The following is a 55,344-nucleotide window of genomic DNA, read 5'->3' as shown; positions in this document are numbered from 1 at the left end:
TTCGGCCAGCTCGACGCCGCCCTGTCCCCCGCGGCCAGGAAGCAGCTTGCGGCGGAGGTCATCTTCCTGACCCACAACCAGCAGCTGCACGAGGTCAACCTCGGGTGGCATCCGCAGGCCGAGGAGATCCTCTGGCGGCCCGACCTCCAGGAGACCAAGCAGTCGCAGAACGGGTTCACGAACGTGCGCTACGTCGCCTACGACAAGCGGGGCTATCTCGACGAGTTCCTCCGTCTCGCCGGGGAGCAGCTGCCCTACTGCCGCATCCGCTATGCCTTCTAGGACCCGCCGCCGCGCGGGAACCGCTCATCACCCGGCACGCGGGTCCGCCGACGGTAGATTGTCACCGTGGTCTCACACCTTGCGCGCCTCGTCACGGCGCTGCTGCTCCTGTCCCTGTGCGCGTGCAACATCAATCCCGCGGCCGCTGTCTGCGACCCCATCGACGGCCGGAGCCTGGCGCCGGCCGACGGCACGCTCATGGGCGTCAACCTGGAGTGGGGGAGGGAGACCCTCGCCGAGTACTCGGACAAGCTCGGCGAGCGCCCCGCCGTCGCCGTGACCTTCGCCGACTTCCCCTTCGCTCCGGAGGACCCGGAGCTCATCGCCGCGGCCGCCGAGCAGGTGCGGCAGACGGGAGCCACGCTCCTGCTGACGCTGGAGCCCGTGCACGGGCTGGCCGCGGTCACCGACGCGCGCGCCGGGGAACTCGCGGCCCTGCTCGACGGCTTCAATGCCGGCGGCGTGCCGGTCATCGTGAGATTCGCCCACGAGATGAACGGCTCCTGGTACCCCTGGGGGCAGCAGCCCGGCGAGTACATCGCGGCCTTCCGCCGCGTGGCCGACGCCGTCCACCGGGACGCGCCGGGGTCGGCGATGATGTGGGCGCCGAACTACGGCGGCGGGTACCCCTTCGCCGGCGGCGCCCGGGAATCACTGCCCGGCAGTGCCGGCTTCCCGGCGCTCGACACCACCGGGGACGGCGTGCTGACCGTCTCCGACGACCCGTACGCGCCCTACTACCCCGGCGACGACGCCGTCGACTGGGTGGGCATGTCCCTCTACCACTGGGGGAGCACCTACCCCTGGGGCGAGAGCGAGATGCCGGAGGACGGCAAGTTCGCGGCCCAGCTCACGGGCACCTACGACGGCGCCAACGGCGACGAGTCGATGCTCCCGGACTTCTATGCGGACTACGGCGTCGGCCACGGCAAGCCCGTCGCCATCCCGGAGACCGCAGCGCTCGTCGGTGACGGCATCGGCGATCTGCGGACCCTGAACATCAAGCGTGCCTGGTGGCAGCAGGTCTTCGACCCGACCGTCCGGGAGCGCTTCCCGCAGCTGGCGATGGTCAACTGGTTCGAGTGGACGAAAGTGGAACCCGAGGTGGGATCGGTCGTGGACTGGACCGTCGTCGAGGATCCGGCCGTCCGGGCCGAATTCACGGCCGCGCTGCCCGACTGGTACCGCTTCGCCGACGAACCCGAGGACTGCGGGGAGCCGCTGTCATGACCACCGACCATCATCAGGAGCCGGACCGGCATCTCGCCCCGGAGCTGCCCCGTCCCGTGATCATGGACCAGTACTGGGCGGACGCCGTCTTCCTGCACTGGCGGATCGACGCCGCGGCCGTCGCCGGGTTCATGCCGCCTGGCGTCGTGCCGGACGAGGTGGACGGCTCGTCCTGGGTGGGACTGATCGGCTTCCGGATGGTCGGTGCCGGGCTGGGCCGGGGCCGGCCCGTGCCGTACTTCGGGTCCTTCACCGAGATCAACGTCCGGCTCTACTCACGTGGCCCCGACGGCACCCGCGGCGTGGTGTTCGTGACGCTGGACGCCTCCCGCCTCGCCGTCGTCCTCGCCGCCCGCGCCGGCGGTATCCCGTACGTGTGGTCGAAGTGCGCACCGCTCGTACGCGGGGACGATGCGCGCCGGGAGTACGGGTACGACGTCGTCCGGTACCGGCGGCAGGCCTCCTCCCGCTTCGCCGTGCGACCGGACCGCGGCACGACGGCGAAGGACACGCTCTCGCTGGAGCTCACCGCGCGCTTCGGGCTGCACAGCGTCCTCGCCGGACGGACCCTCTACATCCCGAACACGCACACGCCGTGGCCGCTCCACCCCGCCACCGTCACGGAGCTCGACGACGGGCTGCTCGCCGCGGCGGGGCTGTTCGTGGAGGGGCCCCCGGAGTCCGTCCTGTTCTCGCCGGGCGTGCAGACACAGTTCGGGAAGCCCCGCGTGGTCCGCCCCGGGTGACCGCCGCGCGCAGCCGGGCCAGGCGCGGCCGGCCGGCGCCTCGACGCGGGGCAGCCGACGGCCGGCCGGAGCCGGTTACGCGAGTGCGATGCCCGAGGGCCGGATGCTCAGGGTCTCGATCGTCGACTCGCGGGTCGCGTCCACGGCGAGGCGCACGGCCCGGGCCACCTGGTCCGGCTGGATCCACGCCTCGGGCCGGTAGTCCCTGCCCTCCCAGGCATGCAGTTCCTCCTGCATGTCGGTGGCCACCCTGCCGGGGTGGATGGAGCTGACCCGCACGCCGTGCCCGCGTTCCTCCTCGCGCAGGGCGTCCGTGAGGGCGCGGAGCGCGAACTTGGTGCCGCTGTAGGCGGCGGAGCCGGCCCCGGAACTGTAGCCGGAGCCGCTGTTGATGGTGACCACCTGACCGCCGGCGGCGCGCAGGGCCGGCAGCAGCACCCGCGTCAGGGAGGCGACGGCGAACACGTTCACCTCGAAGCTCTCCCGCCAGGCGTCGTCGGACAGTTCCGCCACCGAGCCCATCCGGAGGACGCCCGCCGAGTGGACGAGGACATCGAGGCGGGGGATGCCGGCGACCGCCGCGGCCACCTGGCCGGAATCGCGCAGTTCGGCTGCGAACGGCTCGGCCGAGGGGAACGACGACGACAGCTCCGCGAGGGCGGTCAGGTCGCGTCCGCCGAGCAGCAGGTGGTGCGTGGTGCCGAGCTCGTCGGCGATGGCACGGCCGATGCCGCGGGAGGCGCCCGTGATGAGGGCGACGGGAGAGGAGGACATGCCCTCACCCTAGCAATGCGCCTCGTCCCTCCGGGGCTCGGCTCGGATGGTCCTGCGTTGACAATGAAGTCCACGTCACACACACTCGCTTGACAACAAAAGTTCACTGGGGGACAACTTCGAGAGATGAGAGGGCACATGCCTGACCTGAATCCACCCCAAGAGGTCCTCACGGACGGCGAGGTCCTCGCGGACGGCGAGGTCCTCGCGGCGGCTGACGCGCTCGTCGCCGCGTTCCGCGCGACGGACACCGAGGCCTACTTCCGGTGCTTCGCCCCGGATGCCACCTTCGTCTTCCACCCCGAGCCCCGCCGGCTCGAGGACAGGGCGGCCTACGAGGAGCTGTGGGCCGGATGGATCGCCGACGGCTGGCGGGTGACGGAGTGCATCAGCAGTGACCCGCGCGTCCAGGTGTTCGGGACCACGGCCGTGTTCAGCCATCACGTCCGGACGACGACGTCGGTCGGCGGCGCGGGCGAGACGACCAGCGAGCGCGAGACGATCGTGTTCCGCCGCACGGGGTCCTCGATCGAGGCCGTCCACGAACACCTGAGTCCCGCCCCCGAGGGCCCCATGGAAGAGAGCGCGGCATGACCCAGGACACCCGGACCTCGGCGTACCGCCGCCTGTCCGACCACCTCGACAAGAACTCCGACGGCTACGGCCCGCTGCGCGGCACGCTCGGGACCGCCCGGATGGGCATGATCTGGCTCGCCGCCAACCTGGTCGTGACCACCCTGCTCACCGGGACCCTCTTCGTCCCGGGCATCAGCTGGGGCCTCGCGGTCGGCATGATCGTCCTCGGCACCCTGATCGGCGGCTCGGTGCTGGTGCTGGTCGGGAACATGGGCACCCGGACCGGCCTGGCCACCATGTCGCTCACGAAGGGCTCCTTCGGGCTCCGCGGATCCTTCCTCCCGGTCGCCGCGAACGTGATCATCCTGATGGGCTGGAGCTGGGTCCAGGCGATGCTCGCCGGGGTCACGGTCAACTTCCTCGTCGAGCAGGCCACCGGATTCTCCAGCCCCGTCCTGTTCTCCGTCCTCTGCCAGCTGCTCGTGGTCTGCCTCGCGATCTTCGGCCACACGGGCATCGCCCGCGTGGAGCCGTGGCTCGCCCTCGTGATCCTCGCCTTCATGGCCTACATCTTCACCACGGCGTTCCTCGCGTACAGTCCCTCGGACTTCGCCTCGATCCCGCCGGACGCCGCCGCCGGGTGGACGCCCGTGGCCACGCTCGACGTCGTCATCGCGACCGCCATCTCCTGGACCGTCCTCTCCGCCGAGTTCAACCGTCTCGCCCGCACGCAGTCGGCCGGGATGATCGGGTCCGGTGTGGGCTACGTGCTGTCCACGGTCCTCGCCATGACCCTCGGCGCCACGGCCATCGGCTACGTGGTGCTCGACGGCGGCGAGGCCGTGCCCTTCGACCCCACCGTGATCGTCGCGGCGTTCGGTGCGCCGCTCGCCGTCGTGATCTTCCTGTCCGTCATGGCCACGAACACGATGGTGGTCTACGGGATGGTCGCCTCCGTGGTGAACATGGCGCCGTCGCGTCGCATCACATTCCTGCCGACGGCGATCGTCCTCGGTGCGGTCTCGATCCTCGGCTCCACCTGGCTGGCCCTCCTCGACCGGTTCACCGCCTTCCTGACGGTGATCGGTGCCCTGTTCATCCCGGTCTTCGCCGTCATGCTCGTCGACTACTACCTTGTGAAGTCGCGCCACTACGGACGCGACATCCTGCGCGCCCGCGGCGGGGAGTACTGGTACCGCGGCGGGGTGAACGTCGCCGCCGTGCTGGTGTGGCTGATCGGGGCGGGCACCTCCCTGCTGCTGACCTACCGAGTCCCGAGCCCCATCGGCGCCACGATCCCCACCTTCGTGCTCTCGGCCCTGCTGTACTGGGCCTGGGCTGCGGCCACGAAGCGGATCGACCGCACGCGGCGGCCCCACACCCACCTCCTCGACCTGCCGGACGGGAGCCCCGAGCGTGCGGATCGTTGACCTCTCGCAGCCGATCCACACCGGGATGCAGGTCTATCCCGGGGACCCCGAGGTCACGCTGACCACCGTGGCCACCGTCGTCGAGGACGGCTACCAGGTGGCGTCCCTCCACGCAGGCTCCCATACGGGCACCCACCTCGACGCGCCCCTCCACTCGATCCCCGGCGGCCGGGCCGTGGACGGGATCGACCTCGGCCGGCTCGTCGGGCCCGCGAGGATCGTGCGCTGCACGGGCCTGGCCGCCCGCGCGACGATCGAGTGGTCCTCGGTGGCGGACCAGCTCCAGGACCTCGACGGCATCGCCATGGTGCTGTTCCGTACCGACTGGTCCGAGCACTTCGGTTCGGACCGCTACCTCGAGCACCCGGTCCTCGCGGCCGAGGTGGCCGAGCGGCTGCTCGAGGCCGGAATCACCGTCGTCGGCGTGGACACCCTCAACCCTGACGCCACCCTCGACAACGACGATGAGCTGCCGTTCCACGCCGTCTTCCTCGGGGCGGACGGCGTGATCGTCGAGAACCTCACGAACCTGGCGCAGGTCACCTGGGACCGCCCGCTGGTGTCGGTCCTCCCGCTGGCCCTCGCCGGAACGGACGGCGCGCCGATCCGCGCCGTCGCGATGCAGCCGGGCGGATAGCCCGGACCGGTGCACCCGGCGCGGCGTCGCTCCGGGGTCGGTGCACCCGGCGCGGCGGCGCAGACCCGGTGGGGCGTTCCCCCGGGTCTGTGCAGCCGCCGCGGCGGTCCCGGCCAGGGACCCGATCTTGTGCCGTCAGTCGGTGCTGGAGAGCAGCGCGATCTCGTCGTCGGTCAGTTCGAGCTCCACGGCGCGAGCCGAATCCTGGATGCTCTCGGGTCGGGACGCGCCCGGGATGGGGAGAACCGTCGGCGCCAGGGCGAGCTCCCACGCCAGGCACACCTGCTGGGGACTGACGCCGTGTGCGTCGGCCACCTCCTGGAAGGGCGTGAACTGCTCACCGAGACCGCCGGCCTTCTGGATGCCGCCGAGCGGGCTCCAGGGCAGGAACGCGATGCCGTTCTCCCCGCAGTAGCGGAGCTCGTCCTCGCTCGACCGGAACGCGGGGGAGAACTGGTTCTGCACCGAGGCCAGGGAGCCGCCGAGGATCTCGTTCGCCTTCCGGATCTGGTGCACGGTGGCGTTCGAGATGCCCGCCAGACGGATGACGCCCTCGTCCAGCAGCTCCTTGAGGGCGCCGACCGAGTCCTCGTAGGGGACCTCGGGGTCCGGCCGGTGGAACTGGTAGAGGCCGATCGCGTCCCCACCGAGGCGCTTGAGGGAGGCCTTCGCGGCCTCCTTCAGGTACTCCGGACGGCCGTTCAGGGTCCACGAGCCGTCACCCGGCCGCAGATGCCCGCCCTTGGTGGCCACGAGGACGCCGGAGCTGTCCCCGCCGTAGTGCGCCAGGGCCTTGGCGATCAGCAGTTCGTTGTGGCCGACGTCGTCCGCGTCGCGGTGGTAGGCGTCCGCGGTGTCGATCAGGGTGACGCCGGCGTCGAGCGCCGCGTGGATGGTGCGGAGGGAGCGGTCCTCGTCGGGACGTCCCTCGATGGACATGGGCATGCCGCCCAGGCCGAGGGCGCTGACCGGGGTACCGCCGAGCGAGCGTTGCTGCATTGTCGTTCTCCTTCGGATAGACGTGCCGCCCACATGGTAAGCAGGCTTTACTGTCCGCGGTGAACAATCCTCAGGGCTGGTCGAGCGTGAAGATCCGTCGTACCACCCGTCCCTCGGCGAGCGCGTCGAGGCTCTCGTTGAGGTCCTCGAGCGGCCGGGTGTCCGTGTGGAGGAGCTCGACCGGGAGGCGTCCCTGCCGCCACAGCTCCAGGTAGGAGGGGATGTCCCGCTCCGGGACGGCGTCCCCCATGTAGGAGCCGAGGAGGCGGCGCCCCAGCCCGGCGAACTGCAGGGCCTGGGTGGAGAGCTCCTGGTCGGGGTGCGGCAGGCCCACGGACACGAGGGCGCCGCCCCGGGCGAGCAGCCCGAGGCCAGCCTCCATCACCCGGGCGCTCCCCACCGCCTCGATCACGACGTCGGCCCCGCCGTCCGTGACGCGCTGCACCAGGTCGGCAGCCTCCTCCGGGGGGCCCGCGTGCTGCGCGCCGCAGCGCAGGCCGAGCTCCTGCTTGGCGGCGAGGGGGTCGATCGCGACGACGGTGGTGCCGGGGATCTGGGCCGCGGCCATCACGGCCATGAGGCCCACGGCGCCGAGGCCGAAGACGACGACCGACTGCCCCTCCCGGACGGCGGCCGTGTTCAGGACGGCACCGATCCCGGTGAGGGCCGCGCAGCCGAACATGGCGGCGACGTCGAACGGGACGTCGTCGTCGATCACGACCACCGATTCGCGGGCCACGACGGCGTACTGCGCGAACGCGGAGACGCCGAGGTGGTGGTTGATGCGCCCGCCGTCGGCGTCGCGCAGCAGGGCGGGCCCGTGCAGCAGGTCGCCGCTGCCGTTGGATTCCGCCCCCCGGTAGCAGAGCGCCGGTCGTCCGGCCGAGCAGGCGCGGCACGCTCCGCAGGCGGGCACGAAGACGAGCACCACGTGGTCGCCGACCCGCACGTCGCCGACGCCGTCGCCGACACCCTCGACGACGCCGGTCGCCTCGTGGCCGAGTGCCATCGGCAGGGGGCGGATGCGGGACCCGTTGATGACGGACAGATCCGAGTGGCACAGGCTCGCCCGGGCGATCCGCACGAGCAGTTCCCCCGGACGCGGCTCGGGGACGGGCACCGATTCCAGGGACAGCGGGGTGCTCGCCGCATAGGGAGCGGGCCGGTCGGTGGAGCGAAGCACCGCAGTGCGCATCATCGGGCTCATGGCAATCCTCGTCATCGGAATAGGGACTGCGTCAGTCTAGGGGCGTGCACGTACCGTTAGCAGGACAATCGAAGAGCAGCACCACCAATGGAGGGAGACGCGCAGCATGGAAGTACCGTTCTACGTCTGGGTCGGCACCATCATCGGCATCGTGGGGTTGCTGCTGTTCGACTTCTTCTTCCACGTCCGCAAGGCGCACACCCCCACGCTGCGCGAGTCGGCGATCTGGTCCTCGATCTACGTGGGCCTCGCGCTATTGTTCGGCGTCGGCGTCCTGGTCTTCGGCGGGTCGACCATGGGCACCGAGTACTTCGCCGGGTACGTCACGGAGAAGGCGCTCTCCGTGGACAATCTGTTCGTCTTCCTCATCATCATGTCGAGCTTCAGGGTGCCCCGCGCGGACCAGCAGAAGGTGCTGCTCTTCGGCATCGTCTTCGCGCTGATCGCCCGCACCGGGTTCATCTTCCTCGGGGCGGCGCTGATCAACAGCTTCGCCTGGGTGTTCTACATCTTCGGCCTGATCCTCCTGCTCACCGCCGGGAACCTGCTCAAGCCGGACGGGCACGAAGACGCCGGTGACAGCCTCATCATCCGGCTCGCGAAGCGATTCCTCCCGGCGTCCGAACACTACGACGGCGACAGGCTGACCACGATCGTGGACGGCAAGCGCGTCCTCACCCCGATGCTGCTGGTCATGGTCGCGATCGGCGGCACGGACATCCTCTTCGCCCTCGACTCCATCCCGGCGATCTTCGGGCTGACGCAGAACACGTTCATCGTGTTCACCGCCACGGCCTTCTCGCTCATGGGCCTGCGGCAGCTGTACTTCCTGATCGACGAACTCCTGGACCGCCTGATCTACCTCTCCTACGGCCTCGCCGTGATCCTCGGGTTCATCGGCGTGAAGCTCATCCTCCACGCCCTGCACGAGAACACCCTGCCGTTCATCAACGGCGGCGAGCCCGTCGAGGTGGTCGAGATCAGTACCGGGCTCTCCCTGACCGTCATCCTCGGAGTGCTCATCGTGACCGTCCTGGCCTCCGTGCTGAGCCCCAAGGGGCGGGCGAAGAACGAGATCTCCGGCGCGAAGCGGCACGCCACCGAGTACCTGGACCTCACCTACGAGACGGACATGGACGAGCGCGAGAAGATCTTCGCGCGGCTGTGCGCCGAGGAGAAGGACCTGCGGGCGCTGCCGGAGAAGTACAAGCGCCTCATCCGGAACGAGACCGAGTTCATGGAACTGATCCGCAAAGCCCATGCCGAGCACGACGCCGCGCTCGAACGGGAGCCGCGCGCGTAGGGCCTACGCCCGCCCGCCCGCGGACCGGCCGACCATGCCGCACCCCAGGATCTCGCCGAGCAGGTCCCGCGGGGAACCGGGCGGCAGCGGGACGCCGGGGTACAGGATCAGGTCGTGGGCCGGGACGCCGTCGTCGCCCCGCCCCGCGGCCGCAGGGCCCGGGCATCCGGTCCACGAGTAGGGGGCACGCGTGATGGGGGACTGATCGACGGGGAGGACGTCGTCGATCAGTTCGTTGACGGCCTGCGAGACGACGTCGGCGTCCTCCGCGTCGAGGTCGACGAACCCGTGGAGGTAGGCGTCGAAGTCGAAGTAGCCGGCCGCGCCCCCCATGTTGCAGTAGTGCATCCACGTCTCGTAGGCGGACAGCCCGGCGAACTCCATGGCCATCAGCGTGTCCTCATGCTGCATCCTGCTCATCCCCCTTGTCGGTGCCCCGTCGGGGCTTTCCCCGATCCTGTCGGGCGGAAGTCAACTGAACCGGGCATCCGGACTCTGTTTTGGCGCAAGGGCAGACGCGAGCCTCAAGCGGAACCGGGTATTTCCCCGACGAAAGCGAGGAAATGCCGTCGGATGAGGTCCGTCAGTGCACGAGTTTCAGTCCGACGACGCCGCCGACGATCATCAGCAGGAACACGATCTTCAGAAGCGACGCCGGCTCGGTGCCGGTCGCCATCGCATAGACGACGGTCAGGGACGCGCCGATGCCCACCCAGACCGCATAGGCGGTCCCGACGGGCAGGGTCCGCATCGCGTAGGCGAGGCCGGCCATGCTGGCGGCGATGGCGACGCCGAACACCACGGTCGGTGCGAGTCGGGTGAATCCGTCGGATTTGCCGAGGGCGGTGGCCCAGACGGCTTCGAGGACTCCGGAGATGATGAGGACGAGCCAGGCCATGATTCTCTCTGGGCCGTCTTGTCGCACACCGGGTACGGCACCCCTCGTCCGGGAAGCAGCAGCATGCGCTTCACCGTCCATGCTGTCACGGATGACTGGCCGGGGGAGGGCGGATCCGCTCCGGGCGGGCGCTGCGGCTGCAGGGTACGATGCCGGCGGTCAGCCGACGGTGACCCGTCCGTCCTCCACCTGCCAGCGCTCGTCCAGGCGCACGTTCTCCAGCAGGCGGCGGTCGTGCGTGACCAGCAGGAGCGCGCCCGTGTAGGACTCGAGGGCGTCCTCGAGCTGCTCGATCGCCGGCAGGTCGAGGTGGTTCGTCGGTTCGTCGAGGACCAGGAGGTTCACGCCGCGGGCCTGCAGCAGGGCGAGCCCGGCGCGGGTGCGCTCGCCGGGGGACAGGGAGCCGACGGCAGCACGCACCTGGTCCGCCTTCAGCCCGAACTTCGCGAGCAGCGTCCGCACCTCGCCCTGCGACAGCTCCGGCACGAGGGACTCGAAGGCCGCGCCGAGGGGGAGGGCGTCGTCGAGCTGACCGCGGGCCTGGTCGATCTCGCCGACCGCCACGCTGGAGCCGAGGGCGGCCGCGCCGTCGTCGGGCCGCTGGTGACCGAGCAGGAGGCGCAGGAGCGTGGACTTCCCGGCACCGTTGGGGCCGGTGATCCCGATGCGCTCACCGGCGTTCACCTGGACCGAGACGGGCCCGAGGGTGAACGCGCCCTGCGTGACGGAGGCGCTGTTGAGGGTGGCGACGACGGAACTCGACCGCGGGGCGGCGCCGATGGTGAACTGCAGCTGCCATTCCTTGCGGGGCTCCTCGACCTCGTCCAGCCGGGCGATGCGCGATTCCATCTGGCGGACCTTCTGCGCCTGCTTCTCGGAGGACTCCATGCTGGCCCGCCGGCGGATCTTGTCGTTGTCGGGACTCTTCTTCATGGCGTTGCGGACGCCCTGCGAACTCCACTCCCGCTGCGTCCGGGCCCTCCCCACGAGGTCCTGCTTCTTGTCCGCGAACTCCTCGTAGGCCTCGCGGGCGTGCCGGCGCGCCACGGCGCGCTCCTCCAGGAAGGCGTCGTACCCGCCGTCGTACACGGCCACCCTGTTCTGGGCGAGGTCCAGCTCGACGACGGTGGTCACGCACCGCGCCAGGAACTCGCGGTCGTGCGAGACGAGGACCACGCCGCCGCGCAGGTTCTGGATGAAGGACTCCAGCCGGTCCAGCCCGGCGAGGTCGAGGTCGTTGGTGGGCTCGTCGAGGAGCACGATGTCGAAGCGGCTCAGCAGCAGGGCCGCCAGCGCCACCCGCGCGAGCTGCCCGCCGGACAGGGCGGTGGTGGGGGTGGCCGGGTCGAGGCCCCCGGCGACGTCGGCCAGGACGGCGGGCATGCGGTCCTCGAGGTCCACCGCGCCGGAGGCCATCCAGTGATCCAGCGCGAGGGCGTAGGCGTCGTCGGCGCCCTTCGCCCCGGTGCCGAGCCCCGCGGCGGCGTCCTCCATGGCGAGCGTCGCCGCCGTCGTGCCGGTCCGCCGGCCGAGGTAGGCGGCCACCGTCTCACCCTCGAGGCGCTCGTGTTCCTGGGGCAGCCAGCCCACGAAGGCGTCGGCCGGCGTCGTGCGGACGGTACCGGCGAGCGGTGCGTGCGCTCCGGCGAGCAGGCGCAGGAGCGTGGTCTTGCCGGCACCGTTGGCTCCGACGACGCCGACGACGTCCCCCGGCGAGACGGTGAGATCGAGCTTCGAGAAGAGGGTGCGGTGGGCGTGGCCCCCGGACAGGTCCTTCGCCACGAGGGTTGCAGTCATCCCTCCAGTCTAGGAGTGCCGGGCCTGCCGGGAGTCTAGGAGTGCCGGGCCTGCCGGGAGTCTAGGAGTGCCGGGCCTGCCGGGCCGCGCCCGGGCGGAGGCGGAGACTCGTGCGACGGGGGCCCATCGGACCTCACCGGTCGGTGGGCATGAACGCGTTCTGCCCACCGGGCTGGGTCCGCCGGAGGGCAGAACGCGGCAGGTCAGGGGTCAGGCTGCGACCTGCCAGATGTTGTACTCGTCCAGATGGAGCATGGCGCGGTGCCCGGCGAGGTCATCGCGGATCCAGATGACGCCCAGGCCGGGTGCGGTGTCCTCCACGTACCCGCGGTAGTGCACCTCGTTCCGGCGGCGGGCCTCGACGAGTATGCCGGCGCGTAGGTGTGCGAGGTCGAGGATGCGGGCGGTGGCGGGAGTGGCGAGCGCGGTCATGGGTGCTCCTCGGTGGTCCTGAAGGTGCGGCCCGTCGGGACGGCGGGCTGCCTCCATGATTCGGGAGCGGTATTGCGAATGTGTTTCCGGGACGTGTACTTCTCGACGCCGATGGGCGGGGCGTGTGCCCCATCGGATCTGCCCGGTCGGTGGGCATGAATGCGGATGCCCACCGGGTCGGGTCCGCCGGTGGGCAGGACCCGCAGGTCAGGGCGCCGGCTGCTCCTCGGGCTCGGTGAGGCGGGCCAGGGCCCTGTCGAGGCGGACCCCGGCGTCGTCGGCCACCGCGCTGACCGCCGCGCTCGCGCTGAGCCGGACCATGGTCTGCGGGTCGATGGCCTCGATCGTGGTCTCCCGCTCCTGAGGACCCCGCCGGACGACGACGTTGCAGGGCAGGAGCGCGCCCATGGAGGGCTCCGCCGCGAGGGCACGGCTCGCCAGGGCGGGATTGCAGGCGCCGAGGATGATGTAGTCGCCGACCGCGGCAGCGGCGTCCACGCCGAGTTTGGTCTCGAACGTGGCCCGTACGTCGATCTCGGTGAGGATCCCGAAGCCCTGCTCCTGCAGTGCGTCCCGGGTGCGGTGTACCGCCTCGTCCCAAGGCAGGGGGAGCGCGATGGAATGGGTGTACGTCATGAGGACTCCTTGTCCGGGTCAGGCCAGCGTGAGGAAGAGCTTCTCGAGCTCCTTCTTGTCGAGGCTGGTGTCCTCGCGGACGATGCACTGCTCCAGGCCGCTCGCGATCACCGCGAACCCGGCCCGGTCCAGCGCCTTCGAGACGGCGGCGAGCTGGGTGACGACGTCCTTGCAGTCCTTGCCTTCCTCGAGCATGCGGGTGACAGCGGCGAGCTGCCCCTGGGCGCGCTTGAGGCGGTTGATGACGGGAGTCATTTCGGTGGGGTCGAGTTGCATGGTTGCTCCAAGGGTCGTGAGTACTTCACCAGAGTATACCCCCACGGGTATTTTGACTACCCCGGGGGGTATGCGAAATACTCCCTGGGGTATACCTTTTCGATTCGACCGAGAGGCTCCCATGAGCACCCCCTCCACCGTGAACCCTGCAGCCCCCACCGCGTCGTCCTCGTCGCCTCTGGCGGAACTGTCCCCCGAGACGCTGCGCACCTGGGTGGCCGAGCACGAGGATCTCGTGGTGATCGATGTGCGGTCCGCGGCCGAGTTCGAGTCCCTGCACATCCACGGCTCCTACAACGTGCCGCTGCCGCTCCTGTCGGAGCACACCGACGAACTCGCCGCCCGCCTGGGCAGCCGGGTCGTCCTGGCCTGCCAGTCCGGCGTCCGTGCCGAGCAGGCACGTCAGAAGCTGGCCGCCTCGGGGATCGGTGCGGCCCACGTCCTCACGGGCGGGGTGCCCGGGTACGCGGCTGCCGGCGGCGATGTCGTGCGGGGCAGCGGCCGGTGGGATCTCGAGCGCCAGGTCCGCCTGGCGGCCGGCTCCCTCGTCCTCGTCGGTCTCGCCGGCGGGCGCTTCGTCTCCCCGAAGGTCCGGGCCCTGGCCGGCGTCATCGGCACGGGCCTCACGTTCTCGGCCGCGACGAACACCTGCGCCATGGGTAAGGCCCTGTCGGCGATGCCCTGGAACAGGGCGGCCGAGGAACCCACCCGCGAATCCGCGATCCTGTCCCTGCCGACCGCCTACACCGGCGTCGAGGAAGCCGATGCCGACCGACGGGCCGATGTGGCATGAGTACGGTCCTGATCGTGGTTCTGGCCCTGTCGATCCTCATCGGCCTGTCCCTGGGCGTGCTCGGCGGCGGTGGGTCCATCCTGACCGTCCCGATCCTCGTCTATGTGGCGGGCTTCGAGGCGAAGGAGGCGATCGCCGCGTCCCTCTTCGTCGTCGGCGTCACCTCCGCGGTCAGTGTCATCAGCCACGCCCGGAGCGGACGGGTGATGTGGCGGACAGGGCTGATCTTCGGCGCGGCCGGCATGGTCGGGGCGTTCGCCGGCGGGATCCTCGGCGGGTTCATCCCCGGACAGATCCTGCTCGTCGCCTTCGCCCTGATGATGGTCGCCACCTCGATCGCCATGATCCGAGGCCGCCGAAAGCCCGTCGCGTCAGCTCATGGCACAGCCGTGGATCGCGTCAGGCACGAATTGCCGCTCGGGCGGGTCCTGCTCGACGGCGCGGTCGTCGGTCTGGTCACCGGGCTCGTCGGAGCCGGGGGCGGATTCCTCGTCGTCCCGGCCCTGGCCCTGCTCGGCGGGTTGCCGATGTCCGTCGCCGTCGGCACGTCCCTGGTCGTGATCTCCATGAAGTCCTTCGCGGGCCTCGCCGGGTACCTCACGACGGTGCAGATCGACTGGCCGCTCACCCTCGCGGTGACGGCCGCCGCGATCGTCGGATCCCTGATCGGCGCGCAGCTTGCCGGGCGCATCCCCGAGGCGGCACTCCGCAAGGCCTTCGGTTGGTTCGTGCTGGCCATGGGCGCCTTCGTCCTCCTCCAGCAGATCCCGGGGGACGCGCGTCCCGCCGCCGCCGCGATCATCGCGGGTGTCGCGCTCGCGGCGCTCGCGGCCTGCCGGTTCATCCTCCCGTCCTGTCGCCTCAACGCCCGGCGCCGGGGGCAGGACGGCGATATCGGCGCCTCGGCGGGTCCGCACCAGCCGGACCCGACACCCTCTGATCCCAGGAAGGACTCCACCATGGCCCAGACCACCATCACCGCAACCAATGACCGCAGGCAGCACGAGCAGGTCCTCGACGTCCGCGAGGACTTCGAAGTGGCATCCGGGACGATCCCCGGCGCCCTGCACATCCCCATGGGGCAACTCCAGCGCCGTCTGCCGGAACTCGAGAAGGAGACGCCGGTGATCGTCGTCTGCCGCAGCGGCAACCGCTCCGCGCACGTCGCGGATGCCCTCAACGCCGCCGGCTACAGCGCCGACACGATGACCGGTGGCATGACGGCCTGGGCCGCGGCGGGGCTTCCGATCGAGCAGGTGGGGGACGCCCGGGAGCAGTCGCCCTCCGGGCGCCTCCGCAGGACCCCATAGACCGGGTGCGTGACCGGTCCCGTCCCGTTCCGGGCCCGGTCACGCACCCATGCGGCCCCCGGCACCCGCCTTGCGGGATACCCCCAGGGGTATTACGCTTAGGAAGAGAGCGATACCCCCTGGGGTATCCATCACCGTCCGACCCGAAGGAGCACCAGATGCTGTTCGAACGCATTTACGACGAGGACCTCGCCCAGACCAGCTACCTGATCGGTTGCCAGGCCAACGGCACCGCGGTCGTCGTCGACGGCCGACGCGACATCGCCGTCTACCAGGACCTCGCCGCGAAGAACAACATGAGGATCGTGGCCGTCACCGAGACCCACATCCACGCGGACTACCTCTCGGGGACCCGCGAACTGGCCGCGGCGACGGGAGCTGCGATCTACGTCTCCGGCGAAGGCGGACCGGACTGGCAGTACGCCTTCGACGGCACCCGCCTCGTCGACGGCGACACGATCACCGTCGGCAACATCAGGATCCGGGCCCTCCACACCCCCGGGCACACCCCCGAGCACCTGTCCTTCCTCGTCACCGACGGTGCGTTCAGCGATGCACCCGGCTACCTGCTCTCGGGGGACTTCGTGTTCTCCGGCGACCTCGGCCGCCCGGACCTCCTCGACGAGGCCGCCGGAGGCGTCGACACTCGGTTCGAGGGAGCGAGGCAGCTGTTCCGGAGTCTGCAGGAGAAGTTCCTGACCCTCCCCGACTACGTCCAGGTCCACCCCGCCCACGGTGCCGGCAGCGCCTGCGGCAAGGCCCTGGGCGCCATCCCGTCCTCCACCGTCGGCTACGAGCGGCTCTACTCCTGGTGGGGCCCGTACCTGGCGGCAGACGACGAGCAGGGCTTCATCGACGAACTCCTCGACGGCCAGCCCGACGCCCACACCTACTTCGGCCGGATGAAGCGCGAGAACCGCGACGGCCCCGCCGTTCTGGGCGAACGCGCGCCGCTGGCCGCACTCGACCCGGAGCAGGTCGCCGCCGGCCTCGCCGCGGACACGCTCACCTTCATCGACACCCGCACGGCCGACGAGGTCCACGCCGGAACCGTCGAACGGTCCCTCAACATCCCCGCACGCCCCACGCCGGCCACCCATGGCGCCTGGGTCGTGAACCCCGAGACGGACAAGAACCCGCTGGTCCTGCTCGCCACCGACCAGGACCAGGCCCAGGAGCTGTGGGACCACCTCGTCCGTGTCGGGATCGACGATGTTGCCGGTTACGTCACCGGCCTCGACGGGCTGCCCCTGACCGCGCCGGCCCTCGTCCAGCCCGCTGACCTCGCAGCGGTCGACGCCGCGATGATCCTCGACGTCCGCAACCGCACCGAGCACGCCGCGGGGCACATTCCCGGGGCCCACCAGCTCAACGGGGGCCGCCTCATGTGGCACCTCGACGAACTCCCCGCCGACGGGACCATCGTCAGCTACTGCCAGAGCGGGCTCCGGAACTCCGTCGCTGCCAGCGCTCTGCGTCGCGCCGGGTACGACGTCGTCGAACTCGACGGCAGCTACAGCGCCTGGACCGCCTGGCAGCAGTCCCGGGAGGCGACGCCCGCGCGCTGATCCGATCAGGGCGTGGCGGAATAGGGGCGCGCGGCCGCCGGTTATCCGGGCAGGTCCATCGATTCCTCCAGGAGGCCCCCCACGTGACGACGGTCTACGCCCTGCACGAGAACCCCGAGTGGTTTCCACCCTTCGCCCGCGCCTTCGAGGCCGAGGGCGTCGAGGTGGTGGAGTGGCTGCTCACGGACGGCGTGCTGGACCTCGACGCCGTGCCGCCGGAGGGCGTCTTCTGGTCGCGTATCAGCGCCTCGGCCCATACACGCGACCACGGCCTGTCGAAGGACTACGCGCGATCCGTCCTCGCCTGGCTCGAGGCGCACGGGCGCCGGACCGTGAACGGCCGCCGCGTCCTCGAACTCGAGATGAGCAAGGTGGATCAGCTGACCGCCCTGAAGGCCGCCGGCATCGCCACCCCGCGCACGGTCGCCGCCGTCGGACGGGAACGCATCGTCGAAGCGGCACGCGGCTTCGCGGCGCCGTTCATCGTGAAGCATAACCAGGGCGGCAAGGGCCTCGGGGTGCGGAAGTTCGAGTCCCACGAGGAGCTCGCCGAGTACGTCGGATCGAGCGGGTTCGAGGAACCACAGGACGGCATTACACTCGTCCAGGAGTACATCCAGGCCGCCGAGCCCTTCATCACCCGGGCGGAGATCGTGGGCGGACAGTTCGTCTACGCCATCACGGCGGACACCGCGCGCGGCGGCTTCCAGCTCTGCCCGGCGGATGCCTGCGCGATCGACCCGGTGACCGGCAGGCCCATCATGCCCCCGGGCGCCACGATCGCCCCCGAGCCCGGGCAGCAGCTCTTCAGCCTCCGCGAGGGGTTCGACCACCCCGTCATCGCGCAGTTCGAGGACTTCGCGCGGCGCAACCAGCTGGAGGTCTGCGGCATCGAGTTCATCGAGACCGCGGACGGCCGCGTCCTCACCTACGATGTCAACACCAACACGAACTACAACGCGGCGGTGGAGGCGGTGGCGCCGAAATCCGCGCCGCGCGAGCTGGTCCGGTACCTCGCCACGCTCGGCTGACGCCGTCGTTCCCCGCCGACAAGGCAGGAAAGCCCACCGTCGACGCCGGTTTGTCCCGTACTCTCGGCAGCCCGAACGCACGGAGGGCTGCCCTACCCGGAAGGATGCAGCGATGCCCCGCTTCACGAAGGACGGCAAGGTCAGGTCCGAGACGCTCCCGAGCACGCTCCAGCGCTCCGACGAGAAGGCCCAGGACACGTTCGCCGCAACCCTCGACGCCGCGGAGGAGCAGTACGGAGACGGGGAGCGGGCCCGCCGCACGGCGTTCGCCTCCCTGAAGCACGGCTTCGAGAAGGTGGGCGACCACTGGGAGCCGAAGGACGAGAAGGGGCCCTCCGACGCGCAGGCCGCCGGTCATGGCGCCGAGGGCGGGCGCACGGCCGGCGGCGTGGACGCCAACGCGTCCAGGAAGCATCTCTACGAGCTCGCCCGGAAGCTCGACGTGCCGGGCCGGTCCACCATGTCGAAGGCCGAACTCGTCGACGCGCTCCAGAAGGCGAACGCCCGGGAGACGCGCAAGGCCCGCGAGGGCTGAGGATTACGCAACAAGAACATTTCGTAATTCCAATGAGCTTAGGTTAGCCTTACTTCTACCCCATTCCGGCCCCTCAGGGCCACCGAAGTCAAGGAACCTCATGGCCCCCACTCGCCTGCGCAGACTCGTGGCCGCCGCCGCGATCACCGCTTTGTCCCTGTCCGCCTGCTCCACGGGCCCGGCCGACGGCGGCTCGGATGCAGCCTCCGGCGCCGGTGCGTCGGCCGACGCCGGGGCGTTCCCCGTGACCATCGACCATGCCTTCGGCGAGACCACGCTCACCGAGCAGCCCGAGCGCGTGGCGACGGTCTCCTGGGTGAACGCGGACGTGTCCCTGGCGCTCGGTGTCGTGCCCGTGGGGATGCCCACCGATACGTACGGCGGCAACGAGAACGGATCCACCCCCTGGAAGGACGCCCGGCTCGAGGAACTCGGTGCCGCCATCGGCACCGAGAACGCCCCCGCCCAGTACTCCGAGACCGACGGCATCGCCTTCGACGACATCGCCGCCACGAACCCCGACGTCATCCTCGCCGCGTACTCCGGGCTCTCCCGGGAGGACTACGACACCCTGAGCAAGATCGCCCCGGTCGTCGCCTATCCGGAGGTCGCCTACGGCACGGCCTGGCAGGACTCCACGCGCATGATCGGTGACGCCCTGGGGCTGTCCGACGACGCCGAACAGCTCGTGACCGAGACGGAACAGGCCATCGCGGAGGCCGCCGCCGAGTACCCGCAGCTGGAAGGCACGACGTTCATCTACGGCAACCTCGAGCCGGCCAGCGCCGACGGCGTCAGCATCTACACCGCCAACGACAACCGCCCGCGCTTCCTGAGCGAGCTCGGCATGGTCCAGGCCGACGTCGTCACCGAGAACACCAAGGACTCCACGGAGTTCTTCATCCCGTGGTCGGCCGAGCGCGCCGACGAGCTGGACTCGGACGTCTTCGTCACCTGGGTGCCGGACGGCGCCACCAGGGACGCCATCTCCGTGGATCCGCTGCTGAAGCAGATCCCCGCGGTGGAGAGCGGAGCGCTCGTGGCGGACAGTGACAACACGCTGACGCTGTCCGTCTCCGCCGCCAACCCGCTGAGCCTGCCCTGGGCGCTCGACCGCTTCCTGCCGCTGCTCGGCGAGGCCGCCGACAAGGCCTGAGCAGGACCGCACCCCATGCTCCGATTGCCCCCGACGGGGATCTGGGCTGGAATGGGAAGCGACCCGCATCTCGTCCACTGAAGGGAACCCCCGATGGCTCAGGCCGAAATCCAGAAACTCCAGGCCGCGACGGCCTGGGACAGCAAGGGCAAGAAGCTCGGCGACGTCAACGACGTCCACCTCGAGAAGGAATCGGGCATCCCCGCCTGGGTCACGGTCTCCCTCGGCCTGCTCAACTCGCGCAAGCACTACGTGCCCCTGGCGAACTCCCGCTTCGAGGGCGACGACCTGCACCTCGCGTGGACGAGGAAGGAGATCTCCGACGCGCCGAACGCCAACAGCAGCATCGAGCTCTCCCCGGAGGAGGAGACGGCGCTGATCGACCACTACGGGCTGCGCGACGGCGCCGACGCCTGATCTCAGGCCCTGCACGACGAAGCCCCCGTCCACCGGACGGGGGCTTCGTCGGCTCGGGTCCGATCAGGTCAGGTTGAACAGTCCGACGATGTTCCCGACGATGAACAGCAGGACCAGGAGGACGACGACGGCGAGAACGCCGATCCAGAGGCCGGTGACGGTCTTGGACTGGGTCTTGTTCTCGACGGTCGGCTGCTGCCAGGTGGTGCTGGCCTCGCCGGGGGGCGTCTCGCCCGGGGGGACGCCCCCTCCGGGTTCGAGGCCCGTCAGGTTCATGTTCTCCGGGTCGGGGTTTCCCGCGTTCGACGGGTCGGGATTCTTCCGTTCGCTCATGCTGTCCTCCACGTAGTTGGCCGGGTGCTTGGTCCCCACCCTACGCACAAGATCATCAGTCTGCTTATCGATGCGTCCGGCGGCCCGGACTTGCGCTCATCGACCGTCTCCGTCGGTGCTGTCGCCCGTGCTGTCACGCAGGTCGTCGCCGGTGCTGTCGCCCGTGCTGTCACGCAGGTCGTCGCCCGGGGCGTTGCTGCGCTGGTCGGAGGCACTGTCGTCTCCGAGGGCGTCGTCGTGCTGTTCGGCTGTCCCGGCGGGCGGCGGGCCCTGCTCTCCAGGGGTCCAGGACATGGTGATGTTCACGCCGTCCTCGGTGTCCGCCACGAACAGTTGGAGGTCCTCGCCGATGAGCGCCTCGTCGTGGACCGGGTCCCCGGCCTCCCGCGCCAGGTCGGTCAGGCGGCTGATGGCCACCGCCATGGCGCGCCCCCAGTCGTGCGGATGCTTGCTCGTCGACTCCTCGGTCACGGTGAATTTCTTGTCGATCATCGCCCTCGCCATTCCTGCCGATCCTGCAAGAACCAAGTGCCCTTGCAATGTGGATGGCTGCAAGGGTAGCAGTGCGGCACCGGCCCGTGTCTTTTGGGGGTGGTATCGGTTAGCGTTCCTCCTGCCGCGGTCTAGCAGCAGGCCCCGGTTCCTGACGACCATCGGATCCTCCATGACAGAACCCTCGCCCGGCGCGGCGGTCACCGGCACAGCCGGTGGCGGCGCACTGCACGCCCTGCCCTCCGAGCCGGCCTTCAGTGGCGATCCCGGCGTCGACGCCGTCGTGCCTCCCACCAAGCGGGAGCGCGAGGCGCAGTGGCTGGCGGATGCCGCGGGCTTCGACGTCGGCACCGCGACCCTAGCCGAGCTCCGCGGCCTCGCGGACAGGATGTTCCGCCTGGTCGACGACGCCTTCCCGCCCGACCAGGCCCGGGAGCGGTATGCGGCGGCGGTCGGCGAGATCGAGCGGCGGGCCCGGCGGGACGCCCGCACCGGGACCTCCGCGTCCCGGGAGGTCTTCAAGGACTCGGTCCTCGGCTCGCGGTTCGAACTGTTCGTCGACGGCGGTCTCGCCGCCTACCTCGAATACGCGCTGGCCGGCGGCCGGCTGACGTTGCAGGCCCTGGTCGAGCTGCCGGGGTCCGAGCGCCGCGGCCTCGGCGGGGCGCTGGTGCGCCACGCGGTCCTCAGCGCCCACAAGCGCCGACTGGACCTCGTCGCCGGGTGCTCCGCGGCCCGGCGTTTCCTGCAGGAGAACCCGCAGTACCGGACGCTGGCCCGCACCCCCTGAGGCGGCACGCCCGGCGGCTTCAGCCCCGGGTCGGGTATCGGGTCAGCTGTGGAGGCCGGCCCTGGCCGCCTGTCCGATGATCGCGCCGTACGTGGGGTAGGCGAACTTCACCCGGGCCAGCGTCGCGAGATCAGTACCCGCCGCCATGGCCGCAGCCACCGCGGTGATGAGCTCGACGGCGTTCTCGCCCACCGCATGCGCGCCGAGGATCAGCTCGCGGCGCCGGTCGATCACGAGCTTGAGGAAACCCTGCTCGCGGTCGTCGATGATGGGGCGCTCGGCGGCGGCATACGGCACGGTCACGGCGTGGCACTCGACGTCACGGCCCCTCGCCTGGGCCTCCGTCAGCCCCACCCCGGCGTAGTCCGGGTCGGTGAAGCCGCCCTCGGGCAGGAGGTGGTGCGGCGTGGTGCGCATGGCACCCATCACGGCGTTCTCGGCCGCGGTCTCACCCTCGAACACGGCCGCCTGCACCAGCATGCTGCTGCCGTTCGCATCGCCCGCGACGAAGATGTGGGGCACGTTGGAGCGCAGGTAGTCGTCCACCGGGATGAAGGAGCGGGCGGTCCGGACACCCGCGGCGTCGAGGCCCAGGCCACCGAGATTCGCGGGCCACCCGGTGGCCATGACGACGGCGTCCACGGTGATGGACTCCGGCTCGTCGTCCCGCTGCCAGGTGAGGTTCAGGCCGCCGTCGTCCCGGCGGATGCTGTCGACGCCGCTGATGCCGGCCTCCACCCGGATGCCCCGGCCCCGGAAGCTCGCGGTGACCGCGTCCGCGACGTCCTCGTCCTCCGTCATCAGGATGCGCGGTGCGACGTCGAGGAGGAGGACCTCCGACCCCATGGCATCGAAGATGGTGGTCATCTGGGCCCCGGTGTGTCCGCCACCGATGATGGCGACGGTGGCGGGCAGATCGGGGAGCTCCAGGACCTCGTGCGGCAGGAAGGCGTGCTCGGCGCCCTCGATGGGCAGGCGGCGGCCGCTGCCGCCGATGCACAGGATGATGGCGGCGGCCGTGACCTCCCTCCCGTCCACGACGACGGTGTGCTCGCCCGTGAGTTCGGCGTCGCCCTCGATGAGCTCGATGGCGAGGCGTTCCATCGTGGCACCGTAGCCCTTGGCGTCGAGTACCCGGGCCACCGTGGCGCGGACCCGCTGCACCGTCTTGTCCCAGTCGACGGACGGTTCGGCGACGACGATCCCGTAGTCGTAGGCCGTGCGGACCTCGCGGAACAGCCGCGCGGTCTTGGCGAGCACGCGCGTGGGGACGCATCCCGAGTTCACGCACGTCCCGCCGAGCGCCGACCGTTCGACGACGGCGGTCCGGGCCCCGAGCTCGGCCGCGCGGGTGGCGGCCGCCATGCCGGCGGGCCCACCGCCGATGACGAGGACATCGAAGGTGTAGTCCATGGGGTGCTCCTTGAGGTCGTCCGTCGGGGGTCGTCCCATCCTCCACCGGATGCCGTCCGGGCCACAATGCGTCCTGCACCGGCCCACGCGGGCCGGGGTACTCGGGCGCACAGCATAGGGCACGTCCGGGTCCGCCCGGGCCGAGGCCCCGGTGGTCCCATGCGCCTGCGATCGGACGTACCGTTGGATCGGAGGCAGATCTCCGTACGTGAGGTCCCGCCCGCCGGCTCCCGCATCGCCGGACAGCAGGCAGTGTCCCACCCGCCGCACGGACGGCAGCCCGCAGACTTCCGCCCCGCAACCCTGCGGGGCGAGCCCCCCGATTCCCCAGGAGGAACCCCATGAAGACCGTCAAGGCCTATGCAGCACCGTCCGCCACGGACCCGCTCATCCCCACGACCATCGAGCGCCGCGATGTCGGCGCGAAGGACGTCCTGATCAAGATCGCCTACGCCGGGATCTGCCACTCGGACATCCACACCGTGCGCGGCGAATGGGGGCCCCAGCAGTACCCGCTGACGGTCGGGCACGAGATCGTGGGCGTCGTCGAGGAAGTCGGCAGTGAGGCGACCCGCCACAAGGTCGGCGACCGCGTGGGTGTCGGCTGCATGGTGAACTCCTGCCGCGAGTGCGCCAACTGCCAGCAGGGCGAGGAGCAGTACTGCCTGAACGGCAACGTCGGGACCTACGGGGCCACGGACCGCGACGGCACGATCACGCAGGGCGGCTACTCGACGCACATCGTGGTCGACGAGGACTTCGTCCTCACCGTGCCCGAGAGCATCCCCTACGAGGCCGCAGCGCCCCTGCTGTGCGCCGGCATCACGACCTACTCGCCGCTGTCCCACTGGAACGCGGGCCCGGGCAAGAAGGTCGCGGTCGTCGGCATGGGCGGACTCGGGCACATGGCCGTCAAGATCGCCTCCGCGATGGGCGCCGAGGTCACGGTCCTCTCGCAGAGCCTCAGCAAGCAGGAGGACGGCAAGCGGTTCGGCGCCGAGCACTACTACGCCACGAGCGACCCCGACACCTTCAAGCAGCTCACGAACACCTTCGACCTCATCATCAACACGGTGAGCGCCAAGATCGACCTGGATGCGCACCTCGGCCTGCTCGGCCTGAACGGGACCATGGTCAACGTGGGAGCTCCCGCGGACGCCCTCCCCCTCCACGTGTTCACGCTGTTCAACCAGCGGCGCTCCTTCGCGGGATCGGGGATCGGCGGCATCCGGGAGACGCAGGAGATGCTCGACTTCTGCGCCGAACACGGCATCGCCCCGGAGATCGAACTGATCTCCGCCGACGCCATCAATGAGGCCTACGAGCGCGTCCTCTCCTCGGACGTCCGCTACCGCTTCGTGATCGACACGGCCACCCTGGGCTAGACGGCACGCCGACGGCGGTCGTCCCGGGCAGGGGCCGACCGCCGCGCCCTGGCAGGCGTGGGAGCGGGCAGGATGTCGGGGTAGCAAGTAAACTGTCTGTCGGTGGCATCTTTCCGGCCGCCTCCGCAGGGTCCGGTCTCGACTGCGGGACGCAGGAACCGGCACGAGATGGGATGGTCGAGGGGCGGATGCAGACGGTCGCTGGGGGGCTGACACGGATGCCTCCCGTGGCCGTGCATGCGGTCTTCGCCGCGATCCTCGTGGCGGCAGCCCTCGTCGGACGCTTCACGACCTTCGAATCCTCCAGCTTCGCCCTGGTCTGGCCCGCGGCAGGCATCACCTTCCTCTGGGCGTTGTGGGCCTCACGCACCCGGCGCGTTCTCGCCGTCGCCCTCGCCGCCACCCTGCCGCTCCTGGCCGCGGTGAACCTGGCCACCGGTCTCAATCCTCTGCTGGCCGTCGCGGTCGCGGCCGGCACCATCGTCCAGACCGCGGTCGCCGTCTACTTCTTCCGGCGACTGGTGCCGTCCGCGGCCGTGAGGACCGTCGGGGACTACCTCCGCCTCGGCCTGGTGGCGCTCGGCGCGTGTTCCGTCGGCGCTCTCGTCATCGTCCTCGGCGTCGCGCTCGACGGCGGTCCCGATCCGTTCGCGGCCTTCATCCCATGGCTGGTCCGGCACGCCGTGTCGCTCACCGCGATCGGAGCCCTCGGCATCATCGCGGCAGCGAGCATCGCGGCCCGCGCCCGGGGCGAGCGCCCGCCACCGACCACCAGCGCCAGGCGCGCCGAATACGCCCTCCTCGTTCTCGTGTCCGTGCTGGTCTACGTCGTCACCTTCGGTGCGGGGTCCGCCCTGCCGATCGCGTACACCACCATCCCCGCGCACATGTGGGCCGGGCTCCGGCTGCGCCCGGGGTGGGCCATGCTGCACGCCCTGGTGAGCGGGGCGATCCTCGTCCTCTTCACCCTGGCCGGCCTCGGCCCGTTCCAGGACCTGGCCCCGGGTACCGGCGCCTATGTGGCGCAGTCCTTCATGTTCATCACCTTCTCCCTGTCCGCCGTGCTGGCCCTCAGCATGGACGAGCGGCGCCGCCTGATCGCCAACCTGTACCGGGCCACCGATGAGGCGAAGGCCTCCGCGGAACTGCGTGACCTCGTGATCGGTCGCATGAACGACGGCGTCCTCGTCGCGGGACCGGACCGCCGGCTGATCTTCCAGAACGCCGCCAGCGAGCGGTGGCTCGGGCCGGGGACGGCCCGCCCCGGAGAGGTGTGGCGGCGCGACTACGAGGTCACCCGTCCCGACGGGCAGCGGCTCGAGGAGGCCGGCAACCCGCTGACGCTGGCCCTCCAGGGCGAGGCGACGGAGCGGATGGACCTCGACCTCGCGCACCGCTCCGGCGAGCTGGTGCATCTCTCCGTCGATGCGATGCCGCTGCCCGGCGGCCGCGGGGCGCTCGTGGTGCTGCGGAACGTGACCGACGAGCGGACGCACCAGCGGGACCTCGGCCGCTTCGCGTCCGTCGTCGCCCATGACCTCCTGACGCCCCTGACGGTCTTCGACGGCTGGCTCGAGATGCTCGAGGATCCGGACCTGCCGGCCTCCGAACGCCAGGCGAGCATCGTGCGCCTGCAGCAGGCGAGTCTCCGCATGCGGAACCTCATCCGGAACCTCCTCACCTACAGCCTGGCGAAGGAGGAGCGGCTGACCGCCTCGAGGATCGACGTCGGGCGGGTGGTCGACGGGATCATCGACCTGCGGACCGCGCTGCCCGGCACCCGGCTGCCCGACATGCGCTTCGACGTCCGCGCACCGCATCCGGTGTACGCGGACGAGCGGCTCTTCCTGCAGCTCATGGAGAACCTCGTGGGCAACGCCATGAAGTACGGGCGGACCGACGGTTCGGGGGAGGTCGTGGTCTCCACCTCGATGGATCCCTCGAGCGGCAGGACCGAGGTCCACGTACGTGACAACGGCATCGGCATCCCGGGCACGGACCTCGAGCGCGTGTTCGAGGAGTTCCACCGCTCCGAGAACGGGCTGAAGCAGGCCACGGGGACAGGTCTGGGCCTGGCCATCTGCCGGCGGATCGCCGAGAGCCACGGGGGGTGGATCAGGGTCCGCAACGTCGAGGGAGGCGGCGCCGAGTTCACGGTCAGCCTTCCCGGCGTGCCGGACCAGCTACCCGAGGGCGTCCCGCTGGTCGCGGCCGCCGAGTCTCCCCGCGTCCGGACTCCCTGAGGCTCCCGCTCAGGAATCGGAGCGGGAGTACAGCTTCGGAGAGCCGTCGTGGCCGGCGCCGCGGCGGAGCCCGGCCAGGATTTCGGCCAGGGCGTCCCTCGAGGAGTGGCGCGGCTCCCAGCCGAGCTCGGTGCGCGCCCGCGTGGTGTCCATGACCGGGCATCCAGCGGCCATGTCGATCCAGCCCGGATCCGTCCGCTGGACGCCGAGGGCCCAGCTCGCGCCGACCAGCGCGCGGAGCACGCGGACGGGCAGGCCGACGATGCGCCGCGCGCCCAGCAGGTCGGCGACGCGCTCGGGGGTGATGTCCGGCTCGGCCGCGATGTTGAAGGCGCCGGTGGCACGCCGTGCCACCACGCGCCAGTAGGCGTCGGCGACATCGTCGGCGTGCACGGCCTGGAAGACGAACGAGCCGGGGACGGGCAGCAGCGGGAGCGGCAGGCCGCCGAGCACGATCTTCGGGACGAGCGGGCCCAGGAAGTACCGGCCGATCTCGCTCCCGGCTCGGCTCTGGAAGATCAGCCCGGGCCGGAGGCGCGCCACCGCGATCTCCGGGTGCTCCCGTTCGAAGACGTCCAGCAGCCGCTCCTGCTCGGCCTTGTGCCGGCTGTAGTGGGAGGACTGGATACCGCCGGTCGGCCAGGACTCGTCCCGGCGGGGGGCCTTGTCCGAGGGGGAGTACGCGCCGACGGAGGAGGCACAGACCACCTGGCGTACGCCGGCCGCGGCGGCCGCCGCCAGCACGTTGGCGGTCCCGGTGACATTGGTCCGGTGCATGGCGTCCTCGTCCCGGTTGGGCTGGATGGCCCAGGCGAGGTGCACGACGGCGTCCACGCCGGCGAGCGCCGCCGTCAGGGCGTCCCGTCCCTCGTCGGTCCCGATGTCGAGGGCATGCCAGTCGACGCCCGCGTAGGGTGCGCGGTCCGTGTCCGGGACGGTGCGTGCCACCGCGGTGATCGAGGGGGCGGCCGGATCCTTCGACCCGTCGTCGCCCGTCCGTGGGATGCCCTCGCGCTCCCCGGCCGCGCGGTGGAGCCGGGCGAGGACTGCGGTGCCGACGTTTCCGGTGGCGCCGATGACTGCGATGCGCATAGCTGCTCCTGGGGGTGGTGGTCGCGCGGCACGGGCGGGTGCCGACTCGGACTGGACTACTAAGCAAGCTTATGGTGCAGTTGACGGAGACGCATAGCCGATAGAGCGCCCCGCACCGTCTGCGGGGCCGGACCGGAGGTACCCGTGAGCAGCAACAGCAGGGTGGGGGCAGAGCCCCGAAGCGCAGCGGGGCAGAAGGCCCAGAACGCACCCGACCCGAACGATCCCCGCAAGCCGGACGATCCGAAGGACGTCAAGAAGCCGGCCTGGAAGTACGTCTTCAAGCGCTCCGTCAACGAGTTCGGCAAGGACCAGTGCACCGACCTCGCCGCCGCGCTGACGTACTACGCCGTCCTCGCGATCTTCCCCGGCATCCTCGCCCTGATGTCCCTCCTCGGCCTCTTCGGGCAGGCGCAGGCCACCACCGACCAGGTCATGGGGATCATCGGGCAGTTCGCGCCCAAAGAGGCCGTCGACACCATCAAGCCCACCATCGAGAACCTGGCGTCGAACCAGGCCGCCGGCCTGACGTTCGTCATCGGTCTCCTGGGCGCCATCTGGTCGGCCTCCGGCTACGTGAACGCGTTCTCCCGCGCCATGAACCGTGTCTACGAGGTCGAGGAGGGCCGGGGCTTCATCAAGCTCCGCCCCCAGATGCTCCTTATCACCATCATCGTCCTCCTCCTGATCGTCGCCATGGGCCTGATGCTCGTGCTGTCCGGTCCCGTGGCCGAGGCCGTGGGCAACGCGATCGGCCTCGGGAGCACCGCGGTGCTCGTCTGGAACATCGCCAAGTGGCCCGTCATGGTCCTCTTCGCCGTCCTGATGATCGCCGTGCTGTACTACGGGTCCCCGAACATCAAGCAGCCCAAGTTCCGCTGGATGAGCCTCGGCGGGTTCATCGCCCTGCTCGTCCTGGCGATCACCACGGCCGGGTTCTCCCTCTATGTCTCCAACTTCGGCAACTACAACGCGACCTACGGCGCCATCGCCGGCGTGATCGTGCTCCTGCTGTGGCTCTGGCTGGCGAACATCTCGCTCCTGTTCGGTGTCGAGTTCGACGCCGAGATGGAGCGTGGCCGCCAGCTGCAGGGCGGGATCGAGGCGGAGGAGACCATCCAGCTTCCTCCGCGCGACACCAAGGCTGCCGAGAAGAAGAGCGAGAAGCACCTCAAGCTCGTCAACGAGGGCCGCGAACTCCGCGAGAAGTACGGGCGCGAATCCGCCCAGCGGTAGTCCGCCTGCTGTACCCGCAGAAGGCCTGGTCGTGCCCACGACCGGGCCTTCCGCCTGTTCGCGGTCCTAGACTGGCGGCATGACCGACACCCAGCAGACCGAACCGTCCGAGCACAGCACCAAGGGGGCGTACGTGACCTCCGGCGCCGAATTCACCCGCGACACCCAGTACATCGAGACGCGGATCACGCGCGACGGCGCCGACGGGTTCCCCGTGGAGGCGGGTCGGTACCGCCTCGTCGCAGCACGCGCCTGCCCGTGGGCGAACCGCGCCATCATCGTCCGGAGGCTCCTCGGGCTGGAGGACGCCATCTCGCTGGGCACCCCGGGGCCCACGCACGACAGCAGGTCCTGGACGTTCGACCTGGATCCGGACGGCCGGGACCCGGTGCTCGGCATCGAGCGCCTCCAGGAGGCCTTCTTCAAGAGGGATCCGCACTACTCCCGCGGCATCACCGTGCCGGCCATCGTGGACACCACCACCGGCGCGGTGGTGACGAACAACTTCCCGCAGATCACCCTGGACTTCTCCGGCGAGTGGCAGGAGTTCCACCGCGACGGTGCTCCGGATCTCTACCCGGAGCACCTCCGCGAGGAGATCGACACCGTGAACCGGCGGGTCTTCACGGAGGTCAACAACGGGGTGTACCGCTGCGGGTTCGCGGGATCGCAGGACGCCTACGACGCCGCCTACGACCGCCTCTTCACCGCCCTGGACTGGCTCGAGGAGCGGCTCGCGGGTCAGCGCTTCCTCGTGGGTGACACCATCACCGAGGCGGATGTCCGTCTGTTCACCACGCTGGTCCGCTTCGACCCCGTCTACCACGGCCACTTCAAGTGCAACCGCAACAAGCTGACCGAGATGCCCGCGCTCTGGGCCTATGCACGCGACCTCTTCCAGACACCCGGCTTCGGGGACACCATCGACTTCGAGCAGATCAAACAGCACTACTACATCGTCCACGAGGACATCAACCCCACGGGGATCGTGCCCAAGGGCCCGGATCTCGCCGGCTGGACCACCGCCCACGGCCGAGAGGCCCTCGGCGGGCGGCCCTTCGGCGACGGCACACCGCCGGCCGCCGCCTGACGGGAGTGGCCTGCCGCGGCAGGCCCCTCCCGGGCTATTAGGGAACAAACGCGTTTCCTAATGCCCTGGAGCATAGGTTAGCCTTACTTCAGACCGATCGTCCGGCTGAGGGAGGCACATGGCAGTCCAGGCCTCCCTCCCGCGTCAGGCCCCTGCCGCCTTCCACCGGTCCACCCGTGGACAGACCCTCGGGAAGCTGCTGCTCACGACCCTGATCCTCGGCCTCGCCTGCCTCGCCTCCCTCACCATCGGTGCCCGCCCCGTCAGCATCCCGACCATGCTCGAGGCCGTGACGGCTTTCGACGCGGCGAACGGGGACCACGCCGTCGTCCTCTCCCGCGTCCCCCGCACCGTCGTCGGGCTGCTCGTCGGTGCGGCACTGGCCACCGCGGGCGCCGCGCTGCAGGGGATCGCCCGCAACCCGCTGGCCGATCCCGGCATCCTCGGCATCAACGCCGGCGCATCCCTCGCCGTCGTCGTCGGCATCTACCTGTTCGGACTCAGCAGTGCCTCCAGCTACCTCTGGTTCGCCTTCGCCGGCGCGGGAGCCGCCGCCGTTGCCGTCTACGCCGTGGCGAGCCTCGGGCGGGACGGCGCGACGCCGGTGAAGCTCGCGCTTGCCGGCGCGGCCCTGGCCGCCGGACTCGGGAGCCTCACGAGCGCCGTCCTCGTGTCCAGCCAGGAGACCCTGGACGCCTTCCGGTTCTGGCAGGTCGGCACGCTCGCCGGCCGGGGCTGGGACGTCATCGGTGCTGTGGCCCCGTTCCTCGCTGTCGGGCTCGTGCTGACCCTGGTCACGGGCCGGGTCCTCAACTCCCTGGCGCTGGGCGACGACGTGGCGCGCGGCCTGGGGCAGAACGTCCCCCTCGCGCGCGCCGTCACCGCCGTCGGCGTCGTCCTGCTGTGCGGGTCGGCCGTGGCCGCCGCAGGGCCGATCGCCTTCGTGGGACTCGTCATCCCGCACCTGGTGCGGCTCCTCGTGGGCTCCGACTACCGCTGGATCCTGCCCTTCTCCGCACTGCTGGGGCCCGTCCTGCTCCTCGGGGCGGACATCGTGGGGCGGGTCGTCCTGCCGCCGAGCGAGGTGCAGGTGGGCATCATGACCGCCGTCCTCGGGGCTCCCGTCTTCATCTGGCTCGTCCGCCGGCGCCGGATGGCGGAGCTGTGAGCGTTCCCGTGGACACCGCGCCCGCCCGGAGGCGGCCGGCGGACCGCCCGGCTGCGGGCCTCGCCGCCTCCCGGGCCCGCCGCCGCCGGAGCACGGGCACGCGGCTGGCCGCGGTGGCCGGCGTCGTCGTGGTGCTGTTCGCCGTGAACGTCCTGCTCGGCACCTACACGGTCACCGTCCCGGACTTCTTCCGTATCCTCGCAGGCGCCGACATCCCGGGTGCCGGCTTCATCGTGCTCGAGAACAAGCTGCCCCGCGCGGTGATCGGGCTCCTCATCGGGATCGCCTTCGGGATCGCGGGGGCCGTGTTCCAGACCCTGCTCCAGAACCCGCTCGCCAGCCCCGACATCATCGGCATCAGCTACGGCGCGAGCGCGGCGGCCGTGACCGCGATCGTCCTCTTCGGGGCCGCCGGCGTCGCGGTGTCCTTCTCGGCCCTCGTGGGCGGGATGGTGGTCGCAGCGGCCATCTACCTGATCTCCCGCCGCGGCGGTGTGGCGGGCTACCGGCTGATCCTCGTCGGCATCGGCTTCGCGGCCCTCATGCACGCGTTGGTGAGCTTCCTCATCACCCGCACCGATCTCCGCACGGCGTCGGCCGCGGTGCTCTGGCTCAACGGTTCGCTGAACTCGAGCACCTGGGACCGCGCGACGGTCCTCGCCGCGAGCCTGGCCGTCCTGCTGCCGGCCGCCGCGGTCCTCGCCCGAAGCCTGCAGGGCCTCGCACTGGGCGACGACGCCGCCGCGGGCCTCGGTCTCCGCGTCGAGGCCGCGCGCCTCGGACTCATGATCACCGGGGTGGCCCTCGCCGCCGTCGCGACCGCCGCGGCCGGGCCCGTCGCCGCCGTCGCCTTCCTGTCCGGGCCGATCGCCCGCCGGCTGCTCGGCAACCGGCCGTCGCTGGCCATGGCAGCCCTCGTGGGTGCGGTGATCGTGCTCGGCGCCGACTTCGTGGCGGCCAATCTCGTCCCGGGCACGTCGCTGCCCGTCGGGGTCGTCACCGGTGCGCTCGGCGCGCCGTTCCTGCTGTGGCTGCTCGCCACGGCGAACCGATCAGGCCGGGGAGGCTGACCATGGCAGGATCCGGACGTACGACCGCGGCGGCCACGCTGTCCGCCGAGGACCTCACCCTGGCCTACGACGACCGCACCGTCGTCGACGGCCTCGACGTGGTACTGCCCGCGGGGAAGGTGACGGTGATCGTCGGCGCCAACGCGTGCGGCAAGTCCACGCTGCTGCGGGGGCTGGCGCGCCTCCTCAAGCCGACCGGGGGCACCGTGCTCCTCAACGGCACGGACATCGCCAAGCAGTCCACGAAGGCCGTCGCCCGCGTCCTCGGCCTCCTCCCGCAGACCCCGCTCGCACCCGACGGCATCAGCGTCGCCGACCTCGTGGGACGCGGCAGGTACCCGCACCAGGGCTGGTTCCGCCAGTGGACGCCGGACGACGACGACGCCGTCGCCGGCGCGCTCGAGGCCACCGGCACCCTGGCGCTCGCCGACCGGTCCGTGGACGAGCTCAGCGGCGGGCAGCGCCAGCGCGTCTGGATCGCGATGGCCCTCGCCCAGCAGACCGACATCCTGCTGCTCGACGAACCGACCACGTTCCTCGACGTCACCCACCAGATCGAGGTCCTCGACCTCATCACGGATCTCAACCGGCGCTCCGGGACCACCGTGGTCATGGTGCTGCACGATCTCAATCTCGCTGCCCGCTACGCCGACCACTTGATCGCCATGCGGGACGGCAGGATCGTCGCCGGCGGAGCGCCGTCGGACGTGGTGACCGAGGAGACCGTCGCCGGCGTGTTCGACCTCGAGTGCCGTGTCATCACCGACCCGGTATCGGGGACCCCGATGGTCGTCCCGATCGGACGGCACCACGGCCCGCAGACATCCCTCACCCCCCTGGAGGCAGCATCATGACCGACGTGACCCAGCGCAGTGTGCGGCGCACCGCCGCGGACACCGAGCCGATGGTGCGGGCGTTCGACGTCGTCGTCACGGCCGTGCAGGACCTCACACCCACCTTCCGCCGCATCACCCTCGGCGGGGCGTGCCTGGCGCGGTTCGGCGTGGCGGGTGAGACCCTCGACCTGCGGATCAAGATCGTCATCCCCTCCGCCGGCCGCGAATGCCCGGACATCGCGGCGATGATGAGCAGCGGCGACGCCGCGGGCTGGTACCAGCGGTGGCTCGGCCTGGACGCCGCGGAGCGCGGATCCATGCGCACCTACACCGTGCGGGAGTCGCGCTGCGGCGGCCCCCGCCCCGAGATCGACGTCGACTTCGTGCTGCACCTGGATGCCCAGGGCCGGGGCGGTCCCGCAGCGGAATGGGCTGCGGCGGCGCGGCCCGGCGACAAGGTCTGCATCATCGGGCCCAACGCCGCCGCCGCCCAGTGCCGGACGGCGGGCGCCTACGGCGGGATCGAGTGGAGCCCCGGCCTCGCGCAGCACGTGCTCCTCGCCGGCGACGAGACCGCCGTGCCGGCCATCAGCGCCATCCTCGAGGCACTCCCGGAGGACATCGGCGGCCATGCCTTCCTCGAGGTGCCGGACCAGCAGGACATCCGGCCCCTCCGGACGCGGTCCTCGGTGCAGGTGACGTGGCTGGCCCGCGACGGCCGGCCGCACGGAGAGCAGCTGGAGGGTGCGGTCCGGGATGCGGTACGTGTTCCCGGGTGGGTCTCCCTCTCCGGCCGGGCCGCGGCGAGCGGCGGGAGCGAGCCGGAGGACGTGGACGTCGACAGGACCATCCTCTGGGAGACGCCGCAGCGGCTGGAGCCGGCCGTGGTGCTGTCCTCGGTCAACCCGGATCGGCCATCGGGCACGCAGCCGTTCTACGCCTGGATCGCGGGCGAGGCCGCCGTGGTGCGCAGCCTGCGCCGCTACCTCGTGCGCGACGTCGGCGTCGACCGGAAGCAGGTGGCGTTCATGGGCTACTGGCGCAAGGGGCGCACGGAACTGGGCTGACCTGGGAATCGACACGGCGCCTAACAGCCGACCGGGATATCCACAAGCGAATAACGAACGTGTCACGTCGAGCAGGCTGCCCTACCGTTGATGGGTGAAAGTCGGCGTCACCGGGTGCGGGACCATGCCCGTCGGCGAACCGATTCGCCTGCCTGCGACAGGGTCGACCCCCGTTCGACCCCGACCCTCGATGTCGCGGGCGTCCTGGAAGAGGTAAGCAGTTGACCCAGACGGCGACGTCCTGGCGCCATCGCCACCCGGAGACCCGTTCGCTCCCTCAGCACCCTGCACCGCACGGTTCCGCGCCCCTGCCCAGCCGCCGGAGCATCCGCCGACGGGATGCCGGATCCGGCAGACGGCAGCGCGCCGGACGCCGGACCCCCCTCGGGCGGCTGCGGGACAACGCGGCCCTGCTGGGCGCGGTGCTCGCCTCGGCCGGACTGGTCATGGGGGCCGTCGTACCCTCGACGACGCCGGACACACCGGGCGGCGCCATGGCCGCCGGCATCGCCCCGACACCCACGCCCGAAGCGGCCGTCACGGCGTCCGACCCCGCCGTCACGGCGCCCGCGGAGGCCTCGGTCGGCTTCGACCTCGAAAGCACGGGCCCCGCCGTGGACGGTATCGCGCCGGAGGTCGCGCGCGCCCGGGCGCTCTCCGGGCCGTTACCACCGGCGCTCGCGGAGCGCCGGGCGTTCGGCAGCCCCGTGGAGGATCCGGACGTGTCCTCGCGCTTCGGCTACCGCGTCGATCCGCTCGACGAGTACCGATCCGACCTCCACACGGGCCAGGACTACGCGAGTGCGTGCGGCACCCCCGTCCGGGCGGCCGACGCCGGGACGGTCGTCGACTCCGGCTGGCACGCGTACGGCGGAGGCCTCCGCATCGTGGTGGACCATGGCTCCGGCCTCACGACCACCTACAACCACCTCAGTACCCTCGACGTTCCGGTGGGGACGGCCGTACACCGCGGACAGACCGTCGGCGCCGTCGGCAGCACCGGCGCCTCGACCGGCTGCCACCTGCACTTCGAGGTCCTGATCGACGACGAGAAGGTGGACCCGCAGCCCTGGCTCTAGCGTCGGAGGCCGGCACCCCGGCCCCGGTCCCGTCAGGGCAGGGGCTCGCTCACGACGGCGGGATCCTTGTAGCCCAGCGGCATCCTCAGGCGCAGGGAATCGGGCTTGACCTCGAACGCCATGTGGGTCGCCTTGCCGAGGGGATCGCCGTCGAGCTGCACCTCCAGCGGTTCGCGCAGGGTGATCTCCGCGGTGCGGCACTGGAAGTACTCGAGCGAGGAGTCCTTGCCCTTTCCGCGTGCGAAGAGCTTGCCCACGACGGCGAGCCAGCCGAGCTTCCCCTTCGGGGCGACCGTCATCAGGTCCATCAGGCCGTCGTCGATCTTCGCGCCGGGGAAGATCTCCAGGCCGCCCATGATCTTGCCGCAGTTGCCGCCCATCACGCTGCGCAGGCGACGCTCGAAGGGCTTGCCGCCGTCCACCGAGATGGTGGTCCGGGTCGGCTTGCCGGGGAGGTTCCTGATCCCGGCGTCCACGTAGGCGAGCCAGCCCACCTTGTCCTTCAGGTCGTCGCGGGTGTCGGACATGATGGCGGCGTCGTAGCCGATACCGGCCATGACCAGGAAGACATGGGCGTCCTGCGCCCGGTCCACGGTCACGTGCACGACGTCGATGGTGCGCTCGGTCCCGCGGAACGCGGCCTCGACGGCGGCGTCCGGATCGTCGACGGCGATGTCGAGGTTGCGGGCCAGGAGGTTGCCGGTGCCCAGCGGCACGAGGGCCATCAAGGCGTCGGTGCCGGCGAGTTCCTCGGCGACACACCGCACGGTGCCGTCGCCGCCCGCCGCGATGACCAGGTCCACGCCGGCCTCGAGCGCCTGCCGGGCCTGCCCGTGCCCCGGGTCGTCCGCCGTCGTCTCGATGACCAGCGGGTCGTCCCAGCCGTCCTCGGCCGAGATGCGCTTCACCGCGGCCTCGACGTCCACCGTGGTGATCTTGATGGGGTTGACGATGAGCGCGGCGCGACGACGTCCCGATCCGGTGTCGGCGAGCGGCCCGGGGGCCGCTTCCAGTGTTGCTTCGGTGGGCATGGTGTCCTTCGGGCAGGAGGGAGGGGTGGCTGCGTCGAGTTTATCCCGGGGTGGTGGTTGCCGGGGGTACTGTGTGGGCGTGACCTATACCCAGCGATATGTGGCCCTTGGCGATTCCTTCACCGAAGGGGTGGGCGACTGGGATCCGGCGTCGCCCAACGGCGTCCGGGGGTGGGCGGACCGCGTCGCGGAGCAGTTGGTCCTCGCCGACGGGTCCTGGGGCTACGCGAACCTCGCCATCCGCGGCAAGAAGATGCGGCAGATCCTCGACGAGCAGGTGGACGCCGCCCTGGCCCTCGAACCGACGCTCGTGACCGTGTACGCCGGGGCCAACGACCTCCTGCGGCCGCGCGTCGACATCGATCTCCTCATGTCCGGGTACGACGACGGCGTGGGCCGGCTCCGCGCGGCGGGAGCCGCCGTCGTGCTCTTCACCGGATTCGACGCCTCGGGCTCCGCTGTCTTCGGGAAGACCCGCGGCAGGACCGCCGTCTACAACGAGTGGGTGCGGGAGATCGCCGACCGCCATGAGGCCACGATCGTGGACTACTGGCGCCTGCGCGAGTTCCGGGACTGGGGCTACTGGGACGTCGACCGCATGCACATGTCCGTCGCCGGGCACACGCTCATGGCCGCGCGCGTACTCGAGGCACTGAAGGCGTCCCACCGGATCGACCTCCCCGAACTCGAGACCCGCCCCGCCCTGAACCGGGTCGGCCAGCTGCGGGCGGATGCGCAGTGGGCGCGGGAGTACCTGACGCCATGGGTGGGCAGGCGGCTGCGGGGCGTCTCGTCCGGCGACGACCTCGCGCCGAAGTACCCGGCGCTGGGCCGGCCGCACCGCGCGTCGGTCAGCGCCTGAGGCCCGCGGCGGGCACGGGGCGCGCCGCGCCCGCAACTCCGCCCGGTCCGGGGCGCACGCCACCGGCCGCCGGAGTCCCCGTGCCAGAATGAGGGCATGGCGGCGCACTGGCTCACATCCGACGAGCGGCGGGCCTGGCTGGCCCTCTACGCGCTGACCTCCCTGCTCCCGGCGCACCTCGACGCCCACCTCTTCCGCGAGGCGCGGATCACCCTGTTCGACTACCACGTCCTGGCGATGCTCTCCGAGGCGGACGGCGCGACCCTGCCCATGAGCGAGCTCGCGGGCCGGTCCACGGCGTCCCTCTCCCGGCTCAGCCATGTGGTCAAGAAGCTCGAGGGCCGCGGCTGGGTGGCGCGGCTGCCGTCGTCGTCCGACGGGCGCGTGACCACGGCGTCCCTCACCGCCGCCGGGCTCGAGATGCTCACCGGACTCGCGGTGTCCCACGTGGCGCAGGTGCGCTCCACCGTCTTCGACGCCCTCGACGGGAAGGACGTCGCGGACCTGGAGCGGGTGGGTCGCAAGATCCTCCAGCGGATGGACAGCGCGCACTGGATCCTCGCCGACGGTGACGCCCCGGGGGCGGCAGGGGCGGCCGGGGCGGCGGTGCAGGGACGCGCCCAGCAGGACCTGTAGGACCTGCAGGACACGATGCCGACATACCACTCCACGACACGACAGGACGGCCCATGGACCAGCAGACGACGGCACGACATCAGCCGCGCATCCTCGCCATCGTCCTCGCCGGCGGCGCCGGCGGGCGCCTCGGGGCGCTCACCGACCACCGGGCGAAGCCCGTCATGCCCGTCGGCGGCAGTTTCCGGCTGATCGACATCCCGCTGTCCAACCTGCACCACAGCGGCATCTCCGACGTCTGGGTCATGGAGCAGTACCAGCCGAAGACCATCAACGACCATCTCCGCAACGGCCGGCCCTGGGACCTCGACCGCACCCGCGGCGGGCTGCTGGTGCTGCCCCCGTTCAGCGGTGGAGCGGGGGAGGGGTTCGCCGAAGGCAATGCGGACGGGCTGCTCCGGCAGGCCGACTCCATCCGCGACTTCGCGCCGGACCTCGTCCTCGTCCTCAGTTCGGACCACCTCTACCGCCTCGACTACCGCGACGTCGTCGCCACGCACCTCGACCGTGGGGCGGATCTCACCCTGGTCACCGTGGACTTCGACGGCGACGCCTCCGCCCACGGCGTCGTCGACGTGGACGACGACGGACGGGTGACCGACTTCGCCTACAAGCCGGAGGACCCGCGGACGAGCATCGTCACGACGGAGATCTTCCTGTACACGGCCGAGACCCTCCTGGACGCACTCGAGCAACTGGGGGACACCCGCGACGACCTGGGCGACTACGGACACCACCTCGTGCCGCACCTCGTGGAGCAGGGGTCCGTCGTCGAGCACCGGCTCCACGGCTACTGGCGGGACCTCGGGACGCCCGCCAATTACCTCCGAGCCCACCTGGATCTCGTGGACGGCGAGGGCCTGGACCTCTCGGACCCGACCTGGCCCATCCTCACCGAACCCCCGGAGCTGGTGCCGGCGTTCATCGGCGACGCCGCCGTCGTCACGAGCTCGCTGATCGCCCCCGGTGCACGGGTCCACGGCACCGTTCGCCGGAGCGTCGTCGGCGCCGGGGCGACCGTCGAGCCCGGGGCGGTCGTGGAGGGTTCCGTCCTGCTGAACCGGGTGCGGATCACCTCCGGGGCGGTCGTCCGGAACGCGATCGTGGACTCGGGCGCCGTCGTCGACGGGGAGCGCGTCGGCGACGGCCCGGACGCGCCCGCCATCGTCGGACGGGACGGGTTGATCGACGACTGACCCGTTTTGGCCACGCCCGAACCTGCCGGTAGGATGGTAAGGCGTTTGGCTGTGGCTGATGAGGCCCGTCCACGGACGGGGAAAATTTGCCCAGCAACCCGCGACTACCTAGAATCGAAGGCTGTGCCGGCCGCAAGGCCGTGCTCCGCCCGAACTTCACCGTCTTCCCCGCGGCGAGGCGCTTCGGCAGGTTCTCACCCTGCCAGGTCAACCTCCGGAAAGCTGCAGTAATAGCGGTGTCATTACTGGTGGCGGGACCCCGACAAGTGATTCCGTCACGTTCATCTAATCTGGAGGAGAGTTATGGCAGCCCACTGCCAAGTGACCGGAGCCGAGCCCGGCTTTGGACACAGCATTTCGCACTCGCACCGCCGTAACAAGCGCCGGTTCGACCCCAACATTCAGAAGAAGCGCTACTACGTGCCTTCCCTGCGCCGCAACGTGACGCTGCAGGTCTCGGCCCGCGGCATCAAGACCATCGACGTGCGCGGCATCGACGCGGTCGTCGCGTCCATCCTCGCGAGAGGAGTGAAGCTCTAATGGCGAAGGACAAGGACGTACGTCCGATCATCAAGCTGAAGTCCACCGCAGGGACGGGCTACACCTACGTGACGCGCAAGAACCGTCGTAACGATCCGGACCGCATGGTCCTGATGAAGTACGACCCCAAGATCCGCAAGCACGTCGAATTCCGAGAGGAGCGCTAAACCATGGCCAAGAAGTCAAAGATTGCTCGCAACGAGCAGCGCAAGGTCATTGTCGAGCGCTACGCGGCCAAGCGCCTCGAGCTCAAGAAGACCCTCGTCGACGAGAACGCCACCGACGAGGCTCGCGAAGCCGCACGCCTCGGCCTGCAGAAGCTTCCCCGCAACGCGTCGCCGGTGCGCCTGCGCAACCGCGACCAGATCGACGGCCGCCCCCGCGGCACGCTCCAGAAGTTCGGTATCTCGCGTGTCCGCTTCCGCGACATGGCGCACCGGGGCGAGCTGCCCGGCGTGACCAAGTCGAGCTGGTAACCGACACCCGGGGCGCCACGCCCCGTTGCACCACCCGCCGCCCCGCGCGGTAACCGAAGAAGCCGTCACCCCCGGGTGGCGGCTTCTTCGCGTCGGCCTCCCGATCGGGGGCCGGCGGCCGTGAACAACGCCGAAACGCCCGTGTTTTCCACCGCAAAACCGCGTGAACACGCGGGTCGTGGCCTCCAAGCTGGTAAGTTTTCGCACAGAGGCTTTTCGAATACCGCGAAAAGCTCTTCCAGAAGACTGACGTCCAGGAGGACAAAATTGGCTAAGAACCGTAGTGAACTTGTTGCAGAGGTAGCGGCGAAGGCTGACACCAGCCAGGCCGCAGTCAACAGCGTCCTCGATGCGCTGTTCGACGTCTTCTCCGAGTCCATCGCCAAGGACGAGAAGATCACCATCCCCGGATGGCTCGCCGTCGAGCGCACCAGCCGCGCGGCCCGCACGGGACGCAACCCCCAGACCGGCGAGACCATCCAGATCGCCGCCGGCCACAGCGTCAAGCTGACCGCCGGCTCGAAGCTGAAGGCTTCCGCCAAGTAGTTCCAGCACCGACGCCAGGGGACCGCTGCCGTCGGGCAGCGGTCCCCTGGCGTTATCTGGCCCCTTCCGCGGCGGCACGTGTGTCCGGAGATTGGCCCTATTTCTACTCGGGGTAGAGAATGGTGTACGTGCCCACCACTGTGAAGCAACCCCGGGAGACCACCGCCTCTTCCCCCGAGCGTGCCGTCGGAACCGGCTGGCTCATCCTGGCGGGCGTCGTCGTCCTCGGAGCCCTCGTGGTCGCCCTGTTCTACACGGGGGCAGCCGCCGCACGGCAGCTCGGAGATCCTGGCGCCCTCACCCGATGGGGTCTGCCCGTCGCCAAGGTGCTCAACAACACGGCGGCCGCGGCGACCATCGGGGCCCTCGTCTTCGCCGTCGTCATGCTCCCGCGCCGGGTCGGCCCGCCGGGCCGGAAGCCCGCGGCGACCGCCGCCGAGCACCCCGCCTTCACGCGGGTGATGCTGCTCGCCGCCGTGTCCGCCGTCGCCTGGACGCTCGGCGCGCTCGGCGTCATGATCTTCACCTACTCGGACGCGGCGGGACTGCCGCTCAGCACCGATCCCACCTACACGCAGGGGCTCGCCGCGTTCCTCACCGACTTCTCCACGGGGCGCGCCTGGCTGGTGACGTCCATCGTCGCGGCCGTCCTGGCGACCCTCCTGTTCGGGGTGCGATCGCCGGCCGGCCTCGCGCTGACGCTGGTGCTCGCCCTCCTGAACCTGCTGCCCATGGCCCTGATCGGCCACTCCGCCAGCGGGAACGACCACAACGCCGCGGTCAACTCCATCGCCCTGCACCTGGTCGGCGTCTGCCTGTGGGTCGGCGGCATCATCGCCCTCGCCGTCGTGGGCGGCACGCTCGGCGGGCAGACCCTCCCCGTCCTCAAGCGCTTCTCCGCCCTGGCCGGGTTCGCGTTCATCCTGGTGGTCGCCTCCGGTGTGGTGAATGCCAGCCTCCGGATCTCCGATCTCGGACAGCTCAGCTCCCCGTGGGGGCTCCTCGTCGTGTTCAAGACCATCGCCACCATCCTGCTCGGCGGGATCGGCTGGATGCACCGGCAGTGGATCATCCCGCAGCTCGAGGCCCCGGCCGGAACCACCGCGTCGCGGATGTCCGCTCGTCGCGTCCTGTGGCAGCTCATCGCCGTGGAACTCCTCATCATGAGCGCCGTGCTGGGCGTGGCCGGAGCCCTCGGGCGCACGGCGCCGCCCCGGTCCGAGGAACTGCCGACCGAGGCCGGTCCGGCGCGGATCCTGACGGGGTACGACCTCCCGCCCGAGCCCACCCTGTCCCGCTGGTTCACGGAGTGGCGGTTCGACTGGCTGTGGATCGCGGTGGCGCTGACCTTCGCCGTCGCGTACGTCCTGGGCGTCGTGAAGCTGCACCGGCGCGGTGACTCCTGGTCCCCGCTGAAGCTCGTCAGCTGGCTGGTGGGCCTCGTACTCCTCACCTACTTCACGTCCGGTGCCCCCGCCATCTACGGCATGGTGCTCTTCAGTGCGCACATGGTGGACCACATGGCCCTGACGATGGTGGTCCCGCTGTTCCTCGTCCTCGGCGCGCCCGTCACCCTGGCGCTCAAGGCGCTCAGCGCCCGCCGGGACGGCACCCGCGGCATCCGCGAATGGATCCTCGTGATCGTGCACTCCCTGCCGTCGAGGATCATCACCCACCCGCTCTTCGCCGCCGGCAACTTCGTGGCGTCCATCATCGTCTTCTACTACTCGCCGCTGTTCGGCTTCGCGCTGCGTGAGCACGTGGGCCACGAGCTGATGATCACCCACTTCCTGATCACCGGCTACATCTTCGTCCTGTCCATGATCGGCTCGGACCCCGTCCCGTACCGTGCGCCATACCCCATGCGGCTGCTGCTCCTGTTCGCGACCATGGCGTTCCACGCCTTCTTCGGCGTGAGCCTCATGGGCTCCACGTCGCTGCTCCAGGCGTCCTGGTTCGGCACCATGGGCCGCGAGTGGGGCCCGTCAGCCCTCGCCGACCAGCAGGTTGGCGGCGCCGTGACATGGGGCGTGGGGGAGATCCCCACGCTGCTGCTCGCGATCGGCGTCGCGATCGTGTGGTCGCGCTCTGACGCGCGGGAGACGAAGCGCAAGGACCGTGCGGCGGACCGGAACAACGACGCCGACCTCGCGGCATACAACAGCATGTTCGCGGACTTCGCCGCGCGCGACGCCGGCACCGACCGTCAAGGGCGGCCGACCACGCCGCGCGGGACCACCACCGCGGGGGACGAGGACCCGGTCCAGCGCGGGTAGGCCCTCTCCTGTCCGTCCCGACCGGGACACGCGAGGGGCGACGTCGGCGGCCCAGGCATATTGTGGGGCCCTCCCGTGTTGTCGCCAGTGCTGCCGGTTCCGGGTACCCCTTCGGAACGCGCCGCGCACCCGGTGACGGCGTGCGGCGTCCGGTTGGCATCCACGCACGCCGCTACGGGAGAATTCATCGCATGACTATCGCCTCCACCCGCACCGCCTACCGCGTCCGCGCCTCCGAACTGACGGGGCGCGGTTGGCTGAACACGGGAGGCAAGGACCTGTCCCTGGAGGACTTCCGGGGCAAGATCCTGATCCTCGACTTCTGGACCTTCTGCTGCATCAACTGCCTGCACGTCCTGGACGAGCTCCGCCCGCTCGAGGAGCAGCACTCGGACGTGCTGGTGACGGTCGGCGTGCACTCGCCGAAGTTCGAGCACGAGGCGGACCCCGACGCCCTGGCCGCCGCCGTCGAGCGCTACGACATCCACCACCCCGTCCTCGACGACCCCGAGCTGACCACGTGGCAGGCCTACACGGCCCGCGCGTGGCCGACGCTCGTCGTCATCGACCCTGAGGGCTACATCGTGGCGCACCTCTCCGGCGAGGGCCACGCCGCCGGCCTCACGTCCCTCGTCGACGAGCTCGTCGCCGAGCACGAGGCCAAGGGGACACTGCACCGCGGCGACGGCCCGTACGTCCCCGCGCCGAGCACCGCGGGGGACCTCAAGTTCCCGGGCAAGCTTCTCGCGCTGCCCGCGACGGGCACCTTCCTCGCCGGTGACACCGGCCACCACCGGCTCGTGGAGCTCGAGGCGGACCTCGTCACGGTGCGCCGCACCATCGGCTCCGGCACGAAGGGCTTCCGCGACGGCGGAGCCGATGAGGCCCAGTTCAACGAGCCGCAGGGCCTCGCCCTGCTGCCCGGCGCGCTCGCCGCGGAGGTCGGGTACGACGTCGTCGTCGCCGACTCCGTGAACCACCGCCTGCGCGGCGTGGACCTCGCCACGGGCGCGGTGCGCACGCTCGCCGGTAACGGCACCCAGCGACTGCTCGACGCCGCCAACCACAGCCGGACCGGGCTGCAGGAGGATGCCTTCGACGTGGCGGCGGAGAGCGAGGCGCCGCGCCTCACCGAGACGGAGCTCGGCACCGACGCGCTGAACGTGTCCCTGTCCTCGCCGTGGGACGTGCTCCACTCGACGGTCCTGGACCGCGTGGTCGTCGCCATGGCCGGCACACACCAGATCTTCACCTACGACCCCCGCACCCACGCCGTCGACATCCTCGCCGGCACCGGCCTGGAGGGGCTGCTCGACGGCGACGCGACGGCCGCGTGGTTCGCCCAGTCCTCCGGCCTCGCGGAGGACGCCAACGGCAGCATCTGGATCGCCGACTCGGAGACCTCGTCCGTGCGGATCCTGTCCTTCCTCGAGGTCAACGGTCGCAACCGCGTACAGGTGCAGACCGCCGTCGGGACCGGCCTGTTCGACTTCGGCTTCCGGGACGGCGACGCCGGGCAGGCGCGCCTGCAGCACCCGCTCGGGGTCACCGCGCTGCCGGACGGCTCCATCGCCATCGCCGACACCTACAACGGGGCCGTCCGCCGGTACGACCCCGCGACCCGCCAGGTCTCCACCCTGCTCCGCGGTCTGTCCGAGCCCTCCGACGTCCTCGTGGACCTGACGCCCGTCGCCGACGGCGGGGACCCCCTGCTGATCGTCGTCGAGACCAACCGGCACCAGCTGGTCCGCGTCCCGCTGCCCAAGGAAGCGCTCGCCGTCGACGAGGGTGCCTCGCAGACCCAGCGGCCCACCACGCCCATGGCCGCAGGCCCGGTGGGGCTCACCGTGCGCTTCACCGCGCCGACCGGCCAGAAGCTCGACGACCGCTGGGGTGACCCCACGCAGCTGAAGATCAGCGCGTCGCCGGAATCGCTCCTCGTCTCGGGCGGCGGCACGTCCACGGGCCTGACCCGCGAGCTGGTGCTGTCCCCGGAGGCCGGCGGAGGGGTCCTGCACATCACCGCCCGCGCGGCATCCTGCGACGGCGAGCCGGGCGGCGAGATCCCCGACCACGCCGCGTGCCACCTGTACCAGCAGGACTGGGGGATCCCGGTCACGGTCGCGGACGACGGCGACACGAGTCTCACCCTGGACCTGAGGGGCCTCGACTGACCGTCCGCCGGGGCGTGCCGCCGCGGCGGGCGGCCAGGCCCGCGGCGGCGTTCCCCCGGGGCCGGGCCGATGCCCCGGCTCTACCCCGACGCGGCGTCCCCGTCCCCGATTCCGGCCCACGACGCCGCCCCACTGACTGCACCGGCGCCTGCCGGTTGTCCCCACCCTGAGGAGCACACCATGACGACCGACCACAGCCCGGCAGATATTCATCCACGGACGGCCCTCGTGGTGGGGGCGACCGGCATCGCCGGGTCCGCCCTCGTCGAGAAGCTCACTGCCGAGGGCTGGCCCGTGCTGGCCCTGTCCCGCCGGCCGGGGGTCACGCAGGAGGGCGTGCGCTGGCTCTCCGCGGACCTGACCTCCGCCGAGGCGCTCGCCGCCGTCCTCGCCCCCGAGCACCCGACGCACGTCTTCTTCACCGCCTGGTCGCGCCGGGACACCGAGGAGGAGAACATCGAGGTCAACGCCGCCATGCTGCGCGACCTCCTCGCCGCCCTGCGCGGCAAGCCGGTGGCCCACGTGGCCCTCATGACGGGGCTCAAGCACTACCTCGGCCCGTTCGAGGCCTACGCGGCCGGGGAGATGGCGGACACGCCCTTCCACGAGGAGGAGCCGCGCCTGCCGGTCCGCAACTTCTACTACGCGCAGGAGGACGAGCTGTTCGCCGCCGCGGCGGAGCAGGGCTTCACCTGGTCCGTGCACCGCGCGCACACCGTGATCGGCCACGCCGTCGGCAACGCGATGAACATGGGCCTGACCCTCGCCACGCAGGCGGCACTCTGCCGGGATGCGGGGGAGCCCTTCGTCTTCCCCGGATCGGAGACCCAGTGGAACGGGTTGACCGACATGACGGACGCCGGCCTGCTGGCCGAGCACATGCTCTGGGCGTCGACGACCCCCGGGGCCGCCGACGAGGCGTTCAACATCGTCAACGGTGACGTGTTCCGGTGGCGCTGGATGTGGCCGCAGCTCGCTGCCTGGTTCGGCGTCGACTGGGAAGGCTACGACGGCGCGCCGCGGCCCCTGGAGCAGGCGATGGCCGGGCGGCAGGAGCAGTGGGCGGACCTCGCCGGGCGCCACGGCCTGGCGGAACTCCGTCTGGACCGCATGGCCTCCTGGTGGCACACGGACAGCGACCTCGGACGGGGGATCGAGGTGGTCACGGACATGGGCAAGAGCCGCGTGGCCGGTTTCACCGGGTACCGGCGGACCCTCGACGCGTTCACCACCCTGTTCGAGCGCTACCGGGCGGAGAAGCTCATCCCCTGACGCGCCGCCGTGCGAAGAGCTAGTAGCGGACGACGGGCGTGACGGTGACGTCGTCCTCGGTCACCGTGAGATCGGCCTCGAACTCGAACGGGACGGTCTCGGACACGTCCCGGACCGCCCCGGAGAAGAAGTCGCGCAGCTGGGTGTCGATCCGCGCGGACCCGGACAGCGGCGCCAGGAGCCAGTCGCCGCCGTCCGGGGTGATCGTCACGGCGGGATACTCCTCGATGGACCAGGTGATGTCCCCGGCCAGGCGCTCGTTCGTCACGTAGTTGAAGGGGCAGTTGGTGGGCTGGAAGACGGTCTGCTTCGCGCACCCGTCGAGGAAGGCCCGCAGTTCGTCGTCGATCGCCTGGGTGAGTTCCGGCGTCGCCTCCGTGGCCAGGGTCAGGGGAGGCGGGGGCTCCTGGCCCGTCACCACGGCGTGCTGGACGGGGGCGGCGAAGTACTGCCCGTCGTACTGGGCCGTGATCGACGCCGGGTAGAAGGAGGCCAGGCCGGCCGTGCCGCCGGGAAGCCCGACGTCGGTGCCGTTCACGGCGGCCTCCACGGTGTTCCGGGCCGTCACCTGGACGACGGGCAGCACGGATTCCTCGAAGCGCCAGACGTTAAAGAAGCCCCACTCGGTGTCGATGCGCTCGAGCGGGAAGACCGTGCTCGTCTCCGCGCCGTCGAGCGTGTAAGTCACGGGCACCTCGACGCGGTCGGCGCCCGCGTCCCGGGCCTCGCCGATCGCGACGTCCTCGACAGCCGCACTCGCCGTCCGCAGTGCCTCGCCGTCCAGCAGGACGGGGTTGGACCCCTCCGGGACCGAGGCGTTGAGCAGGCCCAGAGCCTGCCCGCCGTCGCCGTCGCGCAGCGCGTCGAAGTACAGGTCCACCTGGTGTTCGGGGCTGTAGAGCCGACCGTTCATGAAGGAGACGGTGGTGATGAAGGCCGCGCCCACGAGCAGGAGCCCCAGCAGCCACGCTGCGAGGACCTTCATGACCGGGGAGATGTGCACGGTTCCACGTTACCGGGTGGGCCCGCATCAGCCAGGGGCGAAGCCCAGGGCGGTACCGACGACGGCGCACACGAGACCGGCGATCGCGAGGCGGCGCGACCCCCGATGGGGCGCCTCGAGCGACCAGTGGGTGGGGTGCCGGGCCCGGTAGAAGATCGTGACGTCCTCACCCGCGGGCAGCGGGGGAGGGGCGGGCGTCCGGTCGCGCCGCCGTCGTGAGCCACTGGACCACAGGGCTTCGATGATGCGGACCCGGTGGTCGTGCCAGCGCAGGTAGGGGTGACCCTCGTGCTCGAACGTGATGGCCTGCGTCCTGATCCAGGAGCCGTCCACGAGCCGGACGACGAGCGCGGCGGCGAGCAGAACCAGCCCCAGCACCGTGAGGGTGGAACTGGTGATCTCGATCAGCATGACCGGGGTCCGTCGGGACGCATCGTGCAGATGCCGCCGCGAGCGGTACCTGCGTGTTCGACCATGGAGCCAGACTACACAGCAGGACCGGCACCCTCCGGGTGCCGGTCCTGTCCATGGGGTACGTCGAGCGCGGGTGCGGGGGAGTCCTGTCAGCCCGCGGAGTGCTTGCCGCCGGCAGCCGTCGCGCCGCCCGTGCGCCCGGCGTCGACGGTGGCGGAATCCCTCACCGCTCCGTCGCTTCCGTTGGCGCTGCCGGACTCCGAGCGGCCGTCGGCCCGCTGGGCCGTCGCAATCTCCTCGGCACGCTCCTCGGCCGCCTCACGGGTCAGGGCGGCTCCGGCCTCGGCGTCCCGCGTCAGGTTCTCCCCGGACTCGGCATCGAAGAGGTGGAGCTTCCGGGTGTCCACCCAGAGTTCCGATTCGCGGCCGCCCCGGATGCGGCTCGAGGCGTCGAGGGTGACGACGACCTGCGGGCGCAGCTCGTCGGCGTCCATCTCGCGGGCGAGGCTGTTGAGCAGCTCCCGCATCTCGGGCGCCGGATCGAAGGTGATGTACCCGTACTGCTCGTTGCCGAGCCATTCGGTGTGCGTCAGGGTCGCTGCGAAGGTCGAACCGTGGGGCCGCTTGCTGTCCTCCACCAGCTTCGCGTCCTCGAAGAACTCGGGCCGGACGCCCACGAGGACCACCTTCTTGCCGGCCGCCGTCCGCGCCTTCTCCTCGGGGATCTCGAGGTCCCCGATGGCAGTCTTGAGGGTGGTGCCCTCCAGGGTGGCCGGCAGGAAGTTCATCGACGGCGAGCCGATGAAACCGGCCACGAACAGGTTCCTCGGCTGCTCGTACAGCTCGCGCGGCGAGGCGATCTGCTGCAGCTCGCCCTTCTTCAGCACGGCAACGCGGTCGCCGAGGGTCATCGCCTCGGTCTGATCGTGGGTGACGTACACGGAGGTGACGCCGAGGCGCCGCTGCATCTGCGAGATCTCGGACCGCATCTGACCGCGGAGCTTGGCATCGAGGTTGGAGAGCGGCTCGTCGAAGAGGAAGGCGTCCGCCTGCCGGACGATCGCACGGCCCATGGCGACGCGCTGCCGCTGGCCGCCGGAGAGGTTGGCAGGTTTGCGCTGCAGGTGGTCGGTGAGTTCCAGGGTCGCTGCGGCGTCGGTGACGAGCTTGTTGACCTGTTCCTCGGAGTGCTTGCCCTTGGCCAGGCGCAGGGGGAACGCGATGTTCTCGTACACCGTCAGGTGCGGGTACAGCGCGTAGTTCTGGAAGACCATCGCCAGGTTGCGGTCGCGGGGAGCCTTGTCGTTGACGCGCTGCCCGTCGATCAGGAGATCGCCGTCGGTGATGTCCTCGAGGCCCACGATCATGCGCAGCAGCGTGGACTTCCCGCAGCCTGAGGGGCCGACGAGGATGATGAACTCGCCGTCGGCGATGTCGATGCTGATGTCGTTGACGGCGGGGAACCCGTCGCCATATTTCTTGACCAGGTGGTTGAGGGTGATTGAAGCCATGGTGCGAATCCTTTACTTGAACCGGGGGCGTTAGCCCTTGACGGCGCCCGAGGTCAGGCCTGAGACGATCTGGCGTTGGAAGAGCAGGACCAGCAGGACGACCGGGATCGTGACGATGATCGCGGCCGCCGAGATGGCGCCCGTTGGTGACTCGAACTGCGAGGCTCCGGTGAAGAAGGCGAGCGCCGCCGGGACGGGGCGGGCCGCTTCGGTGGAGGTCAGCGAGATGCCGTACACGAAGTCGTTCCAGGCGATGAAGAAGGCGATGATCGCCGTCGTGAAGACCCCCGGTGCGGCCAGGGGGATGATCGCCTTGCGGAAGGCCTGCCAGGTGGTCGCCCCGTCCACCTGGGCCGCCTGCTCCAGCTCCCACGGGATCTGCCGGAAGAACGCGGCGAGCGTCCAGATGGAGATGGGGAGGGTGAGCGAGAGGTACGGGATGATCAGGCCGAGCCAGGTGTCGTAGAGGCCGATGGTGCGCCACAGGTTGAACAGCGGGGTCACGATGGAGATCACGGGGAAGATCGAAACGGCCAGTGCGGTGGTCAGGATCACCTTCTTGCCGGGGAAGTCCAGGCGGGCGATCGCGTAGGCGCAGAGCGTCGCCAGGACGACGGCGACGAACGTCGCGATCAGGGCGATGCCGACGGAGTTGCGCAGCGCCGAGAGGAACAGGCCCTGGGCGTCGCCGACCAGGATCTGCTCGTAGTTGCTCGTCGTCGCCGTGCCCGACGAGGGGAGGAACTTGCCGCTCGTGAGATCACTCGGTGTCTTGAAGGACGTAGCAAGGATCGAGGCGACGGGGAACAGTGCGTAGATCATCACGAGGACCGTGATGATCGCCCACAGGACCTTGTGCCTGGTGGTGTTGTTCGTCATTATTTTCCTCCCGTGGATCCGGCGAGATCGACCTTGAACAGCTTGATCGCCACGAAGCAGATCAACAGGACGCAGAGGAACAGGAGGACGGAGACGGCGGAGCCGAGCCCGATCTCGAGCCTGCTGATCGATTGCCGGTAGGCGAGCAGCGAGAGGACTTCCGTGCCGTAGGCGCCGTTGGTCATGATGAACACGTTGTCGAAGATGCGGAAGGCATCCAGTGCCCGGAAGAGGACCGCGACCATGATCGCGGCCTTCATGTTGGGGATGATGACCTTGCGCATCTGCTCCCACCAGGTGGCGCCGTCGACCTTCGCCGCCTCGGTGAGCTCGTCCGGAACCTGGGCGAGACCGGCGAGGAGCAGCAGCGAGATGAACGGCGTGGTCTTCCAGATCTCTGAGGCCATGATGACGAACAGGGCCGTGCCGCCCTGGGCGAACCAGTTGAGATTCTCGTCGATACCGGGCACCCAGCTGAACCAGTTGTTCACATAGCCGGAGTTGATGTCGAACGCGTAGAACCAGGCGAACGCCGAGACCACGGTGATGATGCCGTACGGCACGAGGATCGCCGTTCGCAGCGGTCCACGAATGGACTTCAGGGCCTTGTGCATGACGAGTGCGAGGGCGAAGCCGAGCACGAGTTCGACGACCACGGTGACCACGGTGATGAACACGGTGGTCCGGAGTGCGATCCACCAGACCGGGTCCGTGAGGATCACGGCGTAGTTCTCGAAGCCGATGAACGCCCGCTCGTCCGGAGCCGTGAGGCGGAACTGGAAGAGGGAGTCGTAGACCGCTTGGAGGATCGGGTACAGCGTGACTGCGAGCATGACGACGAATGCCGGCCCGGCAAGGATCCAGCCGAGCCGCCGTTCCGCGCGGGCCCGGTCGCTGTACTGGATGCGCGGCTTCCTGCCCCGGCCGTTGCCGTTGCCCTTGCCTGCGTCCAGCTTCGGGCCGGGCTCGGTGGGTGACGCCGTCGTTGTCTTCGCTGGGATGGCGGAGGTCACAGGAGTTGCTCCCCTCTGAGGACCGATGTGATGAAGTCGCTCGACGTCTCCGGAGTGGTGTCGGGATCGACGTCTGCGGGGGGCGCCCAGCGCTGCTGGATGCCGGTGGAGACCTCGTTGTAGAACGGGGTCTGCGGGCGGGGTGCTGCCAGCTGGAGCGAGTCCCGGATGGTGTCGGCCATCGGGAAGGACTCCTCGATCCGCGGGTCCTCATAGGCTTCGGTGTTGGCCGGCGGGTTGCCGTTGGTCACGAAGTACTCGGCCTGGTTCTCCACCGACACGATGCACTCGATCGCCTCGTACGCCAGCTCCGGATTGTCGCTCTCGGCGCCGACGCCGAGGTTGATGCCCCCGAGCGGCGGTGCGGACTCCTGGTCCTCCGACATCCTCGGGTAGATCCCCCAGCCGATGTCGTCGAGAACCGCCTGGTCCAGGGTGCCGGCCTCGACGGCACCCGCCGTTGCGGGGAACACGAACGGCCAGTTCACCATGAAGGAGCCCGAGTCGCCCTGGAAGCCGATGAGCGAGGCATTCTCGTCCTGCGTCGGGAGACCGGGGCCGCCCAGGCCGTCCTTGCCGATCGTCGAGATCACGTCGGCCGCAGCGACGCCGGCTTCGGTGTCCAGCCCCAGTTCGACCGTTTGGGCCGTGGCCTCCGGGTCGACGATGATGGATCCGCCCGCGGATTCGATGAGTGCGTTCACCCAGACCGTCATGGATTCGGCCTGCGCGCCCTGCACCCCGAGGGTCTTGTCCTCGGCCCGGGCGGCCTCCATGATCTGCTCCCAGGTGACGGGTCCGCTCATATCGAGGCCCGCGGCCTCGGCCACTGATTTCCGGTACCACAGGATCTGGGTGTTGGCCCAGAAGGGCACCGTGACGAGCTCGTCCTTCCAGGTCGCCCCGGCGATGGCCCCCTCGACGACGTTCTCGGTGGTGGCCTGGGCGACGTCGTCCGGCACCGGCGCGAGGAATCCCGGCTCGGCCAGTTCGGGAACGAACGGTGGATCGAGGCTCATGATGTCCAGCGACGTGTCCCCCGCCGCGAGGCGGCGGGCGAGCTGTTCACGCTGCGACGCGGCATCGTTCGGGAGGAGCGAGGTCTCGATGCGGTAGCGGCCCCCGGACTCGTCGCTGCATTTCTGGGCGATCTCCGCCTGGCCCCCGGCGTCGGGGTTGATGTACCAGGTCAGGCTGTTGTCGGCCTCCGCGGGACCGCACCCGCTCATGGCCATCGTGCCGATCACCAGACCCGCCATGACGGCGGCCTTCGGGCGGCTCTTCACGGCATTGCGCGTTCTTCGACTGATCGGCATTCGTACCGAGCCTCCACATCCTCGTAGACAGCCCGGCTGACGGTTCGAGCGAATCGACAGCCTAAGCAAGCTTGCTTTCCGACCCTATGCCTTGGGAGCGGGATGCGCTAGGCAACCTGTTCGGTGTTACACGACCGGAACCGGAGGCTGCGCGGGCGCGGCCGGACGTGGTAGGACGACTGCCGCGTCCCGGGCCGGGTCAGGCTGGGACGGTGGTGCTGTCCAGGGCGAACGGCGGCCGCTCGAGGCCCTCGGTGACGGCCTCGGCCGGATCGGTGCCCCGCTCGACGATCCGGTTGTCGGCGTCCACGTGGACCACGGTGGGGGTGAACGCGCGGGCTTCCTCGGTGGTCATCTGTGCGTAGGCGATCAGGATGACGAGATCGCCGGGCTGCACGAGGTGCGCCGCGGCGCCGTTGATGCCGATGACCCCGGATCCCCGGACGCCCGCGATGGTGTAGGTCTCGAGCCGGGCGCCGTTCGTGACGTCGACGATCGAGACGAGCTCGCCGGGCAGGATGTCGGCGGCGTCGAGCAGGTCGAGGTCGACGGTAACCGAGCCGACGTAGTGCAGATCGGCGTGGGTGACCGTGGCGCGGTGGATCTTCGAGGCGAACATTGTGCGGATCATCGCCTCAAGGATACTGCCGATCAGGTCCACCGCGGGCAGGCCGCCGGGTGTCCTCGGGCACATTCGGCGGACCATCGAGGCCCGGCCGAGGGGAAAGAGAGCGGGCGACGGGAATCGAACCCGCGTATCGAGCTTGGGAAGCTAGCGCTCTACCATTGAGCTACGCCCGCACTGCAGTTGAACTGCTCCATCACCTTACAACAGTTCCTCCGGCGTGCCGTCCCCGGCCGCGGTGGTGGGGCCGGAACCTTCGCCGGGACCCGGTGCCGGCCGGGCCCGGCCGGCCTCGCGCGCCCGCTCGATCAGTTCCCGCCACGGCTCCCCGAGCCGGCTCTCGGGCACGGAAACCTCGGTGTAGCCGACGGTGATGCGGTAGGTGAAGCGGTCCCGCGCGGGGTCCGGCGGGCCGGCGTCCTGCATTCCCTTCCCGGGGCCCGCTTCGGCCTCCGCGAGCGGAAGCCAGCGCTCCTCGGCCTCCGCCCGGCTGACCTCCAGGCTCCACGTCCGCGTCATCCCGCCGACGCCGCCCGAGCGGGTGATCTCGATCCTCACGGCAGGACGCCCACCGCGGACCAGGCGTCGGCGACCGCGCCCGCCTCGCGGCCGGTGGCCCCGAACCGCGCCCCGGCCGCGGCTGTCGTCGCGGCCGCGAACGTCGGGAAGTCGCAGTCGGTAGGGATGCTGCCGCCGAGGACGGCGTCGTACCAGATCCGCCCGGCGCCCTCCCAGGCCCGGCCACCCAGGGCCGTCGCGGCGAGGTAGAAGGCATGATTGGGGATCCCGGAGTTGATGTGCACCCCGCCGTTGTCCGACGCCGTCTCGACGTAGTCCGCCATGGTCGCGGGCTGGGGGTCCCTGCCGAGCACGTCGTCGTCGTACGCCGTGCCCGGTGCTGCGAGCGAGCGGAGGGCGACGCCCTGCACCGCCGCGGTGAACAGGCCGGCGCCCACGAGCCAGGAGGCCGCGGCGGCGTCCTGGCCGAGGGCGCGCTGTTCCACGAGGACCCCGAAGACGTCCGAGAGCGATTCGTTCAGCGCACCCGACTGGCCCTGGTACTCGAGGTTCGTGGAGTACTGGGTGACCCCGTGCGTGAGTTCGTGGCCGATGACCGTGAGGGACGCCGTGAAGCGGCCGAAGATCTCGCCGTCGCCGTCGCCGAAGACCATCCGCTCGCCGTCCCAGAAGGCGTTGTCGTAGGCGGTCCCGTAATGCACCGTCGCAGCGAGGTCCATGCCGGCGCCGTCGATCGACGAGCGCCCGTACTCCTCGCTGAACAGCCGGTAGGTGGACCCGAGGCCGTCGTAGGCCTCGTCGGCGGACGGGTCGCCCGTCGCTGCACCGCCCTCGCCCCGCACCAGGGCGCCGGGGAGGACCTCCCGGCCGCCGGCATCATGGATGCGCCGCGTCAGCGTCCCGACGACGGCGGACGGGCGCCGCACCGGCGCCCGGAGCGACTCCTCGCGTGCCTGCCGCAGCGGATCCAGTTCCCGCAGGGCGCGTCGTGCGGCGTCGGCCGCGACGGCGAACCGTGCGTCCTGCCGGGCGGCGAGGCGCATCAGCAGGTGCGGCGGGACGATGCTGCAGGGGGTACGCGGCAGGGTGTGCGACATGGGGCCTCCTTCGGCTGGTCCCAAGGTAGACCCGCGAGCCGACATTCCGGCCGCGCCCCGCGGCACGTAGGGTGGGCCGCATGAGCGTGGAGCGGAACACCCGTGGCCTGGAGCAGGGCATCGAGCGGGACTTCTCGGACAGGATGAGCTACGGGTCCTACCTGGAGCTGGACCGGCTGCTCGCCGCGCAGCATCCCGTGAGCTCGCCGGAGCACCACGACGAGATGCTGTTCATCATCCAGCACCAGACCTCCGAGCTGTGGCTGAAGCTCGTGCTCCACGAACTCCGCGCCGTCCGCGTGCACCTTCGGGCCGACGACCTGCGGGCCGCGATGAAGGGTATTGCCCGCATCAAGCACATCCAGCGGTCGCTGACCGAGCAGTGGTCCGTCCTGGCGACCCTCACGCCGTCCGAGTACGCGGAGTTCCGCGGCGACCTGGGGTCCTCGAGCGGCTTCCAGTCGTACCAGTACCGTGCCGTCGAGTTCCTGCTCGGCAACAAGAACGCCGCCATGCTCGAGGTGTTCGACGCCGACCCGGCAGCGCACGCCCTGCTCTCGGAACTGCTGGGGACCAGCAGCGTATATGACGAGTTCATCGGACTCCTCGCCCGGCGGGGTTATGCGATCCC

The 55,344-nt window shown here is 70.5% G+C and carries 58 protein-coding genes, 1 tRNA gene, 1 pseudogene and 1 riboswitch (2 of these 61 running past the window's edge); of the genes and pseudogenes, 36 read left to right on the top strand and 24 right to left on the bottom strand.

The genetic code is table 11. The annotated features are described in order from the left end of the window. The 3 genes from C4K88_RS11355 to C4K88_RS11345 all read left to right on the top strand — a co-directional run. On the top strand, positions 1–282 hold the 3' end of the coding sequence (locus tag C4K88_RS11355) for a spore photoproduct lyase family protein (protein WP_104121708.1). Its footprint begins 786 nt before the window's first position; only the last 282 of its 1,068 coding nucleotides appear in the window; its start codon lies off the left edge, out of view; the stop codon is at positions 280–282. Between the two features lie 66 nt (positions 283–348). Next, complete coding sequence (locus C4K88_RS11350; protein WP_241521846.1) at positions 349–1,512, top strand: glycoside hydrolase family 26 protein; 1,164 nt, start codon at positions 349–351, stop codon at positions 1,510–1,512. Continuing rightward, positions 1,509–2,258: a YqjF family protein gene (locus C4K88_RS11345; RefSeq protein ID WP_241521845.1), complete on the top strand. Its 750-nt coding sequence runs from the start codon at positions 1,509–1,511 to the stop codon at positions 2,256–2,258. The genes C4K88_RS11350 and C4K88_RS11345 overlap by 4 nt, the downstream gene beginning before the upstream one ends. A gap of 75 nt (positions 2,259–2,333) precedes the next feature. Here the strand turns inward: C4K88_RS11345 and C4K88_RS11340 are convergent, their stop codons facing one another. Continuing rightward, the gene (locus C4K88_RS11340) at positions 2,334–3,032 is read right to left on the bottom strand and encodes an SDR family oxidoreductase (RefSeq protein WP_104121707.1); all 699 of its coding nucleotides are present in this window, start codon (positions 3,030–3,032) and stop codon (positions 2,334–2,336) included. 138 nt (positions 3,033–3,170) lie between these two features. Between C4K88_RS11340 and C4K88_RS11335 the strand changes: the two genes are divergently transcribed. Genes C4K88_RS11335 through C4K88_RS11325 form a run of 3 tightly spaced genes read left to right on the top strand, consistent with a single transcriptional unit; the run spans position 3,171 to position 5,675 of the window. Continuing rightward, positions 3,171–3,626, top strand: coding sequence for a YybH family protein (locus tag C4K88_RS11335; protein WP_104121706.1), 456 nt, complete (start codon positions 3,171–3,173; stop codon positions 3,624–3,626). Further along, positions 3,623–5,038: a purine-cytosine permease family protein gene (locus tag C4K88_RS11330; RefSeq protein ID WP_104121705.1), complete on the top strand. Its 1,416-nt coding sequence runs from the start codon at positions 3,623–3,625 to the stop codon at positions 5,036–5,038. The genes C4K88_RS11335 and C4K88_RS11330 overlap by 4 nt, the downstream gene beginning before the upstream one ends. Beyond that, complete coding sequence (locus C4K88_RS11325) at positions 5,025–5,675, top strand: cyclase family protein (RefSeq protein WP_104121704.1); 651 nt, start codon at positions 5,025–5,027, stop codon at positions 5,673–5,675. The genes C4K88_RS11330 and C4K88_RS11325 overlap by 14 nt, the downstream gene beginning before the upstream one ends. Positions 5,676–5,810: 135 nt before the next feature. Here the strand turns inward: C4K88_RS11325 and C4K88_RS11320 are convergent, their stop codons facing one another. Both C4K88_RS11320 and C4K88_RS11315 read right to left on the bottom strand, forming a co-directional pair. Further along, on the bottom strand, positions 5,811–6,674 hold the full coding sequence (locus tag C4K88_RS11320) for an aldo/keto reductase (protein WP_104121703.1): 864 nt from the start codon (positions 6,672–6,674) through the stop codon (positions 5,811–5,813). Between the two features lie 70 nt (positions 6,675–6,744). Continuing rightward, positions 6,745–7,869: an alcohol dehydrogenase catalytic domain-containing protein gene (locus C4K88_RS11315; protein WP_104121772.1), complete on the bottom strand. Its 1,125-nt coding sequence runs from the start codon at positions 7,867–7,869 to the stop codon at positions 6,745–6,747. 118 nt (positions 7,870–7,987) lie between these two features. Between C4K88_RS11315 and C4K88_RS11310 the strand changes: the two genes are divergently transcribed. After that, positions 7,988–9,184, top strand: a complete 1,197-nt coding sequence (locus C4K88_RS11310; RefSeq protein ID WP_104121702.1) for a TerC family protein — start codon at positions 7,988–7,990, stop codon at positions 9,182–9,184. Positions 9,185–9,187: 3 nt separating this feature from the next. On the opposite strand, the gene C4K88_RS11305 is transcribed toward C4K88_RS11310, so the two are convergent. From C4K88_RS11305 to C4K88_RS11280, 6 genes are all read right to left on the bottom strand, one after another. Next, entirely contained in the window at positions 9,188–9,604 is a 417-nt protein-coding gene (locus C4K88_RS11305; RefSeq protein ID WP_104121701.1) for a hypothetical protein, read from the bottom strand. A 163-nt stretch (positions 9,605–9,767) separates the two neighbouring features. After that, positions 9,768–10,082 (bottom strand): DMT family transporter, encoded by a 315-nt coding sequence (locus C4K88_RS11300; RefSeq protein ID WP_104121700.1) that lies wholly within the window; start codon positions 10,080–10,082, stop codon positions 9,768–9,770. Positions 10,083–10,089: 7 nt separating this feature from the next. Next, a riboswitch (guanidine-III (ykkC-III) riboswitch) is annotated at positions 10,090–10,157 on the bottom strand. Positions 10,158–10,241: 84 nt separating this feature from the next. After that, a complete protein-coding gene (locus C4K88_RS11295; RefSeq protein WP_104121699.1) occupies positions 10,242–11,879 on the bottom strand; it encodes an ABC-F family ATP-binding cassette domain-containing protein in 1,638 nt (545 codons plus the stop codon). Positions 11,880–12,089: 210 nt separating this feature from the next. Continuing rightward, complete coding sequence (locus tag C4K88_RS11290; protein WP_104121698.1) at positions 12,090–12,311, bottom strand: hypothetical protein; 222 nt, start codon at positions 12,309–12,311, stop codon at positions 12,090–12,092. Between the two features lie 207 nt (positions 12,312–12,518). Next, on the bottom strand, positions 12,519–12,947 hold the full coding sequence (locus C4K88_RS11285; RefSeq protein WP_104121697.1) for a DUF302 domain-containing protein: 429 nt from the start codon (positions 12,945–12,947) through the stop codon (positions 12,519–12,521). 18 nt (positions 12,948–12,965) lie between these two features. After that, positions 12,966–13,223: a metal-sensitive transcriptional regulator gene (locus C4K88_RS11280; protein ID WP_104121696.1), complete on the bottom strand. Its 258-nt coding sequence runs from the start codon at positions 13,221–13,223 to the stop codon at positions 12,966–12,968. A 121-nt stretch (positions 13,224–13,344) separates the two neighbouring features. Here C4K88_RS11280 and C4K88_RS11275 point away from each other — a divergent pair, with 121 nt between their 5' ends. The 8 genes and pseudogenes from C4K88_RS11275 to C4K88_RS11245 all read left to right on the top strand — a co-directional run bounded on the left by C4K88_RS11275 (position 13,345) and on the right by C4K88_RS11245 (position 20,033). Beyond that, positions 13,345–14,016, top strand: a complete 672-nt coding sequence (locus C4K88_RS11275; RefSeq protein WP_104121695.1) for a rhodanese-like domain-containing protein — start codon at positions 13,345–13,347, stop codon at positions 14,014–14,016. Further along, positions 14,013–14,888 (top strand): annotated as a pseudogene (locus C4K88_RS17625) (sulfite exporter TauE/SafE family protein); the annotation flags it as partial. The gene C4K88_RS11275 and the pseudogene C4K88_RS17625, both read left to right, overlap by 4 nt. An 87-nt stretch (positions 14,889–14,975) precedes the next feature. Then, positions 14,976–15,326, top strand: coding sequence for a rhodanese-like domain-containing protein (locus C4K88_RS17620; protein WP_167399034.1), 351 nt, complete (start codon positions 14,976–14,978; stop codon positions 15,324–15,326). Between the two features lie 158 nt (positions 15,327–15,484). Beyond that, entirely contained in the window at positions 15,485–16,894 is a 1,410-nt protein-coding gene (locus C4K88_RS11265; RefSeq protein ID WP_104121693.1) for an MBL fold metallo-hydrolase, read from the top strand. An 83-nt stretch (positions 16,895–16,977) separates the two neighbouring features. Then, positions 16,978–17,925 (top strand): ATP-grasp domain-containing protein, encoded by a 948-nt coding sequence (locus C4K88_RS11260; RefSeq protein WP_104121692.1) that lies wholly within the window; start codon positions 16,978–16,980, stop codon positions 17,923–17,925. Between the two features lie 112 nt (positions 17,926–18,037). After that, the gene (locus C4K88_RS11255; RefSeq protein ID WP_104121691.1) at positions 18,038–18,460 is read left to right on the top strand and encodes a ChaB family protein; all 423 of its coding nucleotides are present in this window, start codon (positions 18,038–18,040) and stop codon (positions 18,458–18,460) included. A 100-nt stretch (positions 18,461–18,560) separates the two neighbouring features. Then, positions 18,561–19,616, top strand: coding sequence for an ABC transporter substrate-binding protein (locus C4K88_RS11250; protein ID WP_104121690.1), 1,056 nt, complete (start codon positions 18,561–18,563; stop codon positions 19,614–19,616). Positions 19,617–19,709: 93 nt separating this feature from the next. After that, on the top strand, positions 19,710–20,033 hold the full coding sequence (locus tag C4K88_RS11245; RefSeq protein ID WP_104121689.1) for a PRC-barrel domain-containing protein: 324 nt from the start codon (positions 19,710–19,712) through the stop codon (positions 20,031–20,033). A gap of 63 nt (positions 20,034–20,096) precedes the next feature. Here the strand turns inward: C4K88_RS11245 and C4K88_RS11240 are convergent, their stop codons facing one another. After that, positions 20,097–20,366, bottom strand: a complete 270-nt coding sequence (locus C4K88_RS11240) for a DUF6480 family protein (RefSeq protein ID WP_104121771.1) — start codon at positions 20,364–20,366, stop codon at positions 20,097–20,099. A gap of 96 nt (positions 20,367–20,462) precedes the next feature. Continuing rightward, positions 20,463–20,858, bottom strand: a complete 396-nt coding sequence (locus tag C4K88_RS17380) for a hypothetical protein (protein WP_167399027.1) — start codon at positions 20,856–20,858, stop codon at positions 20,463–20,465. 172 nt (positions 20,859–21,030) lie between these two features. Here C4K88_RS17380 and C4K88_RS17375 point away from each other — a divergent pair, with 172 nt between their 5' ends. Beyond that, positions 21,031–21,648 (top strand): GNAT family N-acetyltransferase, encoded by a 618-nt coding sequence (locus tag C4K88_RS17375; RefSeq protein WP_167399026.1) that lies wholly within the window; start codon positions 21,031–21,033, stop codon positions 21,646–21,648. A gap of 42 nt (positions 21,649–21,690) precedes the next feature. Here the strand turns inward: C4K88_RS17375 and C4K88_RS11230 are convergent, their stop codons facing one another. After that, entirely contained in the window at positions 21,691–23,061 is a 1,371-nt protein-coding gene (locus tag C4K88_RS11230) for a dihydrolipoyl dehydrogenase family protein (RefSeq protein WP_104121687.1), read from the bottom strand. A gap of 341 nt (positions 23,062–23,402) precedes the next feature. Here C4K88_RS11230 and C4K88_RS11225 point away from each other — a divergent pair, with 341 nt between their 5' ends. Continuing rightward, positions 23,403–24,446, top strand: coding sequence for an NAD(P)-dependent alcohol dehydrogenase (locus C4K88_RS11225; protein ID WP_104121686.1), 1,044 nt, complete (start codon positions 23,403–23,405; stop codon positions 24,444–24,446). Positions 24,447–24,673: 227 nt separating this feature from the next. Continuing rightward, a complete protein-coding gene (locus tag C4K88_RS11220; RefSeq protein ID WP_167399025.1) occupies positions 24,674–26,689 on the top strand; it encodes a sensor histidine kinase in 2,016 nt (671 codons plus the stop codon). Between the two features lie 9 nt (positions 26,690–26,698). Here the strand turns inward: C4K88_RS11220 and C4K88_RS11215 are convergent, their stop codons facing one another. After that, complete coding sequence (locus tag C4K88_RS11215; RefSeq protein ID WP_104121684.1) at positions 26,699–27,781, bottom strand: NAD-dependent epimerase/dehydratase family protein; 1,083 nt, start codon at positions 27,779–27,781, stop codon at positions 26,699–26,701. Positions 27,782–27,925: 144 nt separating this feature from the next. On the opposite strand from C4K88_RS11215, the gene C4K88_RS11210 reads away from it, so the two are divergent. The 7 genes from C4K88_RS11210 to C4K88_RS11180 all read left to right on the top strand — a co-directional run bounded on the left by C4K88_RS11210 (position 27,926) and on the right by C4K88_RS11180 (position 35,327). Next, positions 27,926–29,017 carry a YihY/virulence factor BrkB family protein gene (locus C4K88_RS11210; protein WP_241521844.1) on the top strand — a complete coding sequence of 364 codons (1,092 nt, stop codon included), beginning with the start codon at positions 27,926–27,928 and terminating at the stop codon, positions 29,015–29,017. A gap of 79 nt (positions 29,018–29,096) precedes the next feature. After that, positions 29,097–30,107, top strand: a complete 1,011-nt coding sequence (locus C4K88_RS11205) for a glutathione S-transferase family protein (protein WP_104121683.1) — start codon at positions 29,097–29,099, stop codon at positions 30,105–30,107. A gap of 118 nt (positions 30,108–30,225) precedes the next feature. Then, a complete protein-coding gene (locus tag C4K88_RS11200) occupies positions 30,226–31,275 on the top strand; it encodes a FecCD family ABC transporter permease (RefSeq protein WP_104121682.1) in 1,050 nt (349 codons plus the stop codon). 104 nt (positions 31,276–31,379) lie between these two features. After that, positions 31,380–32,345, top strand: coding sequence for a FecCD family ABC transporter permease (locus C4K88_RS11195; RefSeq protein WP_241521871.1), 966 nt, complete (start codon positions 31,380–31,382; stop codon positions 32,343–32,345). Between the two features lie 2 nt (positions 32,346–32,347). Further along, positions 32,348–33,199 (top strand): ABC transporter ATP-binding protein, encoded by an 852-nt coding sequence (locus C4K88_RS11190; RefSeq protein ID WP_104121681.1) that lies wholly within the window; start codon positions 32,348–32,350, stop codon positions 33,197–33,199. Then, positions 33,196–34,248, top strand: a complete 1,053-nt coding sequence (locus C4K88_RS11185) for a siderophore-interacting protein (RefSeq protein WP_241521843.1) — start codon at positions 33,196–33,198, stop codon at positions 34,246–34,248. Before C4K88_RS11190 ends, C4K88_RS11185 begins: the two co-directional genes overlap by 4 nt. Positions 34,249–34,469: 221 nt before the next feature. Further along, entirely contained in the window at positions 34,470–35,327 is an 858-nt protein-coding gene (locus C4K88_RS11180) for a M23 family metallopeptidase (protein ID WP_104121680.1), read from the top strand. A 32-nt stretch (positions 35,328–35,359) separates the two neighbouring features. Here C4K88_RS11180 and C4K88_RS11175 read toward each other — a convergent pair whose 3' ends face one another. After that, on the bottom strand, positions 35,360–36,358 hold the full coding sequence (locus tag C4K88_RS11175; RefSeq protein WP_104121679.1) for a diacylglycerol/lipid kinase family protein: 999 nt from the start codon (positions 36,356–36,358) through the stop codon (positions 35,360–35,362). Positions 36,359–36,437: 79 nt separating this feature from the next. Here C4K88_RS11175 and C4K88_RS11170 point away from each other — a divergent pair, with 79 nt between their 5' ends. The 10 genes from C4K88_RS11170 (at position 36,438) to C4K88_RS11125 (ending at position 46,336) form a co-directional block, all read left to right on the top strand. Beyond that, positions 36,438–37,220, top strand: coding sequence for an SGNH/GDSL hydrolase family protein (locus C4K88_RS11170; RefSeq protein WP_104121767.1), 783 nt, complete (start codon positions 36,438–36,440; stop codon positions 37,218–37,220). Positions 37,221–37,316: 96 nt separating this feature from the next. Beyond that, positions 37,317–37,856 (top strand): MarR family winged helix-turn-helix transcriptional regulator, encoded by a 540-nt coding sequence (locus C4K88_RS11165; protein ID WP_104121678.1) that lies wholly within the window; start codon positions 37,317–37,319, stop codon positions 37,854–37,856. A gap of 53 nt (positions 37,857–37,909) precedes the next feature. Beyond that, a complete protein-coding gene (locus C4K88_RS11160; protein ID WP_104121677.1) occupies positions 37,910–39,052 on the top strand; it encodes a glucose-1-phosphate adenylyltransferase family protein in 1,143 nt (380 codons plus the stop codon). A gap of 303 nt (positions 39,053–39,355) precedes the next feature. Further along, positions 39,356–39,592 (top strand): 50S ribosomal protein L28, encoded by a 237-nt coding sequence (gene rpmB / locus C4K88_RS11155; RefSeq protein WP_043441573.1) that lies wholly within the window; start codon positions 39,356–39,358, stop codon positions 39,590–39,592. Next, positions 39,592–39,759 (top strand): 50S ribosomal protein L33, encoded by a 168-nt coding sequence (gene rpmG, locus C4K88_RS11150; RefSeq protein WP_019481734.1) that lies wholly within the window; start codon positions 39,592–39,594, stop codon positions 39,757–39,759. Before rpmB ends, rpmG begins: the two co-directional genes overlap by 1 nt. 3 nt (positions 39,760–39,762) lie before the next feature. Beyond that, on the top strand, positions 39,763–40,068 hold the full coding sequence (gene rpsN / locus C4K88_RS11145; RefSeq protein ID WP_026545363.1) for a 30S ribosomal protein S14: 306 nt from the start codon (positions 39,763–39,765) through the stop codon (positions 40,066–40,068). A gap of 267 nt (positions 40,069–40,335) precedes the next feature. Continuing rightward, positions 40,336–40,614, top strand: coding sequence for an HU family DNA-binding protein (locus tag C4K88_RS11140; RefSeq protein ID WP_043441577.1), 279 nt, complete (start codon positions 40,336–40,338; stop codon positions 40,612–40,614). Positions 40,615–40,742: 128 nt separating this feature from the next. Further along, the gene (locus C4K88_RS11135; RefSeq protein WP_167399024.1) at positions 40,743–42,890 is read left to right on the top strand and encodes a bifunctional copper resistance protein CopD/cytochrome c oxidase assembly protein; all 2,148 of its coding nucleotides are present in this window, start codon (positions 40,743–40,745) and stop codon (positions 42,888–42,890) included. A 191-nt stretch (positions 42,891–43,081) separates the two neighbouring features. Continuing rightward, positions 43,082–45,064 (top strand): NHL domain-containing thioredoxin family protein, encoded by a 1,983-nt coding sequence (locus C4K88_RS11130; RefSeq protein WP_104121675.1) that lies wholly within the window; start codon positions 43,082–43,084, stop codon positions 45,062–45,064. Between the two features lie 180 nt (positions 45,065–45,244). Further along, positions 45,245–46,336 carry an SDR family oxidoreductase gene (locus tag C4K88_RS11125; RefSeq protein WP_104121674.1) on the top strand — a complete coding sequence of 364 codons (1,092 nt, stop codon included), beginning with the start codon at positions 45,245–45,247 and terminating at the stop codon, positions 46,334–46,336. 19 nt (positions 46,337–46,355) lie between these two features. On the opposite strand, the gene C4K88_RS11120 is transcribed toward C4K88_RS11125, so the two are convergent. From C4K88_RS11120 to C4K88_RS11075, 10 genes are all read right to left on the bottom strand, one after another. Next, complete coding sequence (locus C4K88_RS11120; RefSeq protein ID WP_241521842.1) at positions 46,356–47,339, bottom strand: hypothetical protein; 984 nt, start codon at positions 47,337–47,339, stop codon at positions 46,356–46,358. A gap of 27 nt (positions 47,340–47,366) precedes the next feature. Continuing rightward, positions 47,367–47,750 (bottom strand): DUF3592 domain-containing protein, encoded by a 384-nt coding sequence (locus C4K88_RS11115; RefSeq protein ID WP_104121673.1) that lies wholly within the window; start codon positions 47,748–47,750, stop codon positions 47,367–47,369. A gap of 152 nt (positions 47,751–47,902) precedes the next feature. Continuing rightward, on the bottom strand, positions 47,903–49,264 hold the full coding sequence (locus C4K88_RS11110; protein WP_241521841.1) for an ABC transporter ATP-binding protein: 1,362 nt from the start codon (positions 49,262–49,264) through the stop codon (positions 47,903–47,905). 30 nt (positions 49,265–49,294) lie between these two features. Further along, positions 49,295–50,143: a carbohydrate ABC transporter permease gene (locus tag C4K88_RS11105; RefSeq protein WP_104121672.1), complete on the bottom strand. Its 849-nt coding sequence runs from the start codon at positions 50,141–50,143 to the stop codon at positions 49,295–49,297. Beyond that, on the bottom strand, positions 50,143–51,096 hold the full coding sequence (locus C4K88_RS11100) for a carbohydrate ABC transporter permease (protein WP_438502350.1): 954 nt from the start codon (positions 51,094–51,096) through the stop codon (positions 50,143–50,145). The genes C4K88_RS11105 and C4K88_RS11100 overlap by 1 nt, the downstream gene beginning before the upstream one ends. 56 nt (positions 51,097–51,152) lie before the next feature. Continuing rightward, positions 51,153–52,472: an extracellular solute-binding protein gene (locus C4K88_RS11095; protein ID WP_193900726.1), complete on the bottom strand. Its 1,320-nt coding sequence runs from the start codon at positions 52,470–52,472 to the stop codon at positions 51,153–51,155. A 199-nt stretch (positions 52,473–52,671) separates the two neighbouring features. Then, positions 52,672–53,103 carry an aspartate 1-decarboxylase gene (gene panD / locus C4K88_RS11090; protein WP_174705230.1) on the bottom strand — a complete coding sequence of 144 codons (432 nt, stop codon included), beginning with the start codon at positions 53,101–53,103 and terminating at the stop codon, positions 52,672–52,674. A 99-nt stretch (positions 53,104–53,202) separates the two neighbouring features. Further along, a tRNA-Gly gene (locus C4K88_RS11085) sits at positions 53,203–53,273 on the bottom strand. A gap of 25 nt (positions 53,274–53,298) precedes the next feature. Continuing rightward, entirely contained in the window at positions 53,299–53,655 is a 357-nt protein-coding gene (locus tag C4K88_RS11080) for a protealysin inhibitor emfourin (protein ID WP_104121671.1), read from the bottom strand. Beyond that, positions 53,652–54,713, bottom strand: a complete 1,062-nt coding sequence (locus C4K88_RS11075; RefSeq protein WP_104121670.1) for a M4 family metallopeptidase — start codon at positions 54,711–54,713, stop codon at positions 53,652–53,654. The genes C4K88_RS11080 and C4K88_RS11075 overlap by 4 nt, the downstream gene beginning before the upstream one ends. Positions 54,714–54,793: 80 nt before the next feature. On the opposite strand from C4K88_RS11075, the gene kynA reads away from it, so the two are divergent. Further along, a protein-coding gene (gene kynA / locus C4K88_RS11070; RefSeq protein ID WP_104121669.1) for a tryptophan 2,3-dioxygenase crosses the window boundary here: on the top strand, positions 54,794–55,344 show its 5' portion. Its footprint extends 304 nt past the window's final position; the window shows 551 of its 855 coding nt (coding positions 1–551); its start codon is at positions 54,794–54,796; its stop codon lies off the right edge, out of view.

Source organism: Arthrobacter pityocampae (genome assembly GCF_002927275.1).
In the GTDB taxonomy this organism is placed as follows: Bacteria; Actinomycetota; Actinomycetes; order Actinomycetales; family Micrococcaceae; genus Arthrobacter_D; species Arthrobacter_D pityocampae.
This window is presented reverse-complemented; position numbering and strand designations above follow the sequence as displayed.

Coding starts and splice junctions, on each gene's coding strand:
- C4K88_RS11345 (WP_241521845.1), top strand. CDS start 1,509: ATGACCACCGACCATCATCAGGAGCCGGACCGGCATCTCGCCCCGGAG.
- C4K88_RS11340 (WP_104121707.1), bottom strand. CDS start 3,032: ATGTCCTCCTCTCCCGTCGCCCTCATCACGGGCGCCTCCCGCGGCATC.
- C4K88_RS11335 (WP_104121706.1), top strand. CDS start 3,171: ATGCCTGACCTGAATCCACCCCAAGAGGTCCTCACGGACGGCGAGGTC.
- C4K88_RS11330 (WP_104121705.1), top strand. CDS start 3,623: ATGACCCAGGACACCCGGACCTCGGCGTACCGCCGCCTGTCCGACCAC.
- C4K88_RS11320 (WP_104121703.1), bottom strand. CDS start 6,674: ATGCAGCAACGCTCGCTCGGCGGTACCCCGGTCAGCGCCCTCGGCCTG.
- C4K88_RS11315 (WP_104121772.1), bottom strand. CDS start 7,869: ATGCGCACTGCGGTGCTTCGCTCCACCGACCGGCCCGCTCCCTATGCG.
- C4K88_RS11310 (WP_104121702.1), top strand. CDS start 7,988: ATGGAAGTACCGTTCTACGTCTGGGTCGGCACCATCATCGGCATCGTG.
- C4K88_RS11305 (WP_104121701.1), bottom strand. CDS start 9,604: ATGAGCAGGATGCAGCATGAGGACACGCTGATGGCCATGGAGTTCGCC.
- C4K88_RS11300 (WP_104121700.1), bottom strand. CDS start 10,082: ATGGCCTGGCTCGTCCTCATCATCTCCGGAGTCCTCGAAGCCGTCTGG.
- C4K88_RS11295 (WP_104121699.1), bottom strand. CDS start 11,879: ATGACTGCAACCCTCGTGGCGAAGGACCTGTCCGGGGGCCACGCCCAC.
- C4K88_RS11290 (WP_104121698.1), bottom strand. CDS start 12,311: ATGACCGCGCTCGCCACTCCCGCCACCGCCCGCATCCTCGACCTCGCA.
- C4K88_RS11285 (WP_104121697.1), bottom strand. CDS start 12,947: ATGACGTACACCCATTCCATCGCGCTCCCCCTGCCTTGGGACGAGGCG.
- C4K88_RS11280 (WP_104121696.1), bottom strand. CDS start 13,223: ATGCAACTCGACCCCACCGAAATGACTCCCGTCATCAACCGCCTCAAG.
- C4K88_RS11275 (WP_104121695.1), top strand. CDS start 13,345: ATGAGCACCCCCTCCACCGTGAACCCTGCAGCCCCCACCGCGTCGTCC.
- C4K88_RS17620 (WP_167399034.1), top strand. CDS start 14,976: ATGGCCCAGACCACCATCACCGCAACCAATGACCGCAGGCAGCACGAG.
- C4K88_RS11265 (WP_104121693.1), top strand. CDS start 15,485: ATGCTGTTCGAACGCATTTACGACGAGGACCTCGCCCAGACCAGCTAC.
- C4K88_RS11255 (WP_104121691.1), top strand. CDS start 18,038: ATGCCCCGCTTCACGAAGGACGGCAAGGTCAGGTCCGAGACGCTCCCG.
- C4K88_RS11250 (WP_104121690.1), top strand. CDS start 18,561: ATGGCCCCCACTCGCCTGCGCAGACTCGTGGCCGCCGCCGCGATCACC.
- C4K88_RS11245 (WP_104121689.1), top strand. CDS start 19,710: ATGGCTCAGGCCGAAATCCAGAAACTCCAGGCCGCGACGGCCTGGGAC.
- C4K88_RS11240 (WP_104121771.1), bottom strand. CDS start 20,366: ATGAGCGAACGGAAGAATCCCGACCCGTCGAACGCGGGAAACCCCGAC.
- C4K88_RS17380 (WP_167399027.1), bottom strand. CDS start 20,858: ATGATCGACAAGAAATTCACCGTGACCGAGGAGTCGACGAGCAAGCAT.
- C4K88_RS17375 (WP_167399026.1), top strand. CDS start 21,031: ATGACAGAACCCTCGCCCGGCGCGGCGGTCACCGGCACAGCCGGTGGC.
- C4K88_RS11230 (WP_104121687.1), bottom strand. CDS start 23,061: ATGGACTACACCTTCGATGTCCTCGTCATCGGCGGTGGGCCCGCCGGC.
- C4K88_RS11225 (WP_104121686.1), top strand. CDS start 23,403: ATGAAGACCGTCAAGGCCTATGCAGCACCGTCCGCCACGGACCCGCTC.
- C4K88_RS11215 (WP_104121684.1), bottom strand. CDS start 27,781: ATGCGCATCGCAGTCATCGGCGCCACCGGAAACGTCGGCACCGCAGTC.
- C4K88_RS11205 (WP_104121683.1), top strand. CDS start 29,097: ATGACCGACACCCAGCAGACCGAACCGTCCGAGCACAGCACCAAGGGG.
- C4K88_RS11200 (WP_104121682.1), top strand. CDS start 30,226: ATGGCAGTCCAGGCCTCCCTCCCGCGTCAGGCCCCTGCCGCCTTCCAC.
- C4K88_RS11190 (WP_104121681.1), top strand. CDS start 32,348: ATGGCAGGATCCGGACGTACGACCGCGGCGGCCACGCTGTCCGCCGAG.
- C4K88_RS11185 (WP_241521843.1), top strand. CDS start 33,196: ATGACCGACGTGACCCAGCGCAGTGTGCGGCGCACCGCCGCGGACACC.
- C4K88_RS11175 (WP_104121679.1), bottom strand. CDS start 36,358: ATGCCCACCGAAGCAACACTGGAAGCGGCCCCCGGGCCGCTCGCCGAC.
- C4K88_RS11165 (WP_104121678.1), top strand. CDS start 37,317: ATGGCGGCGCACTGGCTCACATCCGACGAGCGGCGGGCCTGGCTGGCC.
- C4K88_RS11160 (WP_104121677.1), top strand. CDS start 37,910: ATGGACCAGCAGACGACGGCACGACATCAGCCGCGCATCCTCGCCATC.
- rpmB (WP_043441573.1), top strand. CDS start 39,356: ATGGCAGCCCACTGCCAAGTGACCGGAGCCGAGCCCGGCTTTGGACAC.
- rpmG (WP_019481734.1), top strand. CDS start 39,592: ATGGCGAAGGACAAGGACGTACGTCCGATCATCAAGCTGAAGTCCACC.
- rpsN (WP_026545363.1), top strand. CDS start 39,763: ATGGCCAAGAAGTCAAAGATTGCTCGCAACGAGCAGCGCAAGGTCATT.
- C4K88_RS11130 (WP_104121675.1), top strand. CDS start 43,082: ATGACTATCGCCTCCACCCGCACCGCCTACCGCGTCCGCGCCTCCGAA.
- C4K88_RS11125 (WP_104121674.1), top strand. CDS start 45,245: ATGACGACCGACCACAGCCCGGCAGATATTCATCCACGGACGGCCCTC.
- C4K88_RS11115 (WP_104121673.1), bottom strand. CDS start 47,750: ATGCTGATCGAGATCACCAGTTCCACCCTCACGGTGCTGGGGCTGGTT.
- C4K88_RS11110 (WP_241521841.1), bottom strand. CDS start 49,264: ATGGCTTCAATCACCCTCAACCACCTGGTCAAGAAATATGGCGACGGG.
- C4K88_RS11105 (WP_104121672.1), bottom strand. CDS start 50,143: ATGACGAACAACACCACCAGGCACAAGGTCCTGTGGGCGATCATCACG.
- C4K88_RS11095 (WP_193900726.1), bottom strand. CDS start 52,472: ATGCCGATCAGTCGAAGAACGCGCAATGCCGTGAAGAGCCGCCCGAAG.
- panD (WP_174705230.1), bottom strand. CDS start 53,103: ATGATCCGCACAATGTTCGCCTCGAAGATCCACCGCGCCACGGTCACC.
- C4K88_RS11075 (WP_104121670.1), bottom strand. CDS start 54,713: ATGTCGCACACCCTGCCGCGTACCCCCTGCAGCATCGTCCCGCCGCAC.